The organism is Xanthomonas euroxanthea, from assembly GCF_903989455.1.
GTDB lineage: Bacteria > Pseudomonadota > Gammaproteobacteria > Xanthomonadales > Xanthomonadaceae > Xanthomonas > Xanthomonas euroxanthea.
Window position 1 is genome coordinate 628,721 of sequence record NZ_LR861803.1, and the last position, 57,671, is coordinate 686,391.

Sequence of the window (57,671 nt, forward strand, 5' to 3'; positions counted from 1 at the left end):
TTTCGCCGGCTCGGTTCCATGCGCGCGGTCAACTGGGGCACCTGCGCGCGTTTCGACGATGGCTACCAGCCCAGTGCCGCCGACGCATGCGTGGTCACCGACACCGCCAACGTGCATCTGGGCGAGAGCAGCAAGCGTTACTTCGGCCGCGTGGGCCCGGCGATCTACTGGAACCTCAGCACCGGCTACAAGATCACCGACCACGCCAAGGTCAACTTCTACGTCAACAACGTGTTCAACGAAGTGGGCTACGAGAACAAGGAGCGCTTCTACGGCTACGGCTTCTACAACACCACGCTGTTCAATCCGATCGGCCGCGAAGTGGCGGCGGAATATGTGTTCACCTTCTGATTGAGCGTGGCGGCCGCACCACACGTCACGGCATAGCGCCGTGGCGTGTGGTGCAGGCAAAAACGGGCGCGCCGTTTGTCATCCACCCTGCAGCAGGTGGGGTTGCGTGGTCGCCGACGATGGTCGACACGAAACGTTTCTGCCGCAGGGCCTGACTGGATCTTGGCATTGCGGGAGTCACCGCTACTTGTCGCTGGGTGCGTTGTCCGAGTACGCAGCGCAGTGACCCAACATCGCAGCCGGCGCTGGTTGAAGCCATGTAGTGGAGAGAGGGCTGGTCGGGTTTACCGCGCCCAGTCCCGAAGTCCGCGGAGTTGGTGATCGATTGTTCGCATCGTCATGATCGGCCGTGCTTATGCCCGCGGCGTATCGGCGTTGCATCCCTGCGCAGGTTGCGTCTGAGACGCCGCAATTGCAGGGGGGTGGACACGATGAAGTGCGGATCAGGCCATCGACCCGGATGGCGCCGGCAGCGCGCTGCAACGTTCCGTTGCCGATGAAACAGTGGCACGGCCGAAACGTGCGTGGTATCAATGCACTCAATGAACGCACCCCGCAGCCAGTTTTACTTTTGGTACTACGGTTTTCCGATGCCGCTGGCGGAGGACGGATTGCGCTCACCCTGAAGAAATCTTCAGCAGCATTCCCGAAAAGCCGCCAGCGCACACTGGCGGCTTTTTTTGTTGCCGCCGCGCCTGGCCCCTGATGCAACACCGCCCACCGAGACACTGTTATGCCGCCTGTGACCGATGACCTGCGTATCCGCAAGATCGAAGCCCTTGCCCCGCCTTCGCAGCTGCTGTCGCTGCTGCCCTGCGACGAGCGCGCTTCCGAGACCGTGACCAATTCGCGCGCCGCGCTGCACGCCATCCTGCATGGCCACGACGACCGCCTGGCGGTGGTGATCGGGCCCTGCTCGATCCACGATCCGGTCGCGGCGATGGACTATGCGCACCGCCTGCGCCCGCTGCGCGAGCAGTTCGGTGATGCGCTGGAGATCGTGATGCGGGTGTACTTCGAAAAGCCGCGCACCACCATCGGCTGGAAGGGCCTGATCAACGACCCGGATCTGGATGGCAGCTTCCAGATCAACAAGGGCCTGCGGGTGGCGCGCGGTCTGCTGCGCGACATCAACAACCTCGGTCTGCCGGCCGGCGTGGAATTTCTCGACATCATCTCGCCGCAGTACATCGCCGACCTGGTGGCCTGGGGCGCGATCGGCGCGCGCACCACCGAAAGCCAGGTGCACCGCGAAATGGCCTCGGGCCTGTCGTGCCCGGTGGGCTTCAAGAACGGCACCGGTGGCGACGTCAAGATCGCGGTGGATGCGGTGGGCGCGGCCTCGCACCCGCATCATTTCCTGGCCGTGACCAAGGACGGCCACACCGCGGTGGCCGCAACCGCAGGCAATCCGGATTGCCATGTGATCCTGCGCGGCGGCAAGCAGCCCAACTTCGATGCGGCCAATGTGGAAGCGGCCAGCCAGGTGCTCAACAAATCCGGGTTGCCGGCACGCCTGATGATCGATGCCAGCCATGCCAACAGCGGCAAGAACCCCGAGAACCAGCCCAAGGTCATCGACGACATCGCCACGCAGCTGGAAGGCGGCGAGACGCGCATCGTCGGCGTCATGGTGGAGAGCCACCTGGTCGGCGGACGCCAGGAGCTGGTGCCCGGCTGCGAGCTGACCTACGGCCAGAGCATCACCGACGGCTGCCTGGGCTGGGACGCCTCGGTGCAGGTGCTGGAGCGCCTGGCGACGGCCGTGCGTGCGCGGCGTGCCAGGCGGGTTGCCGAAGCGGCGTGATCGTCGGGGCAGCCGGGTGAGGGGACGCGGCTTCGCCCGCACCCTCATCCGGCGCTGCGCGCCACCTTCTCCCGCAGGGAGAAGGGATAAGCCCTGCTCCCTGCGGCGCGCCAAGGCACGGTTTGCGCGTCACGGGCGCGCGTGCCTTGGCGTGCCCGCGCCGCAAGCGCGGGCCGGGGCGCGGAGCGGGGGATGGGGTGACGGTACGGCGGAAGGCAGCCATCCAAGGCTGCATGCTTGTAACGGCGCGGCGCACTTGCGCTCGCGCAATGGCAACAGATTCAACGCGCATTCCATCGAAACTGTAGTACCTCAACACGCAGCGTATTCAACGCACTGCGCATTCAACGCGGCGCACATTCCATTCAATGTTCGGCATCTTCAAAGTGCAAAGCGCCCAAAACGCAGCACATCCACAACAGCGCTCGCTTGCGGCGACCAGCGGCCAACAAGCCTGTCGAGCAGCCTGGCGATGCACACAGTCGTGTTGATGGCCGCTTCAGAACGCGAACGCCGGGCCGGTGCACGGAGCCGGCCTAGCAGATTTGGCACCACCCGGCGATGACCCGTCGCGCCCAGCGGCAGGAGGGGGAGAGAGCCGTCCTGCCGCCGAATGCGAGCGGGCAGGAACGTTATCCGCCACCTGCATGACGTGGCGATGTCACGCAGGTCGGCACCGGCAATGCAGTTCGGCCAGCGTCAAACGCCAGACATGACGACTGCACCATGACTTCCCTCAATGGCAGCGGCGTTGCAAGTTGCCCAAGGCAAAGCACCATCGGACGTCGACGTTCTTGCACTACACCTATCGCGCCGCCACGATCAGCTACAACCGCCGATTCCCGATTCCCGATTCCCCACTCACCCCAACATATCCCCGGTCTCCAACCAGCGCTGATGCCACGACAGCGCCTCGGTCAGCAGATGCGGGGTGTGCTTGCCATAGCTGTCGCGATTGGCGCGCGCCACGTAATCTTCCAGCGCATCGCGGTAGCGCGGGTGCACGCAGTGATCGAGCAACTGGCGTGCGCGTTGCTTGGGCGTGAGGCCGCGCAGATCGGCCAGGCCTTGCTCGGTGACGATCACCGAGACGTCGTGTTCGGTGTGGTCGACATGGCTGACCATCGGCACGATCGACGAGATGCTGCCGGCCTTGGCGATGCTGGGGCTCAGGAAGATCGACAGGAAGCCATTGCGCGCGAAGTCGCCAGAGCCACCGATGCCGTTCATGATGCGGCTGCCCATCACGTGGGTGGAATTGACGTTGCCGTACAGGTCGGCCTCGATCATGCCGTTCATGCCGATGCAGCCGAGCCGGCGCACCAGTTCCGGATGATTGGAAATCTCCTGCGTGCGCATGATGATGCGCTGCCGGTAGAAATCGATATTGCGCTTGAATTCCTCGTTGCCCTCCGGGCTGAGCGCAAAACCGGTACACGAGGCGTAGCGCAGCACGCCATCGCGCAGCAGCGCGAGCATGCCGTCCTGGATCACCTCGGTGAAGGCCTCCAGATCGCGGAAGCCGCTGCGTGCAAGCCCGGCCAGCACCGCATTGGGAATATTGCCCACGCCCGATTGCAGCGGCAGCAGGCTGGCCGGTAGCCGGCCCTTGCTTACTTCATGGCGCAGGAACGCGATCAAGTGTTCGGCGATGCGTTCGCTGCTGGCGTCGGCAGCGGCGAACGGGCTGTTGCGGTCCGGGCCATGCGTGCGCACCACTGCCACGATCTTGTCCGGATCGCAGCGCAGGCTGGGCTCGCCGATGCGGTCGTCGCCGTGGATCAGCGGAATCGGCTTGCGCTGCGGCGGCAGCGCGGTGCCGTAGTAGACATCGTGCATGCCATCCAGGCCGGCCGGCTGCCAGTCGTTGACCTCGATGATCACCTTGCTGGCCAGGTCCAGCCAGGTCTTGTTGTTGCCGATCGAGGTGGACGGCACCAGGCTGCCGTCGGCGCGGATCGCCGAGACCTCCACCACGGCGGTGTCGATCTGCCCGTAGAAACCGAACCAGACATGCTGGGCGACGTGGCTGAGATGGATGTCGATATAGTCCAGCGTGCCGGCGTTGATGCGTTGGCGCGCGTCCGGGTCGGACTGGAACGGCATGCGCATGGCGATGCCGTCGGCCTTGGCCAGCGCGCCGTCCAGTTCCGGCGCGGTGGACGCGCCGGTCATCAACTTGATCTGGAACGGCTGGCCCTGCAGATGCGCCGCTTCGATGCGCTGCGCCAGCGCCATCGGCACCGCCTTGGGGTAACCGGAGCCGGTGAAGCCGCTCATCGCCACGGTCTCGCCGGGCTGGATCAATGCGGCAGCGGCCTCGGCAGAAACCAGGCGCTCGCGCAGCGGCGCGTACAGGATGCGTTCGTCGGACATGGGCGGCACAGCAGGCAGGAGACGTCCCATTATCGCCGCTGCGTGCGTCGGCCGCGCTGCGACCATGGTGCAATGCGCCTCGCGGGCCGCGTCGAACGCCTGCGAAGCGACCTGTTGCGTGGCAGGAGCACGGCACGGGCGAGGCTTCATCCACTCCCGTTGCGCATCGCTGCCATATGTGGCGTTGGCGTCGCTGGCCGGCGTGCGGTCACCTGGCGGACCTGGCCGGTCGTCTCGCGCACCACCCGCGCTACAGCCGGCCACCATGCAGCTCCAGCTGGCGTGCAGCGTGTGCGGTAACGGGCCACCGGCCACGTTCACGCCTCGCCGCCAGCGCAACCGTGATAGTGGCGGCAGACTCGACTTGTGCCTGCGCCCATGCCCTCTCTTCGCGACCGCTTCCAGCGCTGGCCCCGGCCATGGCGCATCGCAGTGGTCGTGCTGGTGGCGCTGTATGCGCTGTATCTGCTGGCCGGCAACCTGTTTCTCAACACGCCGCTGTTCGATGCCGTCACCAATCGGCAGCCGCATAAATTCACCATGCAGACCGGCCCGGCATTGACGGTGTTTCCGGGGCAGGTGATGGCCTGGAACGTGCGCATGCGCGGGCAGGCCAACCGTACCGTGTACGTGTTTCATGCCGATCGCGCCAATGCGCGCGTGGCCTTGCTGGCACTGTTGCGACGCGAGGTGCGCCTGCCGTGGTTGCACGCCACCGGCCTGAGCGCGGAGGTGGAAACCTCCGACACCCCGATTCCGCCACCGCCACGCGGCGACCAGGGCTGGACGCTGCGCTTCGATGCGATCACCAGCAACAGCATCCGCAGCGCGCGCCTGGGCAAGCTGCTGATCGCCGGGCAGGGCCATGGCAGCGTCGGCTTCCTCAAGCAGCTCAAGGGTGGCCCGTCGGAGCTGTTTCCCTCGCAGGCAGGCTTCAGCGATGCGGTGGTCAGCTATGACGGGGTGCAGGTGTTTAATGGGACGCAGCTGGATGCGCAATTCCAGTTTCCGCGCCACTACCGCGATGAAGCGCCGGGCCTGCGCAAGCTCGGCATCACCCACGCGCGGCTGCAGCTGAAGGCCGCTACGGTGGCGTTGAAGATCGACACCGGTGCGCCGCATGTGGACATCCGCAGCGGGCCGTCGGCGGCGCGGGTGGAGGCCGACATCACGCTGGACCGCGGCACGCTGCAGGAAGGCAGCCATGCGGTCTGGCGCCTGCCGTTGATGGCCGGCGTCGGGGCGACCGACCGCGGCATGCTGGCGCTGCAGCTGGACGTGGCGCGCGACATCCGCGTGCAGGCACGGCTGCCGCGCGACGCAAAGACGGGCAGCGAGCTGCAGGCCGATCTGCGCGTTGCCGGACGCAGCATCCCCTTCCAGGATCCTGCGCAGGTGCTGCCGCGCCTGTCCGGGCAGGTGCGTGGGCGCTGGCAGTTCGAATCGCTGAACTGGATTGCCGAGCTGTTCGTGCGCAAGCCCTGGTTCCAGCTCGAAGGCGGTGGCCTGGTCGAGGCCGATCTGCGCCTGGCGCAAGGCCGGCTCGCCAGCGGCAGCAGCCTGGAGATTCCGCGGGTGGAGGCAGTGGCGCAGGTGTTCGACACGCGGCTGGCCGGTGTCGCCAAGGCGCATGGACGCATCGACGATGCCGCCACGCCGCAGGCGCATCTGGACGTGAGCATCCCCGTCTTCAAGGCCGCGCCGCGCGCTGCACCCAAACAGATCCTGCTGGACGGCCGCGATCTGCAGCTGGCCATGCATGGCGACGCCGAACTGGCGCGCCTGCGCGACACGCTCAAGGCGCAGCTGCGTTTCAGCGATGCCCGCGTGCCCGATCTCACCGTCTACAACCGTTACCTGCCGGGCAACAACGTGCGCCTGCTCGGCGGCAGCGGCAGCCTGACCGGCGATGTGGCGCTCAATGCCGCCGGCGATGTGGGCAGCGGCCACGCCAACCTGCGCGGGCAGGGCGCGCATCTGGCGCTGGCCGGCGTGCAGATGCGCGGCGATGCCGAATTGCAGGCGCAGCTGCAGCGCGCCGATTTCAAGAACAAGTTCTTCGACCTCAGCGGCACGCGCGTGCGCCTGCGCAATATGCGGGTGGGCGAGGACAGCGCCGATGCCAACTGGTGGGGGCAGATGCAGGTCGGTGCCGGCACCATCCAGGCCAGCGCACCGTTCCAGGTGGATGCCGACGCGGCGATCCGCATGCGCGATATCGCGCCGCTGCTGTCGGTGTTCGCGCAACGCGCCGACTACCCGCGTTGGGTATTGGGCTTGCTGGATTCGGGCGAACTCGACGCCACCGGCAGGGTGCGTTGGCGCAAGCAGCAACTGCTGATCGACGACCTGCATGCGGAGAATGCACGCCTGTCGCTGCGTGCGCGGCTGGCCTTGAACGACGAGCAGCGGCGCGGCGACCTGTATCTGCGCTGGGGCGTGCTGGGCGCCGGGATCGAACTCGATGGCAAGCAACGCCAATGGCACCTGGCCGGTGCACGCGAATGGTACGACGCGCAGCCGGGATTGCTGCCGGCGGTGTCGAAAGCGAAGTAAGCGGTTACTTGTTTGAGGCTTGCGTAACGCGGTCAGATTTGCCGTCTTCGAAGAGGTAGTGCGCGCATTGCCGCGCGTGCAGGACATCGACTGCACACCGGGCAACCTGCCGGTGTCCCGCCGCACGCGCCGCTGCGCACCGCGCTCACGGTTTCCTTGGCACACTGCGTCATGCCGCGTGCGCGGTCTTCAGGAGCCTTGCCGTCATGACGATGCCTGTTCGCGCCCGCTGGCAAAGATTGCCCCGCCTGGTGCGTTGGCCGTTGCTGGCGTTACTGGTGGTGTACGCAAGCTATCTGCTGCTCGGCAACCTGTTGCTCAACACGCCACTCGGGCCGGCCGCGCTCAATCGCAAGCCGGACAGGTTCACCATGCACTGGGGCCCGGCAGTGACCTGGTGGCCAGGCCGGCTGACGCTGTGGAGGGTGGAGTTGCAAGGCCGCTCGGCACGCACCCGCTGGAACGTCAGCGCGCAGCGCATGAGCGGGCAGGTACAGCTGCTGCCGTTGCTGCACCGGCAGTTGCTGGTGCCGGAGGTGCATGCGCACGGGGTGCGCGGCGGCATGCAGGCGGCTGTACCCACAGCCGGTACCGTGGCGATGCCAGCACCGGCGACAGCGCCGAACACGCAGGTGGCTGCCGCGCCATCGGCTGACGCAGCCAGTACGACGACGCCAACGACCGCGCAGGACAAGCCACCCGCACGCACCCCAGACGTCGCGGCGGGCACGCAGCCGCCCGCACGGACGACCGGCGCATCCACCGGTGTGCCGCAATCCGCCGGGGGCGCCAAGACCGCTGGCGCACCCGCACATCCCGCATCCACCGCTCCGGCCTGGACCCTGCAGTTCGACCGCATCGTCGCCGACCAGGTGCAGGCAGTGACGCTGCGGCAGCTGCAGATCGAAGGCGATGGTCAGTTGGAGCTGGGCCTGTTCAAGCAATTGCGCGGCGGGCCGATGGAACTGTTTCCCTCGCGGGCACGCTTCGACAATGCACGGATGCGCTGGGGTGGTAGCGAGGTGCTGCGCAACGGGCAGCTGCGCATCGACGCCAGCATCGCGCGGCATGCGCCGGAGCAGGCGCGCGGGCTGGCGATGCTGCAGCTTGCCGATGCGCAGCTGACCGTGCATGGCGACACCGCAGCACTGGATGTCACACGCAATGCGCAAGGACGCCATACGCTCGCCACACGTGCCGGCAAGGGGCGTGCGGATGGGCAGTTGCGCTGGACGCGTGGCAGCCTGCAGCCCGGCAGCCAACTGCAATGGCGCGCACCGCTGCACGATGGCACGCGCACGCCGGCTGCCCTGCTGGGCGAGCTTGCAGCGCAACTGCAGGTGGATCAGGACATGCGTCTGCAAGTCAGCATGCCCGAGCCCGCCGATGCCGGGCTGACCCTGGATGCGGATCTGCGCGTGCAAGGCCGGCAACTGCCGCTGCAATCGATGCGCAGCCTGCTGCCGCGCACCTCCGGGCATGCGCGCCTGCATTGGCAACTGTCTTCGCTGAGCTGGATTCCGGCGCTGTTTCCCGATGTGGACTGGCTGACGCTGGAAGGCGAGGGCCTGGTGGATGCGGATCTGCGCATCGATCGCGGCCAGCTCGGTGCCGGCAGCCGCCTGCAGGTGCCGCACGTGCGTGCGCACGTCGGCGTGATGGGGCATGCGATCGATGGCCAGGCCAGTGCCGATTTGCGTGTGAGCGCCGATGCGCGCGGACAGCTGCTGCCGGCACTTGCCTTGCAGATGCAGCAGTTCTCGATTGCGCACGACGAGGCGCCCACGCGTCCATTCGTGCAGGGCCGCGACCTGCGTCTGGAGCTGCAGACGCGCGCCGATGCGCGCAACCTGGCCACGTTGCGCGACGCCACGCGCGCGCACCTGCGGTTCGCCAATGCGCGCGTGCCGGATCTGCGTGCCTACAACCGCTATCTGCCGCAGCAGCAGTTGCGCTTCGATGGCGGCAACGGTGTATTGAGCGGCGATCTGCAGATCGAACCCGGCGGCCGCATCGGCAAGGGCGGCCTGCGGATCGGCGCACGTGCGGCGCGGCTGCAGTTTGCCGGCCTGGCACTGCGTGGCGACGTGGATGCGGACCTGCGCCTGCAGCGCGGCGATCTGCGTGCAGAAAACTTCCGTCTCGATGCCAGCACCATCCAGCTGCGCAATGTCGGATTCACCGGGCCCGATGGCCAGCGCCGCGATGGCTGGTGGGCGCGCATCGTGCTGGAAGACACCCGCATGCAATGGCGCCAGCCGGTCGGTGTGGATGGACGCGTGCGCATCCAGGTGCGTGACCTGGCATTCCTGATGTCGCTATACGCGCGCGACCGTTCGATTCCGAACTGGATGCTGCGGCTGGTGGATGCAGGCCAGGCGCAGGTGACCGGGCGTGTGCATTGGCAGGGCGACACCGTCATCGTCGACCGGCTGCAGGCACGCAACGAACGCTTCCAGGTGGATGCACGCCTGCGCTTGCAGGGCAGCCAGCGCAGCGGCAGCCTGCTCGCGCGCTGGGGCATGTTGAGCGCAGCGGTCGGGCTGCGCGGCCAGACCCCGCAATGGCATCTGCTGCGTGCGCCGGAGTGGTATCAGGCCCAGCCCGATCTGCTGCGCTGAGGCTGCCGCGCGCCAACGCGACGTGAAGAAGAAAGCGCCAGTTCTGTACTGCCTGGTGTTGTTTTGCAGTGCAGCGTGCAAGTGGCGTTCGGGGCGCGCACTATGATCCTGCATCCCGACGTGGGGGAGGGAGCAAAGCCCGCTGGCAGTTCGCTGCAAGCGGGCTTTTTTATTGCCCGACGCCTGGCGAGTCAAGCCACCGCACCGCCGCTCGCCTGCCAGACGCCCAGCTGTCGAAGGGCTGGCCAGGCCACTGCCGGCTGACGCAGGGGCGCCAATTGCCCACACGTCGCCCACCCGCGTTGACGGATCGGCCGGTGGCTGCGGCTGCAGGCTCGGCCGGCTTCCGCTAGAATGAGATCAATTCTCATTTGTCGCCGGACGCCTTGCCGTCCGGACCAGCCGTTCAGGAGGTCATCGTGTCGGTCACGCAAGGCGCGCTTCATCAGCAGGTGGAGCGCCTGTACACCGACCACCACGGCTGGCTGCAGGGCTGGCTGCGGCGCAAGCTGGGCGATGCGTTCGTGGCTGCCGACCTGGCGCAAGACACCTTCATCAGCGTGATCAGCGCGGGGGCGGCCGACCAGATCCGCGAACCGCGCCCGTTCCTGGCCACCATCGCGCGCCGCTTGATGGCGCACCGGCAGCGGCGCAAGTTGCTGGAAACCAGCTACCTGGAACTGCTGGCTGCGCTGCCGGAAGAACTGGCGCCGTCGCCGGAGCTGCAATTGCTGGCGCTGGAAGCGGTGCAGCAGGTGGACCAGGCGCTGGATGGCCTGCCGCCCAAGGTGAAGGAAGCCTTTCTGCTGGCGCATCTGCAGGAGCTGAGCTACGCGCAGATCGCGCAGCGGCTGGGCGTGTCCAGCAGCTCGGTCAAGCAATATCTCACGCGTGCCAACCGGCATTGCCTGTTCGCCCTGTCGGCGTGAGCCGCACGGATGGCTGATGCCGCCTCACGCCGCGCGCGCGCCGCCGATGACCAGCGAGCACCGCTGGCCGGCGGGCAACCGATCAGTGCGCAGGTCGCCGATCAGGCTGCCGAGTGGCTGACGGTGCTGATGTCCGGCACCGCGAGCCAGGCGCAGCTGCAGCGCTGGCAACAATGGCGCGATGCGCATCCGGACCATGCACGGGCGTGGGCGCATATCGAGGCGGTGACCGGGCGGCTGAAGACGCTGACCCCGCAGGCGGCCTATCGCAGCCTGTCGCCGTATGCCGGCAGCAACGGCCAGGCATCGCCGGGTCGGCGCAAGGCGTTGAACCTGCTGCTATGGGGTGGGGTGGCCGGGGCCACCGGCGTGCTGGCCTCGCGCACCGAACGCTGGCAGCGCGCCACCGCCGATTACGCCACTGCGACCGGCCAGCGCCGCGAGGTGCAGTTGCAGGATGGCAGCCGCATCACCCTCAACACCCGCAGCGCCATCGATGTGCGGTTCGACGCGCAGCAACGGCTGCTGCAGTTGCTGGCCGGCGAGATCATGGTGACCACTGCGCAGGCGCTGGGCGCGGGCCACGATGCGCGGCCCTTGCTGGTGCGCACCGCGCAGGGCGATATCCGCGCATTGGGCACGCGCTTTTGCGTGCGCCAGGACGAACACGACACCCGGCTGAGCGTGCTGGAAAGCGCGGTGGAGGTGCGGCCACATGCGGCCGCGCAGGCCGTCGGGCGCGTGCAGGCGGGGGAACAGTGCCGTTTTACCGCCGACACGCTCGGCGCCATCGCGCCGGCCGATGTACAGGGCTCCGCCTGGGTGCGCGGGCAGCTGATTGCCGACGAGTGGCGCCTGGATGCGTTTGTCGCCGAACTGGGCCGTTATCGCTCCGGGCTGTTGCGCTGCGACCCGCTGGTAGGCGGCCTGCGCGTCTCCGGCGTGTTCCCGCTGGACGACACCGACCGCATCCTGGCGATGCTGCCCAGCGTGCTGCCGGTGCGGGTGAGCCGGCGCAGCCGTTACTGGGTGACGGTGCAGGCGGCCGGGCAGGGCTGAGGCGCGCCAGCCGGCACGTCGCCAAAAAATAAGATGCACCCGGGCTGCCCGATCGCCGCCGTTGTGGCACCTCCCCAATGACGGTGTCAGTGCGACACCAAACCTTTGTGGGAACAGCATGTCGATCACTGCCCGCCGCCGCGGCCAACTTTCCTCTTCCTCGTCTCAGCGCAGCGCCGTGGTGCAGGCCGTGCAGCGGCCGCTCGGCACGGCCGTGGCGCTTGCGCTGTGCAGCCTGGCTTTGTGTGCGGGCATGCCCGAGGCAATCGCCCAGACCGCGCCTGCCGCGCAGGATGCCCGCCAGGCGTATCGCATCCCCGCCGGCCCGTTGGCACCTGCACTGCGTGAACTGGCCGGTTCGGCCAACCTGTTGCTGAGCTTCACCGCCACGCAGACCGACGGCAAGACCACTGCCGGGCTGGAGGGCCGCTATACCGCACCGGCCGCCCTGGCTGCGCTGCTGGCCGGCAGCGGCCTGCAGGCCGTGCCGTTGCAGACCGGCGGCTACGTGCTGCGCGCCGCGCCGCAGCCCAGCGCGACCAGGAGCGAGGTGGATGCGTGGCTGCTGCCCACCGTCAAGGTGACCGCGCAGGCCAACCGCAGTGCGGCCACCAGCGGCACCGGCAGCTATACCGCGCGGGCGGTCAGCATCGGCCGCGGCGAGCAGTCGCTCAAGGACATCCCGCAATCGATCAGCGTGGTCACCCGCCAGTTGATGGACGAGCAGAACATCACCTCGGTCTACGACGCGTTGGCCAGCACCACCGGCATCACCATCGTGCAGAGCCCGCAGGGCGGCAAGTACATCTATTCGCGTGGCTTCGACATCACCACGGTGCAGTACGACGGCGTGCCGCTCAATCGCGGCATGTACGGCCGGGCGAGCAACTACAGCGCCAACATGGGCATCTACGATCGCGCCGAAGTGCTGCGCGGTGCGGCCGGCCTGCTCCAGGGTGCGGGCAACCCCGGCGGTGCGGTGAACCTGGTGCGCAAGCGCCCGCTGGATGTGCCGGGCGTGAGCGTGATGGTGCAGGGCGGCAGCTGGGATCGCTACGGCGCGCTGATCGATGCCAGCGCCAACCTGAGCGCCGATGGCGCCTTGCGCGCGCGCGGGGTGATCGATTACCAGGACCAGCGCTCATTCGTGGATGGGGTCACGCGCCGCACGCCTACCTATTACGGCACGCTCGACTACGCGTTTTCGCCGCAGACCCAGCTCAGCCTGGGCGTGAGCTACGAACAAGTTGAAGGCCGGCCGTTCTTCGGCGGTCTGCCCAGTTTCAGCGATGGCCGCGATATCGGCCTGCCGCGCCGGACCAATCTGGGTGCGTCATGGAACCGGCAGTCCTCGTCCAATCGTGGGCTGTATCTGGACCTGGACCATCGCTTCACTGCCGATTGGGTGTTCAAGCTCAGTGCGGTGCAGGTACGCGAGCTGCACGATCTGAAATACGCCAGCTCTAGCCGCGCGATCAATCCCGCCAACGGCACCGGCGCCTTTTTGGCGGCGCGCACCATTTCCGATGCGGATGCGTTCGGCTTCGATGCCAATGTGATCGGGCACTTCAACGCGCTGGGCCGCCGGCATGAGTTGGTACTGGGCAGCAATTTCGCCGAGAACACGGTCGATACCGTTTACGGCAACAAGAACAACTTCCAGACCTTCAATGTGTTCGCTCTGCAGCGCAACGTGCGGGCGATCAGCGACGAAGAAATCTTCGCCAATGCGCGCGAGGCCCGGCATGGCACCTCGCGCGAATTCGGCATGTATGGCGCATTGCGCTGGCAGCTGACCGATCCGTTGAGGGCCATCGTCGGCACCCGCGTGAGCTGGCACGACACCCGCTGGAACACCACCACCACCGGGCTGTCGCCGTCGCAATCGATCGAGCACACCCGCGAGACCGGGCAGGTCACGCCGTACGCCGGCCTGTTGTACGCCTTGAGCCCGACCTGGTCGGCCTATGCCAGTTACGCGGACATCTTCCAGCCGCAGAACGCGCAGACCGAAGCCGGCGAGATGCTCAAGCCGATGACCGGGGCCAACTACGAGCTGGGCCTCAAGGGCGAGTGGCTGGACGGGCGCATCAATAGCGCGTTTGCGCTGTTCCAGATCGAGCAGAAAAACCGCGCCCAGGCCGACCTGAGCACCAGCCCCACCTGCCGCAACAACGATTTCTGCTACATCGACAGCGGCAAGGCGCGCAGCCGTGGCTTCGATGCCGAAGTCAGCGGCGAGGTGCTGCACGACTGGAACGTGTTCGCCGGCTACACCTTCAACCGCACCACCTACCTGCAGGATGTCAGCAGCCAGGGCCAGACCTTCAACAGCTACACGCCCAAGCACTTGCTGCGGGTATGGACCACGTACCGGCTGCCGGGCGTGCTGCAGGATGTCACCGTCGGCGGCGGTGTCAGCGCGCAGAGCGCGGCGTACCGGCAGATCGGCACTGCCACCGCGCCGATCCAGGGGCGTGCGGTCTGGAATGCGTTGGCGCGGTATCAGGTCAACCGGCAATGGTCGGTGGCGGTCAATCTCAACAACGTGTTCGACAAGCACTACTACACCACCTTGTCGAGCTTCGTTAACGGGCGCTATTACGGTGAGCCGCGCAATGTGATGGTGACCCTGCGCGGCGCGTTGTGATGCGGGCACCCGTGCGGCGGCGGTGCATGGCGCGTGCCGGATGAAAGAAGGCTTTCGCCAAAGCATGGCCTGGCTGCACACCTGGTGCGGCCTGAGCTGCGGCTGGCTGCTGTGCGCGATCTTCCTGACCGGCACGCTCAGCGTGTTTCGTGATCCGATCACCAGCTGGATGCAGGCCGCACCGGCCCTGCCGAGCGCGCGCATGCACACTGTCCTGTCGGAAGACGCGCTGGTGCCGCGTGCACTGGCGCAGCTGCGCCAGCTTGCGCCGCAGGCGCGCATGTGGCGGATCAGCCTGCCCACGCATCCGGGCGAGGCGCTCACGCTGTTCTGGCGGACATCCGATGGCCAGGGCCAGGCAGCGCTGGATCCCGGCAGCGGCGAGCTGCTGCCATCGCCGTGGGGCCGGCAGACCGAAGGCGGCCGGCATTTCATGAGCTTCCACTACACCTTGCACGGCGGCATTCCCGGCTATTGGCTGGTGGGCTGGGTGTCGCTGTGCGGGCTGATCGCGCTGGTGTCCGGGGTGATCGTGCACAAGCGGATCTTTCTGGATTTCTTCACCTTCCGCCCGGGCAAGGGCCAGCGCTCGTGGCTGGACGCGCACAACGCCACCGCGGTGCTGACGCTGCCGTTTTTGCTGATGATCGTCTACACCGGCCTGGCGTATTTCGCCACCAGCTACATGCCCGGGCCATTGCAGGCGCTGTATGGCAGCGACGAGGCCGCGTACACGCGGTATGCCGATGCGCTGACGCCGGCAGTGCCTGCGGCCAGCACAGGCGAAATCGCGGTCAACAGTGTGCCTGCCTATCTGCCGGAACTGGTGCAGCGTGCAGCGGTGCGCAATGGTGCGCCTGCGCTGACATTGGTGATCGAGCGGCCCGATCAACCCGGCAGCAAGCTGCGGGTGATCGCGCGCGTGGCCGCGACCGGCAGCTCGCGGCGCTTGCTCAACCCAGCCAACAGCGTGGTATTCGACGCGAACAGCGGCGCGCTGCTGGAGCGGCACGCGGATGCCGCACGCACGGACATGCACGCGCAGGATGTGGAAGAGGTCATCAAGACCTTGCACGTGGCCGGTTTCGGCGGCTGGACCAGCAAATGGCTGTATTTCATCTGCGGCCTGGCCGGCACCTTGATGATGGCCACCGGCACGGTGCTGTTTTCGATCAAGCGGCGTCGGCGTAGCGAGCAGGAGTTCGGCGCGGCCACGGCCGGCATCTATCGGGTGGTGGAAGCGCTCAATGCCGCCGCGCTCGCAGGAACCGCGTTGGCCAGCATTGCGTATTTCTATGCCAACCGCCTGGTGCCGGCTGCGCAGGCCGCGCGCAGCCAGATCGAAATCCACGCATTCCTGTGGGTGTGGGCGGCCACGCTGCTGCATGCGCTGCTGCGCCCGCCCGCCCGTGCCTGGGTGGAACAACTGGCGATGACCGCGTTGCTGTGCCTGGGCTTGCCGCTGCTCAATGCGGTCACCACCGGACAGCACCTGGGTGTGTATCTGGCTGCCGACGACCTGCAGCGCGCCGGGGTCGAGCTGGTCTCGCTCGCCCTCGGCGTTGCTTTCGCCTACGCGGCGTATCGGGTGCACGGCAGCGCCGTGCGACCGCTGCCGACACGCGCCAGGCGCGGCGCCGCTGCTGTGATGGATGTGTTGTGAAGCGTTCTTCGAGCGCCGCGTCGGTGACTTGCTACCGCTGGTCGGTTGCCGGTCGCGTACTCGCTGCCAGCGTCGGCGGCTATGCGCTGACCTCCACCGGCTGCAGCGTGCTGGCGCAGCTGCTGTCGCGGTTTGCCGCCGTGTCGCCTGCGGTCTCGGTGCTGAGCACGACCTTGCTGAGTTTCGCCATCTATACCGTCGTCGTGCTGTGGATGTTTCGAGCGCGCAGTGCGTTGCGCATGTGGGGATGGCTGGGCGTGGGCATCGCCGTGCTGGGGGGCGTGAATTGGGCGCTGGGACATCCGCCATGGATGGGCTGATCACCGCGCTGCTGGGCACCGCGCTCTGCCATGCCGCAATGATGGCCCTGGCCGTGGCGATGCATCGCCATTACGAGCAGCTCACCGGCCGCCGCACTGCGCCGGTCATGCAGCGTTGGTTGCTGCGTGCGATGGCTGTCTGTCTGTTGATCGCCGCGCTGGTGCTGTGCGTGCTCGCTTGGGGCGGAGCGGTGGGCACCTTGTTGTGGCTGGGGTTTGTCAGCGTGGCCGCGCTGTGGGTAGCGCTGGGCCTGGCGTACGCGCCGCGCTGGAGTGCGTGGCTGGCAGTGCCGCTGGGCTGCGTCGCATGGGGGGGGGTGGGTTGGCACGTGCTGTAGTTTGCTGTTGTTTGAAGGCCACACATACCGACCAGTTTGACTGGTCCTTGTCCGCCCACCGTCGCGGGACCTTACGCGGCATGGATGCCGCGTAAGAGCCTACAAGGACGTACTTGCGGCGTGTCCCGCGATGGTGGGCGGGCAAGGGCCCTGCAGCAAGTCACAGATCAATCGCTCTGCAACTGATCTATCCACACTGCTGAGTCCCCTTCAGACACAACGCCCAAAAAAATCGAGACGTCGAACAAGCCGCCAAGGAGCCCGCAACCAGTGAGGACATCACGCCCGCCGACATGGCCGCGTGCTGATGGGACTACACGCAGCGCGGCGGTAAACCCGGTAGTTGCATTGCTGACCCTCGACACCGCTGGATCAACCGTAGACATATGCCGCCATCGCGCAGGGATGCCAGAATCGGCGCATGTCGCCGCCCATCATGTCCGTGTCTCCTGCGCTCACCGCCCTGATCGAGCGGGCCGTGGCGCGTGTTCGTCATGCCGTGCCGGCCGACCAGCCCTGGCCGGGCGATGACGTCGATCGGCAGCTCGCACAGGTTGCGCTCGCCAGCGAGTTCGCGCTCGATACCCTGGCGCGCCAGCCGGCCTTGTTGCAGCACCTGGCGCAGCCGGATCCACCGCCGTTGCCGCTGCCGGTGCTGGACCCCGCACAGCCCCAGGCCTGGCCAGCGCAGCTGCGGCGTTATCGCAGCGCCGAATCCACGCGCCTGGTCTGGCGCGATGTGCTCGGTCTGGACAGTGTCGATGCCACCCTGGCCGGTGCCACCCGCCTGGCCGAAACCTGCCTGCAATGTGGGCTGCAGGCATTGGAGCAGCAATTTCGCGACCGCCACGGCCAGGTGATTGCCGAAGACGGCAGCGTGCAGCGGCTGGTGGTGTTCGGGCTGGGCAAGCTTGGTGGGGGCGAGCTGAATTTTTCCTCGGATGTGGATCTGGTCTATGCGTATCCGCAGGGCGGCCAATCCGATGGTGCCCGTCCGCTGGCGGCGGAGGAATATTTCGCACGCCTGGGCCAGCAGCTGGCCAAGCTGCTCGACGAAACCACCGCCGATGGATTCAGCCATCGCGTGGATCTGCGTCTGCGTCCGTTCGGTACGGCCGGGCGCGTGGCCCTGTCGTTCACCGGCATGGACCAGTACTTCCAGCGCGAAGGGCGCGACTGGGAGCGCTATGCCTGGCTCAAGGCGCGCGCGGTGGCCGGCGATATCGATGCCGGCGAAGCCTGGCTGGAGACGCTACGCCCCTTCGTCTACCGGCGCTACCTGGACTTCACCGCGCTGGACGGCTTGCGCGAGATGAAGGCGGCGATCACTGCCGAAGTCGCCCGGCACGATCGCCTGGACGACATCAAGCGCGGGCCGGGCGGCATCCGCGAGATCGAGTTCCTGGCGCAATCGCTGCAGCTGATTCGCGGCGGACGCGAACCGAGCCTGCGCGAGCGTCGCCTGCTGCCGGCGTTGCAGGCGTTGGTGGACGCAGGGCAGATCGATGCGGACAACGGGCGCGCATTGACCGAGGCGTATCGCTTCCTGCGCCGGCTGGAGAATCGTCTGCAGATGTTGCGCGACGCACAGACGCATGCCTTGCCGCAGGCGCCGCTGGATCGCGAACGCATCGCGCTGGGCCTGGGCCATGCGGATTGGCCGGCCTTGTTGCAGGCACTCACGCCGCAGCGCGCGCGCGTTGCCGCCGAATTTGCCGAGCTGCTGGCACCACGTGTCCGCACCAGCGCACCCGATGCGCTTGCCGATTACTGGCGCGCCTTGCCCGAAGGCGATGCCGCACCGTTGGCCGGCATCGGCTTGCACGACCCAGGCGGCGCGCATCAGGTGCTGGCCGATTTTGCGCAGTCCTCCGGCGTGCGTGCGCTCTCCGATACCGCAAGCGCGCGCCTGGACCGTGTCATGCCTGCGCTGCTGCATGCGGCCACCCGCGCCAGCCAGCCCGATGCCGCCGTGCGCCGCATGCTCGGCCTGTTGCAATCCACCTTGCGCCGCACCAGCTACCTGGCCCTGCTGGACGAACAGCCCAGCGCACTCGCACGCCTGGTCGATGTGCTCTCGCGCAGCGCCCTGCTGGCCGAACGCCTGGCTGCACATCCGCTGTTGCTGGACGAACTGCTCGACACCCGCATCAGCGGTCCGTTGCCCGACCGCGACGCGTTGCACGCTGCATGCCTGGGCACCTTGCAGATCGAGGACACCGAAGCGGCGCTGCGCGAACTCAACGAGCGCCGGCTCGCCTTGAGCTTCCGCATTGCGCTGGCCACGCTCGATGGCCGCCAGCAGGCCGTGGACAGCACCCAGCAACTGGCCTGGCTGGCCGAAGCGGTGGTGCAGACGGTGCTGCAGCTGGCGCGCCGCGAACTGATCGCCGCGCACGGGCAGGTGCCGGGCGGGGCGTTCGCCATCATCGGCTACGGCAGTCTGGGTGGCCTGGAGCTGGGCTTCGGCTCGGACCTGGATCTGGTGTTTCTCTACGACCACCCGCGGCAGGTGGAGGCTTCCGATGGCAAGCGACCGTTGGACGCCGGGCGCTGGTTTGCGCGGCTGGCGCAGAAGGTGATGACCTTGCTGGCTGCCGAAACCGGCGCCGGCCGTCTCTACGAGATCGACGTGCGGCTGCGCCCGGACGGCGGCAAGGGCGCACTGGTGTCCTCGCTGGCCAGTTACCGCGACTACCAGCGCGAGCGCGCCTGGACCTGGGAACATCAGGCGCTGGTGCGCGCGCGTGCGGTGGCCGGCGATGCGGCGCTGTGCGAAGCGTTCGCGCAGGTGCGTGGCGACACGCTGACACGCGTGCGCGACACCGCCGTGCTGCACGAGGACGTGCGCAAGATGCGCGCGCGCATGCGCAGCGAACTGGATCGCAGCGATGCGGGGCGACTGGATCTCAAGCAGGGTGCCGGCGGCCTGGTCGATCTGGAGTTCGTCCTGCAGGCCGGCGTGCTCGGGCAGGCCGCACACCATCCCGCGCTGCTGCTGGCCTGCGCCACGCCCGCCTTGATCGATGCGCTGGTGCAGGTGCAGTGGCTGCCGGCCGAGAGCGCAGCGGCGCTGCACCAGGCCCATGCCACGCTGGTGGAAGCGGGCCTGAGTTGCACGCTGGATCGCCGGCCGCGGCTGATCGCACCGACCCCAGCCATCCAGCAGGCACGGCACAGCATCTTCACCACCGCGCATGCACAAGGACTGGCGTTTCCGGTCGGCAAGGACGTGGCAGCGCCATCGCCTTGATCGGCCGGTATCCGGAAGTTGCGTTGCTTGCGCTATGAGGCGAGTGCCATGCAGAGCGGGTTGGTAAAGTGCAGCTGCGTTGGAATCGCATCCATCCACCGCGTCTGTTGTTGGCCTGATCGCCCGTACGTAGGCGCTGCAGTCAGCCCTGCGGCCGCGGCGCACTGCGCCACAGCAGCGCACGGAACGGGCCGAGCAGGAACACGCCCATGCCCAGCTTCACCGCCAGATCGCCGGCCGCCCAGCTGATCCATGGCAGGCCGACACCGGCAAAGGCGATGCTCCAGAAGATCGCCGTATCCAGCGTGGCACTGCAGGTGGTGGCCACGATCGGCGCGCGCCACCAATTGCCACTGCGCAGCCGGTCGAACACGCTGATATCCAGCAACTGCGCTGCGATGAAGGCAGTGCAGGAGGCCGCTGCGATGCGCGGGGTGGCCAGCCACAGCGACAACGCCACCGCGAGCGCAAAGCCGCACCAGGCGACCTTGCGCGCCGCGCGTGGGCCGAAGCGGCGATTGATCAGGTTGCTCACCAGGAACGCCAGCGGATACGAGAACGCGCCCCAGGTCAGCCAGTCGTTGATTGGATATTGCACCAGGATGTTGGACAACAGCACCACCGCGCCCATGGCCAGGACCGCCCACGCCAATGCGCGCGCGGTGAGCGGGGTGAACGGCGTCGGCGAGCGGCTGGACATGACGGTGCGGCAGTGACAGGGCAGCGCGGATTATCCGCGCGTTAGCGCATGCGGGCCAGTGCGTATCGGCCACGCATGGCCAACACGGCGGCGCGTTGCGTTATCGAACCGGCATGTCGTTGCGCTGCCGCTGGCGCGCGCGCCGGTGCGCCAGCAGTGCCAGCACTATCGACGCCAGCACGCATACGCCACCGAAGACATCGCCCAATCGCGTATACGGCGTTGCCACCTGCGGCGCGATCGGCACGTTGGCAATTGCGCTGGTGCCGGGCATCGGTGCGCTAGCGGTCTGCAACAGCACGCGGCCGTAGCCATCGGTGACGATCAGAAAACCTTCGCGCGCGTTGCGCACCACGCTATAGCCGTTTTCCACGCCATGCAGGGCGGTCATATGCGCAGACATCCAGGCATCGCGATAGGCGAAGTCCCAGGCCGGCACCAGCATCAGCGCGGCATTGCGTTGGCCGTTGGCGCGTGCCAGCCGTGCAAACAGCATGTCCTTGCAGATCGCCAGCCCCCAGCGCATGCCATCGATGTGATGGACCGCGTAGTCCTGCCCGTGTGCGTAGTGCTGCGCGCGCTCGGGCGGGGCGAGAAACTGCTTTTCGTAGTTCTCCACGCGCACGCCGCGCGGATCGAACAACCAGGCAAGGTTGCGCGGCTGCGCACCGTGCTCGGCAACGCCCACCAGCAACCACAGCCCATGCTGTCGGGCGAGCGTGCTGTAGTGCTGCTGCCACTGCGCCAGTTGCTGTGGCGGCAGCACCGCGATCTTCTCGGGCAACACCACCAGCTGCGCACCTTGCGCCGCCAGCGTGGCGATCAACGCGTCGTAGCGGTTACGGATCGGCTGCGAGTACGCCGGTGCCGCGGTCGGGCCGATTGCATCGTCGATGGCCGCCAGGCCGATGCGCAGCGGCGTGCCTGCGACCGGCGTCTGCAGGCGCCACACGCCATAGCCGGTGCTTGCCGCCAGCGTCAGCGATACCGCAGCGGCAACCAGCAGCGGGCGGCGCACAGCGTTGCCACGCCACGCCAGCAACGCCAGCGCCGAAGGCAGTAGACACACCACAAACAGCAGCCCGGACACGCCGGTCAGCGCGGTGAGCTGCAGCAGCGGCAGCACATCGGCCTGCGAGTACGCAGGGCTGCCCCAATTGCCGTCCGGCAGCAGCCGTGCCATCAACAGGTCGGCGCTCACCCACAGCAGCGGATACGCCAGCACGCTCCAACCGCTGCGCAGCCGCTGCACGATGCCACGCGTGCCCATCACCACCGCATACCAGAGCAATGCAATTGCGGCGGTGGCCATCGCCACCGCCGGCAACGGCATCGCCAGGCGGAAATACGGCACGTAATGCGTGGCGGCCAGGCTGGTGGCAATCAGCACTGCGATGCGGGCCTGCGTTTTGCGCTCGATGCTGTAGGCCAGCCACAGCAGCGGCACCGGCGCCAGCCACATCCACCACCATGGCGGCTGCAGACCGACGCCAGACCACAGCGCCGCACCCGCGAGCAGGGCAGCCAACAGCGTACGCATGGGCGACAGCGGCGTGTGGGGCATTGCAGGTCCAGTGGAAGGCACGCCAGCATCATGCGCCGGCGTGCTGGCGATCGGACAGTGACGATCGTCATCCGGTCGCTGCGGTCGTCCTGGTCAACAGGTGTCGCGACAGTTCGGCAGACGGTCGCCGATGCCTCTGCGCGCACCGCGCGCACTGCCGCGTCCGCAGACGCGGGCATCGTAACGCCGCATGCTGGCGGTGCGCGTCCGTAGCGGCGTCCCGGCATCACCAGGCCATGTCGGACATCGCGGCGGTGGCTTCCGGCGAAGGGTGACGCGGCACGCACCGTGGGGTTGCGGCAGCGCTCAGCGGTAGCGCGGCATACAGCGCTACCGCGATCAAGCGGCCTTACGCCCGGTGGACCCGGTGCGCGTTCATCGACGTTCTCTTCCCTGTGTCGGCTGCCATCTTCGCGTGCGTGGATCACAGTGACAGGCGCAGGCGCACCTGCCTGGCAATGCGCTCGGTTTCGCGCACCGGCGCGATATCGACAGATGCGCGCAGAACCTCATCGGGGGCGCACAGTCGCCGGGCTTGCCGCAGTGACTGCAGGTAGCGGCGCACCCGTCCCTGCGCCTGTTCGGCAAACGCCGCTACTACCGGCACCCGCGTGGCGCAGGCTTCGGAGAGCAGGTTGACCGAGTCGGCGCTGGCCACGATCGCATCGGCCCACCCCAGCAGGCCGGCATACGGGTTCGGCCCATCGCGCTCGTCGCACCACAGCAGGCCTGGCAGGCCTGCACGCGCATTGCGCAGCGTCGCGATCGCCTCGGGCGGGGTGCGCCTGGAGGTGGTGACCAGCAGGCTGCCGCCGGCCGCAAGCACCTGCGCGCGGAGCTGCATGCACAGTGCCGCAAGCGCCTGGGTGGTCCAGGGCACCTGCGCGGTCGGGCCGCCGATCAACAGCGCCACGCGTGGGCCGGGCAGCGCGCCGAGCGGTGCGAAGGCGGCGCGCCCGGCGGCCAGCCAGGCATCGTCCACCGGGTTCAAGCTGCCGAGTAATGTGATCACGTTCGCGCCACGCAGCGCATCGTGCTCGGGCACGATCAACAGATCCCAGTGGCGCGGGTCCAGCCGCGGGTCCAGGATCTGCACCGCCTGGCTGCCGCGCGCGCGCAGCAGCCGGGTGGCCAGGGCGGCCTGGCGCCCGCAGCCGATCGCCAGCGTCGGCGGCTGTTGCAATTGCCGCGCGAATTCCGCGCCAAATGCGGCCTGCGCCCCCGGCAACAGGCGCGGTGCGGCCCAACGCCACGGCGCGCGGGCCTGCAGATGCAGTGCGGTGACCGGTGTAGAGTGCAGCGCCTGCGCCAAGGCCTCGGCCTGGCGTGCATTGCCGGCGCGGCCGTCGCTCACGGCCCAGGTCAGCGCCATCGTTTCAGATCCGACATAGATTTGTTTCAGATTGAGCGTGTGTTGCAGCAATCGCGCCACTCTACACTGCGGGTCTTCACGCTGGCGCCGGTGCTGCACCCTACTGTCGCCCATTCCCTTGCTTCCCGGAGTCTCCATGTCCGACTTGCTCGACGCTGCCGCGCTGGATCAGCTGTTTCGTACCGCCCGCACGCAAAACGCCTTTCTCGACAAGCCGGTGAGCGAAGCGCAGCTGCGCGAGCTCTACGATCTGCTGAAGTGGGGCCCGACCGCCGCCAACGGGTCGCCGGCGCGTTTCGTGTTCGTGACCACGCCCGAGGGCAAGCAGAAGCTCAAGCCGGCGCTGTCCGAGGCCAATGCCGCCAAGACGCTGGCCGCGCCGGTCACGGTGATCGTCGGCTCCGACGAGGAGTTCCACGAAAAGCTGCCGTACCTGTTCCCGCATGCCGACGCCAAGAGCTGGTTCGAAGGCTCGCGCGAGATGCGCGCAACCGGCGCGTTCCGTAACAGCTCGCTGCAGGGCGCCTACCTGATCCTGGCCGCACGTGCGCTGGGTCTGGATGCCGGCCCGATGTCCGGCTTCGACAACGCCAAGGTGGATGCGGCGTTCTTTGCCGGAACGCCGATCAAGTCCAACTTTCTGATCAATCTTGGTTACGGCGATCCGGCCGGGCTGTTCCCGCGGCTGCCGCGCCTGAGCTTCGACGAAGCCGCACGCATCGAATAACGGCGGTGAGACACCGGCTGCGCACACCGTCAGGCGGGCGCAGCCGGCGCGCCGCCAGGCGGGGAGCGACGTACACTCCGGCTTCGGAGCCCCCCCCCGCCCCCCCCCCGACGAGCGTGCGCCCTGTGCCATCGGCCCCAGACGCATGTTTTCCGTTTTCCTGCAGTCCTCGTCCGTCTGCGTCCGTTCCATCCGCGTTGATCCAATGCGGTCCCTCATCCTCAAGGAGTTTCAATGAAGACCACCCACAAACTGCTGCTGCCGCTCGCCCTGACCCTGGCCATCGCCGCCTGCTCCAAGCCGGCCGACAACGCCGCCGCGCCTGCTGCCGAAACCCCGGCCGCCACCGCCCCGGCCGACGCCGCTGCAACGGCACCTGCCGCCGCCGAACCGGCCGCCTCGACCGCGCCGGCCGTGGAAGTGGCCTCGGGCACCTACACCCTGGACCCGAGCCACACCGACGTGCTGGCGCAGTGGAGCCACTTCGGCTTCTCCAACCCGACCGCCCACTTCGGCAATGTCGACGGCACCCTGGTGTACGACGCAGCCGACGTGACCAAGTCCACCGTGCAGGTCACCCTGCCGCTGTCGGGTCTGAACAGCTTCACCGCCAAGTTCGACGAGCACCTGAAGAGCGGTGACTTCTTCGACGCGGCCAAGTTCCCGACCGCCACCTTCAAGAGCACCAAGGTCGAAGCGGCCGGCCCCAACAAGCTGACCGTCACTGGCGATCTGACCATCAAGGATCAGACCAAGCCGGTCGTGCTGGACGTCACCCTCAATGGTGCCGGCGAGCACCCGATGAAGAAGGTGCCGGCGGCCGGTTTCGACGCCACCACCACCATCAAGCGCACCGACTTCGGCGTGGGCCAGTACGCCCCGAACGTCAGCGACGAAGTGAAGATCCGCATCACCACCGAAGCCCTGCAGGCCAAGGCCGGTGACGCTGCCGCTGCCAAGTAAGTCGCAGCGCAGTGGATGCATCGGTGCGAGCAATCGCACCGATGCGTGTAACGCAAAAGCCCGCCGATCGGCGGGCTTTTGCTTGGGCGCCTACCAGCTCTTCGTAGGAGCGGCCCTGTCCGCGAGGGCTCCACCCTCAGCCCCACCACAACGCATGAGCATCCGACCTTTGTAGGAGCGGCCCTGGCCACGAGGGCTCCACCCTCAGCCCCACCACAACGCATGAGCATCCGACCGTTGTAGGAGCGGCCCTGGCCGCGAGGGCTCTACCCTCAGCCCCACCACAACGCATGAGCATCCGACCGTTGTAGGAGCGGCCCTGGCCGCGAGGGCTCGACCCTCAGCCCGGCACCACGCGCGTGCCCACCCTCACTCCGCCGCCGGATTCGCCTTCCAGTAGCCCTTCGCGCGCACTGAATCCTTGTCCACGCCCATGTGCTCTTCCAGAAACTTGCGCATCGCACGTGCGCGCATGGATTCGGTGCCGATCCAGTAGAACGTGTCGCCGTCGTGCGGCTCGTAATCGCGCAGGCTGTCTTCCAGCAGGGTGCTGCTGGCGGCATCGAAGCCGTTGCGTTCCAGCCAGTACACGTCCACCTCGGCGGCGCTGAGCAGCTCCTGGCGCTCGGCCGCATCGGCGATTTCGATAAAGACCTCTGCATGCATGTCGGCGGGCATGGCTTCCAGCCAGCGGCCGATTGCCGGCAAGGCGGTTTCATCGCCGATCAGCACGTAGTGGTCGTAGTCGTCGGCAACCAGGAACGAGCCGCGCGGGCCGCCGATCGTCAGCGTGTCGCCGGGCTGTGCCTGCGCCGCCCAGCTGGAGGCCACGCCGTCACCGTGCAGCACGAAGTCGATGCTCAACTCGCCACTCTGCGGATCGAAATAGCGCGGCGTGTAATCGCGGCCGGGCGAGGGCAGGGCGCCTTCGGCATAGCGTGGGCCGTCCGGTGTCATCGTGGGCAGTACGAAGGCGCCATCGGCATTGGGGAAGAACAGCTTGACGTGATCGTCCGGTGCCTCGCTCTGAAAGCCGGCAAGCTCGCTGCCGCCGAACACGATGCGGCGCATCTGCGGCGTCAGCGATTCGCAGCGCACCACCTGCACGGAGCGCAGGCGCGGGTCGCGGCGGAGTTGGGTGTGGGTGTGGATGGCCATGTGGTGCGATTCCTGGAGGTGGCGCGCAGCTGCGCGGCGGGGGAGTGACTGCATACGGTGATGTGACGATCTAGCCAGACAACTGGCGAAAAACAGCGGTTGTTGCTCAGCCTTCTCCCATCGGGAGGAGGTGCCCCGCAGGGGCGGATGCGGGTACGGCGAAGCCTCGCGCATCTGCCAAACAAGCGGGGTCGATGTCTTGCAGCGACACGCTGATCAAATCGCAGAACAGCGCAGGGACAGCAATGCATGCATGCCACTGACGCCGCGCAACGCAAACACCACGATGACGTCGCTGCCGCAAGGCGCAATCAAGCCGGCATCGGTTGGCTTCGGACCACAGCGATGGACGCGCTCAGCCGTCGTCGCGCTCCATGCCGTCAGCGGCGGCGTTGAGTAGCGCGGCAATGCGTGTGGTTTCTGCATCCGTCCATTGCCCATGCCGCGCAAACAGGCCGTGCTTGATGCGGTGAATGGCTTCGCGAATCGGCGCCGGTGTCTGTGCCTTGATCAGCTCGCGCGCGCGGCGATGGGTGCGGGCCAGCGCCGCATCCAGTGCGTCGCGGTGCTGCGCCGCATACGTACGGCCGGAGGCGGTGACCTGGTAGCGCTTGCGGCCCTCGTCCAGCGCGGTCTGCACCCAGCCATCGGCTTCAAGCTGCGCCAGTGCCGGATAGATGGCACCTGCGCTGGGCGTGTAGAGGCCTTTGAACAGCGCGGTGATCTGCCGCATCAACTCGTAGCCATGGCGTGGCTGTTGCTCGATCAGCGCCAGCAGCAGCAAGCGCAGGTCGCCATGTTCCAGCGGCCGCGCGCGCCCGGCGCCACCACGGCGCGTGGCACTGGGCGCCACGGATGGATCGAGCTCGCTCGGCAGGTCGTCGCGGTGGGAGCGCATTGTCATTCGATATATCGAAGCATGCTGAAAAGATATATCGAAGTATGGCGGCCTGCAAGCACGGCCTGTCGCCCGGCTGACCAACATGGCTATCCCCGCGGCTCATGCTGCAACGCGGCTAGACACAACTGGCCTCCATAATTACGATGTAATTACTTCGACATTACGGGCCTGGCCCGGTGAGGCAGACGCATGAGTCGACAGTGGGACACCCAGGCCGAAAGCCGGCGCCAGCGCCTGCAGCGCGCCGCAGCCCTGGCGCCGCAGGGGCGCGTGGTGGCCGCCGACGACGTGGTGGCGCTGCTGGAGGCGTTGATCGAGCCTGGCGATCGCGTCTGCCTGGAAGGCAACAATCAGAAGCAGGCCGACTTCCTGGCGCGCTGCCTCACCGAGGTGGACCCGGCGCGCGTGCATGACCTGCACATGGTGCAATCGGTGTTGTCGCTGCCGGCGCATCTGGACGTGTTCGAGCGCGGCATCGCCAAGCGGCTGGATTTCTCGTTCTCCGGCCCGCAGGCCGCGCGCCTGGCCGGGCTGGTCGGCGAGGGCCGCATCGAGATCGGCGCCATCCACACCTACCTGGAATTGTTCGGCCGCTATTTCATCGACCTGACCCCGCGCATCGCGTTGGTCACCGCGCAGGCCGCCGACCGCCACGGCAATCTCTACACCGGCCCGAATACCGAAGACACCCCGGTGATCGTCGAGGCCACCGCGTTCAAGGGCGGCATCGTGATTGCGCAGGTCAACGAGATCGTCGACACGCTGCCGCGCGTGGACATCCCGGCCGACTGGGTGGACTTCGTTACCCAGGCACCCAGGCCCAACTACATCGAACCGCTGTTCACCCGCGACCCGGCGCAGATCTCCGAGATCCAGGTGCTGATGGCGATGATGGCGATCAAGGGCATCTACGCCGAATACGGCGTGGACCGGCTCAACCACGGCATCGGTTTCGACACCGCCGCGATCGAATTGCTGCTGCCTACCTACGCCGAGTCGCTGGGGCTCAAGGGCAAGATCTGCCGACACTGGGCGCTCAACCCGCATCCTGCGCTGATTCCTGCGATCGAATCGGGCTTCGTGCACTCGGTGCATTCGTTCGGCTCGGAACTGGGCATGGAGGCCTACATCGCCGCACGCCCGGACATCTTCTTTACCGGTGCCGACGGCAGCATGCGCTCCAATCGGGCCTTGTCGCAGACCGCCGGGTTGTACGCCTGCGACATGTTCATCGGCTCCACCCTGCAGATCGATCTGCAGGGCAACAGTTCCACCGCCACGCGCGACCGCATTGCCGGTTTCGGCGGCGCGCCCAACATGGGCTCGGATGCGCGCGGCCGCCGGCACGCCAGCGACGCCTGGCTCAAGGCCGGGCGCGAGGCGGCGCGCCCCGGGGAGATGCCGCGCGGACGCAAGCTGGTGGTGCAGATGGTGGAAACCTTCCGCGAACACATGGCACCGGCCTTCGTCGACAGGCTCGATGCCTGGGAGCTGGCCGAGCGCGCCAACATGCCGCTGCCGCCGGTGATGATCTATGGCGACGACGTCAGCCATGTGCTCACCGAAGAAGGCATCGCCAACCTGTTGCTGTGCCGCAGCGTCGAAGAGCGCGAGCAGGCCATCCGTGGCGTGTCCGGGTATACCGCCGTCGGCCTGGGCCGCGACAAACGCGCGGTCGAGAACCTGCGCGATCGCGGTGTCATCAGGCGGCCCGAAGATCTGGGCATCCGGCCGCGCGATGCCACGCGCGACCTGCTCGCCGCGCGCACGGTCAAGGATCTGGTGCGCTGGTCCGGTGGGTTGTACGACCCGCCGAAACGTTTTCGCAACTGGTAGGGGCACGGCATGGAAACCCTGCGGTATCGCTTCGATGGCCAGCATGGCGCGCGCGCCGGGCTGGACCATGCGCTGGTCGGCGTGGTCGCCTCCGGCAACCTGGAAGTGCTGGTCGAGCGCGTGCCGCTGGACGGCGCGATGGAGATCGAGATCCTCACCGCCGCACGCGGTTTCGGCGCGATCTGGCAGGCCGTGCTGGATGATTTTGCCGCGCGCCATCCGCTGCGCGATGTGCGCATCAGCATCAATGATGTCGGCGCCACGCCGGCGGTGGTGAGCCTGCGCCTGGAGCAGGCGGTGGACGTCCTGCAGGGAGCCACAGCATGAGCCGCCGCAGTCACCCCGTAGGAGCGCACCCGGGCGCGACGGGTGTTCCCGGTCACGCCCTGGTCGCGCCCGGGTGCGCTCCTACGCCGGTCATCCGGAATCACTTAGGCACCACGATCTCCATGGCCGAGTGCAGGGACGACGCACCGGTACTTCGCAGTCACCCCGTAGGAGCGCACCCGGGCGCGACGGGCTTTCCCGGTAATGCCCTGGTCGCGCCCGGGTGCGCTCCTACGCCGGTCATCCGGAATCACTTAGGCACCACCATCTCCGTGGCCGAGTGCAGGGACGACGCACCGGTACTTCGCAGTCATCCCGTAGGAGCGCACCCGGGCGCGACGGGCTTTCCCGGTAATGCCCGGGTCGCGCCTGGGTGCGCTCCTACGCATGTCGTCGGGAGACTTGTATGAGCACCACCATTCCCGTGGCCGAGCGCAGCTATTACGAGGCCGAGGCGCGCGAGCGCATCGACGGCGTGCTGGATGCCGGCAGCTTTCGCGAATTCGTCGGCCCACGTCGCCGCCTGATCAGCCCGCATTTGGCCCAACTGGATACGCCCGGCGCCTTCGATGACGGTATCGTCGTCGGCGAAGGCACGCTGCGTGGGCGCACCGTGCTGATCGCCGCGCAGCAAGGCGCCTTCATGGGTGGCGGCGTCGGCGAAGTGCACGGCGCCAAGCTCACCGGCCTGCTCGAACGCGCCACCGCCACCCACCCGGACGCAGTGCTGCTGCTGCTCGACACCGGCGGTGTGCGTCTGCACGAGGCCAATGCCGGCCTGATCGCCATCTCTGAAATCATGCGTGCCACCTTGAACACGCGCGCCGCCGGCGTGCCGGTGCTGGCCTTGATCGGCAGCGGCAACGGCGCCTTCGGCGGCATGGGCATCGTGGCGCGCTGCTGCAGCGCGGTGATCATGTCCGAAGAAGGCCGCCTGTCGCTGTCCGGCCCGGACGTGATCGAAACCGTGCGCGGCGTGGAAGAGTTCGACGCCCGTGACCGCGCCCTGGTGTGGCGCGTCACCGGCGGCAAGCACCGCTATCTGCTGGGCGAGGCGCAGACGCTGGTGGCCGACCGCATCGCCGCATTCGCCGATGCGGCCGCGCAGACGCTGGACACCCTGGCCGAGCCGGCGGGCGAGGCCGCACTGCAGGCATTGGAAGTGGCGCATCAACAGTTGTCCAAGCGCATTGACGCCTATGGCGATTGCCGCGATGGGCTGGAGATCTGGCAACGCCAGGGCATCGTCGATGCGCGGCGGCTGCCGTTGCTGGACACCGACGCCTTCCTCGCCGCCACTGCCGACCGGAGCACGCCATGGAACTGAGCCAACTGCTGGACCAGCTGTTTCCGCTCGGCCACGCCATTGCCCGCAACGACGATGTGCTCACCGGCAGCGCCACCACGGCCGCGGGCGCCGTCACCGTGATCGGCACCGCCAACAAGCTGGAAGTTGGCGTGGACCATGCGCTGGCATTGGCGGCGACCGTATTGGCGAGCACGCGCGCGCATCCGCAGCGGCCGATCGTGATGCTGGCCGACACCGCCGGGCAACGGCTTGCACGCCGCGACGAACTGCTCGGCATCAACGGCTACTTCGCGCATCTGGCACGCACGCTGGATCTGGCGCGCAAGCGCGGCGCGCGGCTGGTCACGCTGGTGTATGGCGAATCGGTCAGCGGCGGCTTCCTGTCGTTCGGCCTGATGGCCGACCATATCCACGCGTTGCCGGACGCGCAGATCCGGGTGATGGATCTGCGCGCGATGGCGCGCGTGACCAAGCAGAGCGTGGACACCTTGCAGGCGCTGAGCAAGAGCTCGCCGGTGTTCGCGCCGGGCGTGGAGAACTACGTGCGCATGGGCGCGGTGGAGTCGCTCTGGGACGGCGACTTGGCGCAGGCGCTGCTCGACGCCCTGGCCGCGCCCAGCGATGGCGATCAACGCCGGGCACTTGGCGCGCAACGTGGTGGGCGCACCCTGGCGCGCGATGTCGCCGCCGCCGTGGCCGCAGGCGAGGCCTGAGCATGCCCGCCCGCCACGCACTGGTGTGGCTGCATCCGGACGCGCGCTGGCAAGCGCTGACGCCAGGTGCGCAGCCACGGCTGCAGCAGTGGTTCGCCGCGGGGTTGCCAGCGGTGGTGGCGCGTGGCGATGGCAGCCAGGCGCCCGGCCGCGTGCCGCTCGGCGTGCCATTGCCGCCAAACGAAGGCAAACAGCGGCTGGCGTTGAGTGCCGGCCTGGACGCTATCGTGCGCAGCACCGCGCCGCTGGCGCTGGACGCGGTGATCGCAGCCGCACCCGCCACGCTGCAGCCTGCACTGCAGGCCTTGCGGACGCAGGCCAATGCCAGTGCCCTGCAGCCGCGCGTCTTCGGCAGCTTCGCATGGCAGGCCCTGACCGGGCTTGCGTATGTGCGTGCGCAGTCGGACCTGGATCTGTTGTGGTCCATCGCCACGCCCGAACAGGCGCAGGCAGTGGTGACGCTGCTGCAGCGCTGGGAACACCGCCATGGGCTGCGCGCAGACGGCGAACTGCTGCTGCCCGACGACAGCGCGGTGAACTGGCGCGAATATGCTGGCAGCACGCAGCAGGTGTTGGTGAAGTCCACCAACGGCTGCCGCTTGCTGCCGCGTACCGCGCTGTTCCCGGTGTGGAGCGCGGCATGAGTGCATTGGTGGAGCGCACTGCCGATGCCAGGCCCGCGGGGACGCAGTGCACCGCGGGCGAGCAGCAGCTGCGGGCGACAGCATCAAAACCGGTGACAACCTCAAAAGAGGCGGGCATCGCGCCATCTCTGCCAAGTGCAGACAGCCCATCGACGCGCCCGGTTGCTGCGGACCTCCATTCGGCACTAGCACAGGCCGCACCGCAAGAAGCATCCCAGCAGCCAATACTGCGCCTTGCTCCAGCAGGCGATGGTTCGGATCTCGTTTACGCGCCATCGTGTGCTGCACGCACGCATGGCGATGTGCAAGACAACGTCGCGCTACAAGCCACATGGCATGCCGAAGCCGGCACCGCCAGCGCGCTGGCGCACCATCTGGGGCGGCTCGCGGTCGCCGCCCTGCACGCGGAGCTGCGCTGCGCGCCCAAGCCCGGCCTGGTCACGCCGTTCGACAACGGCAGCCATGCCGATATGGATGCCACGACATTCCTGCGCAGCCTGTTTGCCCTGCGCGGCTATTTCGTCGCGATTGCACAGGCGGGTATCGACAACGCGCCGTTCGAGCAATTGCGCCAGCTCGGCATCGCGGCCGAAGTGGCGATGCTGCGCGCCACCGGTGGCATCAATACCCACCGCGGTGCGATCTTCAGCCTCGGCGTGCTCACTGCACAGGCGGCGCGCCTGCGTGCCGTGCATGGGCATGCCCCTACCGGTGAAGCAGTCTGCAACGCGGTGCAGGTCTGGCGCGATGCATTGTGCGCCGCGCCGCTGGATCCACGCAGCAATGGCCAGCGTGCGCGTGCACGGTTTCAGATCGGCGGCGTGCGCGAGCAGGCCGCGGACGGTTATCCCTTGCTGCGCGAGATTGCATTGCCGTCTCTGCGCAGCGCAATGCAAAACGGCGCCACGCGCGAGGCGGCACTGGCGCAGACCTTGATGCAGCTGGTTGCCGAGGTTGATGACCTCAACCTGTTGCATCGCGGCGCGCAGGAAGGGCTGGCTTACGCAAAGACGCAGGCGCGTGGGTTTCTCGCCGAAGGCGGCATCGCACAACCGCAGTGGCGCGCGCGCTTGCACGCCATTGGCAGGCAGTTCGTCGCGCGTCACCTGAGCCCGGGCGGCAGCGCCGACCTGCTGGCTTGTGCCTGGTTCCTGCAGTGTCAGGAGACCGCATGAGCACACACTGGCCACTAGCAGCCGCGAAGGCAGTGCGCGCACACACGTGCAGTCGCGCTGCCCTTCTCAGTGCAGCAGGACACGGCATCCTTCTCGCTGTCCCTGGAGACGTGGCCTGCAGGGAGGATCAGGACTCCACTCGCACGGCGCACGGCGTTACCTGCCAGCAGGCCACCGCATGAGCCTGGCCGTGCTCTGTCCCGGCCAGGGTGGGCAGCATGCGGCGATGTTCGCGCGTGTTGCCGATGCGCCGGCCGCGGCCAGCGTGCTCGCTGCCGCGAGCAAGGTGCTTGGCGCCGCCGCACACACGCTTGCCGCAGACAACGCCCGCTACACCAATGCCATTGCGCAGCCACTGGTGTGCGCCGGCACCCTGGCGCACTGGCAGCTGCTGCGTGCGCAGCTGCCCACGCCGGTGCTGGTGCTGGGCTACAGCGTCGGCGAGCTGGCCGCGCATGCGGTGGCCGGCAGCATGGAGATCGACACCTGCCTGCAGCTGGCCTCCACCCGCGCGCGCCTGATGGACGCGGCCAGCCCGGACCATGCCGGCTTGATGGCGGTACTCGGCCTGCCGCTGCGCACGCTGGAGGCGCTGTGTCGGACGCATGGCGCGGCCATCGCCATCGTCAATGGCGACGACCATGCCGTGCTCGGTGGCCCGCACGCTGCGCTGCAGGCACTGGGCGATGCAGCGCAGGCGCAGGGCGCACGCGTCACGCAGTTGCCGGTGAGCGTGCCAGCGCATACGCCCTGGCTGCGTGCGGCGGCCGATGCCTTCGCGGTTGAATTGAACAACGCAGCCGTGCACGCGCCCAGGCTGCGCGTGCTGGCCGGCATCGATGCACGTGCCGTCACCACGCAGGCCCTGGTGGTGGACACGCTGGCTGCACAGGTCGCGCAGACGGTGCGCTGGTACGACGTGCTGGTGCAGGCCGCCGAACGCGGCGCGCGCGTGTTTCTCGAACTGGGGCCAGGCAGCGCATTGGCGCGCATGGCGCGCGACATCGTGCCGGGCTGCGAAGCGCGATCGGTGGAGGACTTCCACAGCACGCAGGGCGTGGTGGAGTGGGTCCACGCCGCGTGCGAGCGCGCGGCATGAAGTAACGCCAGGAGCGGCGATGCGGGCGTGGCGCAGGCAACCGCCCGGCAGCTGCCCCTTATTTCTGTCAGCCGCCCTGCGTCTGACGAGGTGTGACCCTTGGGTGGCGGGTGGCCATCCGTGCTGTACGCGTATCAGGTGTCTGGGAGGGCGCATGACCCCGCAAATTGCAACGATTCTTGGCTTGGTGATCATGTTCATCGTCGCCACCGCATTGCCCATCAACATGGGGGCGGTGGCCTTCGCGCTGGCCTTCATCATCGGCGGCGTCTGGGTGGGGCTGGACGGCAAGGAGGTGCTGGCCGGCTTTCCCGGCGACCTGTTCCTCACCCTGGTCGGCATCACCTATCTGTTCGCCATCGCACAGAAGAACGGCACCATCGATCTGCTGGTGCACTGGGCGGTGCGCGCGGTACGCGGGCGCATCGTGGCGATTCCCTGGGTGATGTTCGTCATCACCGGCCTGCTCACCGCGTTCGGCGCGTTGGGGCCGGCGGCGGTGGCCATCATCGGCCCGGTGGCGCTGCGCTTTGCCAAGCAGTACCGCATCAATCCCCTGATGATGGGCCTGCTGGTGATCCATGGCGCGCAGGGCGGTGGCTTTTCGCCGATCAGCGTGTATGGCGGCATCACCAACAAGGTGGTGGAAAAGGCCGGGCTGGACGTCACCGAGATGGCGGTGTTCCTCACCAGCCTGGGCTTCAACCTGATGATGGCGATCATCTGCTTCTGCGCCTTCGGCGGGCTCAAGCTGATGCGGCGGCAGGAGGTGTCGCTGGCCGACGCGCAATACGTGGCGGTGGCCGACGACCAGGCCTCCAAGCGCCCGTTCGCGATCGAAGGGCATGGCTCCCTGGTGGCGGCCGGTGGCGGCACCTTGTCGACCAATCCGCTGGCGCTGGAGGCGGTGGCCATCACGCGCGATCGGGTGATCACGCTGGTCGGCCTGCTCGGCCTGGGCGTCGCCGCGCTGGTCTACAACCTCAATGTCGGGCTGGTCTCGATCACCGTGGCGGTGGCGCTGGCGCTGATCTCGCCCAGCGCGCAGAAGGGCGCGGTGGACGGCATCAGCTGGTCCACGGTGCTGTTGATCAGCGGCGTGGTGACCTACGTGGCGGTGCTGGAAAAGGCCGGCGCGGTGGACTACATCGGCACCGGCGTGTCGCATATCGGCATGCCGTTGCTGGGCGCGCTGCTGGTCTGCTATGTCGGCGGCATCGTCTCCGCGTTCGCCTCGTCGGCAGCGGTGCTGGGCGCCACCATTCCGCTGGCGGTGCCGTTCCTGATGCAGGGCCAGCTCGGCGCGGCCGGGGTGATCTGCGCGCTGGCGGTGTCGTCCACCATCGTCGATGTCAGCCCGTTCTCCACCAACGGTGCGCTGGTGGTGGCCTCGGCCGCCAAGGAAGAACGCGACGCGCTGTTCCGTCGCTTCCTGGTCTACAGCGGGCTGGTGGTGCTGCTGGGGCCGTTGGTGGCCTGGCTGCTGTTCGTGGTGCCGGGCTGGCTGTGACCCGGCCCGCGTTCGGCAGGGTATCGGGGCGCCCCCGTAGAATGGGCGCCCCCACGCCCGCATCGACGACCCGCCTGCCATGACCCTCGCCCCTGATTCGCGCAGCGCCAAGAAGCGCGTACCGCTGTACGAGGAAGTGGCCGAGCGCCTGCGCCAGAAGATCTACGACTACGCGCTGCCGCCGGGCGAATGGATCGACGAACCGGCGCTGGCCGAGGAACTCGGCATCAGTCGCACCCCGCTGCGCGAAAGCCTCAAGCTGCTCGCCGCCGAAGGCCTGGTGCAACTGGACGCCGGCCGTGGCAGCCGGGTCACGCGGCTGACGCTGGAGGACCTCAACCAGTTGTTCCCGGTAATGGCCATGCTGGAAGGCCGCTGCGCCCATGATGCGGTCAAGCGTATCGACGCAGCCGGCGTGCAGCGCCTGGAAGAGCTGCACGCGGCGATGGAAGCCGCCGCCGCCGCTGGCGACCTGGCCGAGTACTACCGCAACAATTACCTGATCCACGAGACCGTGCAGCAGTACGCCGGCAATCCGTGGTTGATCCGGGTCACCCACGATCTGCACCGCATCCTCAAGATGCACCGCGGCCGGCAGCTGTTGACGCCCGGGCGCATGGCGCAGTCGCTGGCCGAGCACCGCGAGCTGATGGCGTGCGTACGCCGCGGCGACGCCGAAGGCGCAGAGCGCACGATGCACGGCCATCTGTTGAGCCAGGGCCAGGCCTTGGCGGCGTATGTGGCAGCCGGGGGCATGTTGAATGTGCCGGCGCCATTACCGCGCATGGGCGGGGTCTAGACGTCGGCGCGTGGCTCCCGGCGACCATTCAGTGCACGCCATACGCTTCCCTTCTCCCTCCGGGAGAAGGTGCCCGAAGGGCGGATGAGGGCACGCGCGCGCGCAGCACCGGCAGGCTTCTCGCTCTTACGAATCCCCAATCCCCAATCCCAGCCGCAAAAAACGGCTTACTCCCCCAACGCAAGCAACGCGTCCACGCGCTCAATCAGCTGCGTGCCCGCCAATCCCGCAAACACCTCCGGATGCGCATAGCCCCAGGCCACCGCGGCAAACGGCAACCCCACCGTCTGCGCCGCTTCCCAGTCGGCGACCTGGTCGCCCACGTACACCGCCTGCGCTGCGGTATGCCGGGTGCTGCGCAGCACCCGGCGCAACGCGCGCTGTTTGCCGAGCAGGTGCGCACCACCGTCGATGACGGCGAACATCGCGCTCAGCTCCTTGCCCAGGGCGCGTTGCACATTCTCCACCGAGTTGGACGACACCAACGCCAGGCAGGTGCCGCGCGCGTGCAAGGTCTGCAGCACTTCGGCAATGCCGTCGAACAAGGCCATCGGCGGGGCGGCGCGCATCAGGCGGATGAAGTCGGCGGCCACCAGCGGGATGCGCCAGGTGCTCAGGCCCGATTGCTTGAGCAGCTGGCGGGTGCTCAGGCGGCGCGCGGCATCCACTTCATGCGCCTGCGCGGCGCGGAAGCCGTGCCGCTCGGCCAGCACGCGCTGTGTGCTCAGAAAGAAACCGAACGAATCGGCCAGGGTGCCGTCGAAGTCGAAGATGATCAGCTTGGGCATTGCAACGCGGGGATCAGGGCGGCATAGCCTAACCACTGCCGTGCACATGCCGCACGCAGGGACATCCATATGTGTGCGCGCAGGCGATGCGATACCGCAAGGCGATCGGTACACCCACTGCAATCATCGCCAGGTGGGCGCGCGTCCGATGCCGGGAATCGGCACGTACCACGCGTGCGCTTCTACCAGGTGCACGCGCATCCACCCCACGCCCGTCGGCTATACGTCGTCAGCGACCCTCACGCCTCGGCAAAATGCGGCACGATCGGCGTATCGCCTTGCGCATGCTGTTCGATGACCTTGCGCTGCATCGCCGCCAGGTAGGCATCCAGTTCTTCGGTGGAGGCGAACACATCGCTCAGCGGCACCGCCTTGACCATGTCGAAGACCTTGCGGATCTGCGGCTGCGGGTTGGTCACCAGCACCTTGCCCTGGCGCGTGGCCAGCGCCTTGCGCGCCTTGAAGATGCAGCGGATGCCGGCGCTGGAGATGTATTCCAGCGCGGTCAGGTCCAGCACCAGCGTGGTGATCAGCGTGCCCAGCAGCGGCGACAGCGCCGCGTCCAGGTCCTGGTAGGTATGGGTGTCCAGGCGCCCGGTCAGGATGACGCGTTGACGGGTGTCCTGCGGCGGGTCGATCTGGATGGCGAGCGTGGTCATGACAGTGCCTCGGGGACAGGGGCGTACGGATGGAGCAGGGTGACGCGCACCACGTTGTATGCACCATCGCGGCGGTAGTCGATGTGATCGGCAAGCTGATGCACCAGAAACAGCCCAAGCCCGCCGATCGCGCGATCGTCGAGCTCGGCAGTCAGGTCCGGCGTCGCTGCGGCGCTGGGGTCGAACGCGCTGCCGGGGTCGTGCATCTCCAGCACCAGCGCCTGCGGGTCCAGCTGCAGTTGCAGGCGCAGCGGCTGCTCGGCGCACTGGCCGTGGGTGAGCGCATTGCAGCCGAGCTCTTCAACGATCAGCCGCACCTGGCCGATGCGCTCGGCATGCAGGCCTTCCAGCGTGAGCGAGTGTTCCAGCGCGTCGTTGGCGCCGGCCAGCTGGGCCAGCGAGGGCGCGATGGCCAGATCGAGCTTCATCGGGTCGTTGCCTTTCCGGGTGCGTCCCGGCCAGCGTCTGCGACCCGCCCAGCATGCTCCTGGCGCAGCCGGATCGCCAGCAGGGTGATGTCGTCGTACGGGTCGGCCTGGCCCGTGAAGTGGGCGATGTTGGCGATCACCGCCTTGCATTGCGCCGCCGCACTGCGGCGTGGCCGCAGTGCGCCGAGCAGGCGCTCCAGCCCGTAGCTGGCGCCACGCTCGTCCATCGCCTCGGTCACGCCGTCGGTGTATCCCAGCAGCGTCTGCCCGGCGCTCATGCGGCCCTGCAGCACCGGGTAGGCGACCTGCGGCTCGATCCCCAGCGGCGCGCCGGTCTCCAGCGGCAACGGCCGCGCGGTGCCGTCGATGTCGATCAGCACCGGCGGCTCGTGGCCGGCGCTGGCCAGCCAGTAGTCGCCGCTGACCACGTTGATCACCCCGCACAGCACCGTGGCGAACATGCAGGTGTCGTTGTTGTCGGCCAGCCGCGTGGAGGCGGCGATCAGGATGCTGTCCGGGCGCGTATGCCGGCGCGCGGCGATTTCCAGCACGCTCACCGCGCGCGCCATGAACAGGGCCGCCGGCACGCCCTTGTCGGACACATCGCCCACCACAAACCACAGCAGCCCCGGCTCGGTCTCCACGAAGTGATAGAAGTCGCCACCCACGGCCTTGGCCGGCTCCAGCCAGGCACAGGTTTCCAGGTGCGAATTGGCGCGGTCGAAGGTGCGCCCGGAGGGGAGCATGGCCTGCTGGATCTCGCGCGCGATCTGCAGCTCGCTGTGCATGCGCTCGCGCGCGGCCGTCATCTCGCCGATCTGCGCGATGTGGTCGCGGATCGCATCGCGCGCGCTGTCGAACGCACGCGCCATCACGCCCACCTCGTCGCGGCGTTCGATGTGCGGCAGCGGGTAGTCGAATTCGCCGCGGCGAAAGTGCTCGGCGGTGTCGGTCAGTTCCTCGATCGGCCGCGTCAGCTTGCGGGTGATCCGCCCCATCAGCCACCACCACACCACCGCGCCCAGCCCTGCCGCCAGCGCCACCCACGCGGCCAGCCAGTTCAGCCCCGCCAGCACATAGCCTTCCGAGGCAGACAGCACAAAGGTCCAGCCGCTGCGCCCCACCGCCGCGCTATGGGTCAGAAAGCGCTCGCCGTCGGGAGCGGTGTGCGCGAACGAGATTGGCTGGCCGGCCGCCACCGCGCGCTGCAGCGGCAGCAGGTCCGGCCGCGCATGCGCCACGTACCGCTCCAGCGTATAGCGCAGGTTGAGCGCCGGGTCGGGGCTGAACACCAGCATGCCTTCGGGCGAGAGCAGCATTGGCTGGATGCTGATGTCGCGCGGCAGCTGGTCGATGATCTCGCGCAGGTGCTGCAGCGGCAGGTCCACGCTGACCATGCCCACCGGCGCGGCATCCACCGCATCGCCCGGGCGGCGCAACGGCAGGTTGTAGCTGGTGTACAGCGCGCTGCCGCCATTGGGATTGAGATATGGCTCGGACCACCACGCACGCCCTTCGCGCTGGGTGCGCAGGTACCACGGCATCGCGCGGTAGTCGTAGCCCAGCTCCTGCACCGATTTTTCCAGTACGCGCGTGCCGTCGCGATGCACGTACCAGACAAACCCGGTGTCGCGGGCCTTTTGCGTGCGCGGCTCGATGATCAGGCGCGCCGCGCCGATATCCGGGTCGCCGCTGAGCGTGGCCAGCAGCAGGGCGCGCAGATTGAACGGCTGCAGCCCCACCGCACTGCTGCTGGCGGCCAGCGTGCGGCCGCTCACCTGCACCGAATCCAGCATCGCCGCCAGGCTGCGCGCGGTCTGCTCGGTCAGGCCATCGACCTCGGTGCGCGCCGCCTCCACCAGCTCGGCGCGTGCGCCCAGGTAGAACACCGTGCCCAGCACCGCCAGCAACACCACCAGCACCGCGGTGGCGGCCAGCAATACCCGCATGCGCAGGCTGTGCCGCCAGTGCACCCGCGGGGTGACGGCCACGCCGTCGGCTGGCGATGTGGGACCGGTGGCGATGACGCGCTTCCTGGCGGCGGATGGCCCCGATCATGGCAGTTTTCCGCCGCCCGGCAACTGGCTCACGGGGGCCTCATCCTCAGCTGCCGTAAATTGACCCCGGCGGGTCAGCGAACTAGATTGACTTCCCCTATCGCCATGGAGGCCGGCCTTGCGCCAGATTCTGACCCCGAGCCTGCTGGCCCTTTTGCTTACGGCCTGTAACGCCCCGGAGACCAGCATGACCCAGACCCAATCCCCCGCAACCGAGGCCGCCGCAGAAGCCGACGTGGAGGCGGGCGGTCGCGGCCTTGCCAAGTTGAATCCCAACCCGCGCAAGGCGTTCGAGGTCACCCTGACCCTGGACAAGGCGCCCGGCGCCTTCGGCCTGGTGCAGGGCGCGGCGCAGTACGACGTCAGCAACGAAGCCGAATGCGGCAAGATCCAGCCCGAAACCGGCACCGCCGGGCGCATCACCAGCCAGGAGGACTTCGCGCTCAAGAAGATCTCCGACACCGAGTACCGCGGCACCGTCTATCTGGATCTGATGCAGGACGAGGACTATTACGGTCGCGGCGTCTGCCACTGGGAATTCAGCGGCGCCAGCGTGCTGCTGAAGGCCACCGGTGCAGAGGAAGAGACCCGCTTCCTGTCGTTTATCGAAGGCAAGACGGTGACTGCGCAGCAGCCGCAGACGAAGTACTACTGGAAGGAAGGGTATCCGCGCTCGGAGTCCAAGAGCTTTCCGGACACTGGTGAGCTGAGCCCGGACAAGTTCAAGCCCGAGATCCGCGACAATCTCTTCACCATCACATTGGCTGCCAAGGAAGTTGCGCCATGACCGTCCCATCGCAGCACTACGCCGACTTGTCGGAAGATGTCTACAAGGATCGCGCCGTCGGCCGGCGCGCGCCAGGTCAGGAAGAAATCGTCGTGGTCGAGGGGCAGCGTTATGCGGTTCTCGACCACGTCAACAACAAGGCCACCGGCTATCAAGGCACCATCTACCGGCGCGAAGGCAGCGGCGACATCGTGGTCGCCCATCGCGGCACAGAGGGCGCGGTCAAGGACATTCTCACCGATGCGACCATGGTCACCTCGCGGACCAATCCGCAGGCAGCCGACGCGCTCGCGCTGACCAAAAACGCGATGGACATTGCCAAGGACGTCGGCAAGCGAACCGGGCACCAACCAGAAGTCACCGTCACCGGCCACTCCCTGGGCGGTGCGCTTGCGCAGGTTTCCGCGCACCACTACGACCTCAAGGGCGAAACCTTCAACGCCTACGGTGCAGCCAGCCTGAGTTACCGCATTCCCGAAGGCGGCAACAGCGTGATCAACCACGTGATGGCGTCGGACCCGGTCAGCGCGGCCTCGCCGCATTTCGGGCAGGTGCGCATCTACGCCAAGCCGGATGAAATCGCCACGTTGAGCGGCGCCGGTTACAGCAACAGCAAGGCCAATTTCCTGATTCCCGACTACCCGCTGGTGGCGGCCGGCGGTTCGCTGGGCGCGCACAAGTTGGGCAACTTCCTGGGCGAGCATTCGGCGCTCACCGACCCCAACGCGCGTCCGCTTGCCGAAAAGAACGCGCGCATGATCGACGAATACCGCAGCGATGTGGACGGGTTGCGCACCGGCACCACCATCCTGACGCGCAGCGCGCGCGGCCTCGGCCAGGACGCCATCGACGCCATCCGTGGCCCGCTCGCTCCGGGCGAGCCTGCCAAGCGCGACGCGCGCGAGCACGGCAACGAGCACACCTCGCTGCGTATCGACCAACCGGGGCATGTGGGCAATGCCCTGTTCCAGGACGCGCAGCGTGGCGTGCACGCACAGGACGCACGTGCAGGGCGCGCGCCCGACCAGCAAAGCGCCCAGTTGTCCGGCTCGCTCGCCTCGGAAATGCACGCCGCCGGTGGCCAGCGCATCGACGCGGTGATGATGAGCCCCGATGCCGCACGCACCTTCGCCGTGCAGGGCCGTGTGGACGCCCCCGCGCAGCTGCGTGTCAGCGTGGAGACCATGACCGCGATGAATACCCCGCTGGAGCAGAGCAGCCAGCGCGTGGCCGACAACGCCGCACGCCAAGCGGTGGCGCTGGAGCAGCAGCAAACCCAGACCCAGCAGCAACAGCAGGGCGCACGCGCGCTGGGCTGAGCGCGCTCATGCATGCATGGGCGCGGAGCAGTCGACAAAACGGCTGCGCAGCCGTCAGGTGGGCGCGGCCGTTGCCCGGAATTGGCATGGACCACGCCTGCTGCGGTGCTGGGGCGCGCCATCCGCACCATCTGACGGCCGCTCACTACGCGCTGGGAGTCGCGCTTGATGCGGTGACTGCGACCGACCCGCAGGGCTGACGCGGCGACGCTTCAATCTGCCAACTGCCGCCATCGCATGGTGTACATAAAAAACGCCGGCTTGCCCGGCGTTTTTCGTTCGGCCGCTGCCCATCTACGGACGCGAGCGTGTCGAGTGCGCAGAGCGGGCAGGGCAGCTGGAAGGCGAGGCGGTCTTCACGCGTCGGACTGCTGCGGTCGAGCTGGAATCGCAGCTTGCCGCGCAGCGCCGGTGACGGTGATCGAGCCGGGGGTGTCGTTCCAGAATCAGCTATCAGCCACAGCCACAGCCACAGCCACAGTCACAGTCACAGTCACAGTCACAGCGCGCGGTGAGCGGTGAGCGGCGTGCGTACGGCGATGGTGTGCGCTTCCAGCAACGCGCCCCGGTGCCGGGAGGCCCATAGCACGTCGCCGCACCGCATCGCATCGAGCCCAGGTCTGCCTGTGCTGCCATAACAGTCGACCACGCCTGTCACCCAGCGACCGATCGCCAATCGCAGACCCGCTGCGCACTACCGCGCCGGTTTTCTGTTGCACCCGCACAACAATGCGCTGGCGAAAATATCGCCAGTTCGCTGGCGCAAGGTGTTTGCCGCCGCGAGATATGCCGCAACCACGCAGCAGCTATAGCGAGCGCGACCGCATTGCGCCGCCGTGCTGCAATCGCCACCGTTTCGCGGCGTGTCTGGCCGCTGCGGGCAGCGCCGCATCACCACAGGCACGCGGCGAGTTCAGGGGGATCAGGCAGGGCGCCATGTGGCGCGACATCCATCGATCAAGGGAGAGGGTTCATGCACGTTTTTCGCAAGGGGTACCACCGTTTGCTGCTGGTGCTGTTGCTGGGTGGCCTCAGCGCCGGCGCCGGCGCGCAGGGCATCGCCAAGGGCGCCGATGTCAGCTGGCTCAACCAGCAGGCCGCGGCCAGCCCGCCGCAGGTGTTTCGCGATGCTTCCGGCAACACCACCGACTTCATCAAGCTGTTCAAGGATGTGGGCGGCAACGCCATCCGCCTGCGCGTGTGGGTCAACCCGTCCGGCGGCTGGAACGATGGCCGCGACACCCTGGACAAGGCCAAGCGCGCCGCCGCGCAGGGCATGCGCATCATGATCGACTTCCACTACAGCGACAGCTGGGCCGACCCGGGCAAGCAGACCAAGCCGGCCGCCTGGGCGGGCCACTCCGTCGCCCAGCTCAATACCGATGTCTACAGCCACACCCAGGGCATCCTCAAATACCTCAAGGACAACGGCATCACCGTCAGCTGGGTGCAGGTGGGCAACGAGATCAATAGCGGCATGCTGTGGAACGAGGGCAAGACGCCCAACTTCGCCACCCTGGGCCAGTTCATCAACAGCGGCTACAACGCCACCAAGGCGGTGTACCCCAACGCCAAGGTCATCGTGCACCTGGCCAACGGCTACGACAACGCCAACTTTCGCTGGTTCTTCGACAACCTGCGCTCGGCCGGCGGCAAGTGGGACGTCATCGGCATGTCGCATTACCCGCCGGTGGGCAGCTGGCAGGACTACAACACCCGCCTGGACACCAACATGCGCGACATGATCTCCCGCTACGGCAGCGACGTGATCGTGGCCGAGGTCGGCATGGACTGGCAGCAGGCCGCCACCACCCGCGCCATGCTCACCAACCTGCTCAGCCGCAGCAGCGCCATCGGATCGCGCGTGCTCGGCATCTTCTACTGGGAGCCCAACGCCTACCCCGGCTGGCAGGGCTACACCATGGGCGCGGTCAACACCAACGGCCAGCTGACCGAAGCCCTGCAGGCGTTCTGACCAACCCGCCAACTCGTAGGAGCGCACCTGGGCGCGACTGGCATTACCGGGAAAGCCCGTCGCGCCCGGGTGCGCTCCTACGGTTGGGCGTGCAGAAACGCCAACTGGCCGCGCAATCGCTACCTCGACAGCACCTGCTCGCCAGCGCGGATGGCCGGATGTTCTGCCAGAGACCGGCTGCCGCACCCCCAGAGCTCACCCCCTCGTAGGAGCGCACCCGGGCGCGACGGGCGTTGCCGATAACGCCCCGTCGCGCCCAGGTGCGCTCCTACATCGGTCCGTTCCGCGCCGGGCCCGGCGGCCACCGCCCGCCGCCAGCCCTTATCCTTTGGTCGTACACCGGCAGCGCCCGCTGCGCCGGATCCTCGCCCCCGCCGGCATCGGTACCCCACCCACGCACGACACCGTCCCATTCCATACGCACCCGTAGCGAGGAATGGCAACAGGTGCGTGCGGTACACTTGGGGGTTCACGAATTCACGATGTCGACACACCCGCGGGGTGTGTCCCCCCGGGAGCGCTAATGAACTGGTTGAACGAAGTGCTGCACAACGATCCGAACCCGCTTGAGACGCAGGAGTGGCTCGAATCGATCAAGGCCGTCATCGACGTCGAAGGCCCGGAGCGCGCCCATCAGCTGCTGGAAGGCATGGTCGAACAGACCCGCCGCGCCGGCGCTTACCTGCCGTTCTCGCCCACCACCGAGTACGTCAACACCATCGCACCGGCCAACGAGGCTAAGAACCCCGGCGACTCCGCGCTGGAGTGGAAGATCCGCTCGATCATCCGCTGGAACGCCATGGCCACCGTCGTGCGGGCCAACCGCAAGCCGGGCGACCTGGGCGGCCACATTGCCTCGTTCGCCTCCAGCGCCACGCTGTACGACGTGGGCTTCAACCACTTCTGGCGCGCGCCCAGCGACCAGCACCCGGGCGATCTGCTGTTCATCCAGGGCCACAGCGCCCCGGGCATCTACGCCCGCGCCTTCCTGGAAGGCCGCATCAGCGAAGCCCAGCTGGACAACTTCCGCATGGAAGTGGACGGCCAGGGCATCTCCTCCTACCCGCACCCGTGGCTGATGCCCGAGTTCTGGCAGACCCCCACCGTGTCAATGGGCCTGGGCCCGCTGGCCGCCATCTACCAGGCGCAGTTCATGCGCTACCTGGAAAACCGCGGCCTGATCGAGAAGTCTGACCGCAAGGTGTGGTGCTTCATCGGCGACGGCGAGTCTGATGAGCCAGAAACCCTCGGCGCCATCGCGCTGGCCGGCCGCGAAGGCCTGGACAACCTGATCTTCGTGGTCAACTGCAACCTGCAGCGCCTGGACGGCCCGGTGCGCGGCAACGGCAAGATCATCCAGGAACTGGAAGGCGTGTTCCGTGGCGGCGGCTGGAACGTCATCAAGCTGCTCTGGGGCGGCTACTGGGACGCGCTGCTGGCCAAGGACACCGACGGTGTGCTGCGCAAGCTGATGATGGAAACCGTCGACGGCGAATACCAGAACTGCAAGGCCTTCGGCGGCGCCTACACGCGCGCCAACTTCTTCGGCAAGTACCCGGAGACCGCGGCCATGGTCGCCGGTCTGTCCGACGACGACATCTGGCGCCTGAACCGTGGCGGCCACGACCCGCACAAGGTGTACGCCGCCTACCACCAGGCGGTGAACACCACCGGCATGCCCACCGTGATCCTGGCCAAGACGGTCAAGGGCTACGGCATGGGTTCGGCCGGTGAGGCGCTCAACCCCACCCACCAGACCAAGAAGCTGGACGATGCGGCGGTCAAGCACTTCCGCGACCGCTTCAACATCCCGGTGACCGACGCCCAGCTGGAAGACGGCCAGGTGCCGTTCTACCACCCCGGCGAAGATTCCCCGGAAGTGCAGTACCTCAAAGAACGCCGCAACGTGCTGGGCGGCTTCCTGCCTTCGCGCCGTCCCAAGGCCAGCAAGTCGTTCGTGGCGCCCACGCTCGACAAGTTCGAGCGTCTGCTCAAGGACAGCGGCGAGCGCAGCTATTCCACCACCATGTCCTTCGTGCAGAGCCTCAACATCGCCCTGCGCGACAAGGAACTGGGCCCGCGCATCGTGCCGATCGTGGCCGATGAGGCGCGCACCTTCGGTATGGAAGGCATGTTCCGCCAGATTGGCATCTATGCCCCGTTCGGCCAGAAGTACAAGCCGGTCGATGCCGACCAGCTGATGTACTACCGCGAAGACCAGACCGGCCAGGTGCTGCAGCAGGGCATCAGCGAGCCGGGCGCCATCGCTTCGTGGATGGCCGCCGGCACCAGCTACTCGGTGTCGGATGTGCCGATGCTGCCGTTCTACATCTACTACTCCATGTTCGGCTTCCAGCGCGTGGGCGACATCGCTTGGCAGGCAGCGGACATGCGCACGCGTGGCTTCCTGCTCGGCGGCACCGCCGGCCGCACCACGCTCAATGGCGAAGGCCTGCAGCACGAAGACGGCTTCAGCCAGGTCATTGCTGGCTCCATCCCGAACGTGCGTAGCTACGACCCGACCTTCGGCTTCGAAGTCACCGTCATCATGCAGCACGGCATGAAGGCGATGATGGAAGACCAGATCGACGAGTACTACTACATCACCCTGATGAACGAGAACTACGCCCACCCCGGCATGCCGGACGGCGCAGCCGAGGGCATCATCAAGGGCATGTACCTGCTCAAGGACGCCGGCAAGCCCAAGAAGGGCGAGCTGCGCGTGCAGCTGCTGGGCAGCGGCACCATCCTGCGCGAGGCCATTGCCGCCGCCGAGCTGCTGGACAAGGACTTCGGCGTCACCGCCGACATCTGGTCCTGCCCCAGCCTCAACGAAGTGCGCCGCGACGGCTATGCCGTGGAACGCTGGAACCGTCTGCACCCGGAGGCCGAACAGCGCAAGCCCTACGTCACCCAGCTGCTGGAAGGCCGCCAGGGCCCGGCCATCGCCGCAACCGACTACGTGCGCGCCTTCGCCGACCAGATCCGCGCCTTTGTCCCGATGACCTACACCGTGCTCGGCACGGATGGGTTCGGTCGTTCGGATACGCGTGCGAACCTGCGCCGGTTCTTCGAGGTTGACCGCTACTACATCGCGCATGCGGCGATTGCCGCGTTGGCGAAGGATGGCAAGATGACGGGCAAGGATGTGGCCCGGGCGATCAAGCAGTACAAGATCGATCCTGAGAAGGCGAATCCTGTTGGGGTTTGATTTCGAACACAGGATTTGTTAATTGGATGGGCGGCCGCATGGCTGCCCATTTTTATTTTCGGATAATTGATGTCGATACTTCTATAAAGAGAGGGCGGGTGAATGGAATCTAGTCAGCTTTGGACTCGAACGTTATCTTACAAAGGGGATGCATCCGAAGCAGATAGGGAGCGACTTAGGAAGACGTTCAAGATCTTTAGGGGTAGATCAGCGGACTTGGTTGCTGGAATTTCGAACTCGCTACAAGGATTGACTGTTCACGACATTACGCACATTGATTCACTGTGGGATGTTGCCGACCAAGTGATTGGCGATAAGTACGAAATAAACGAGGCCGAGGCATTTGTACTAGGTGGAGCATTTCTACTTCACGATGCTGCTCATGTGGTTGCCGCGTATGAAGGTGGGCTAGAAGAAATAAAGGATACGTCAGAATGGAAGGATCTCGTATCTTTGCGTTTGGGGGGGGGAGAGCCCAATGCCGGCTCCGCAGACGAAAAGTTTGTTCTTTTTAACGTAATTCGAGAGTTGCACGCATCTCAGGCTGAAAAGCTACCTTTTATTTCGTGGCTGAGTGCGGCGGGCGATACTCTATTTTTGATTGAAGATTCAGAGGTTAGAAGTTATTTTGGTGACATAATTGGTGAAATTGCTGCTAGCCACCATTGGTCAACTAATGAGGTTGCTGAGCGTTTCCACAATAGAACACTAACTCCTGCTGGATTTTTGGTGAACTCCAGTTGGATGGTTGATGCGCTTAAGATTGCTCTCATTCTTAGAACGGCCGACGCTGCTCATGTTGACTCCCGGCGGGCCCCATTGTTTCTTTCCGCAATAAATAAGCCGGAGGGGATCTCCAAGGTGCATTGGGAGTCCCAACAGGATATTGGTCGGCTTACTCGTCAGCAGAATGGGGAGCTGAAGATGTCATCCGGCGCAAAGTTTGGTGTTGACCGGCGGGCCGCATGGTGGCTAGCGTTCGATACGGCAAGAATGATCGACGGGGAGTTGAAAGCTGCTCAGTCTGTCCTGGCGGACACAGGCCGACCTCCTTTCGCCGCTACTGGTGTTATGAACTGCGCATCGGCCGCGTCTTTCGCCAAAGTGGTGCCAGTGAAAGGGTGGGAGCCGATAGATGTGTATCCCAAAATTGGTGATGTTCCACATCTAATTGAGAGGCTGGGAGGCTATGCTCTCTACGGGGATAAGCCTGAGGTGGCATTACGGGAGATGCTGCAAAATTCTATTGACGCCTGTACTGCACATGAGCATCTTTGCGATTTGGGTAACAGGAAAATCACAGTTGGACTCACTAGGTCGCAGGGTGACAACTGGGATTTCTCCGTTCTCGATAACGGTATCGGTATGAGTAGGTACGTTCTGACTGATGTCCTTCTCGATTTCGGAAAGTCTCTATGGTCTAGTAGCGACCTGATCCGAGAACTCCCTTCTTTGGCAAGTATGGGTTTTATTTCTGGTGGAAAATTTGGAATAGGTTTTTACTCCATATTTATGCTCGGTGGTGAGTTGTCGGTAACGACAAGAAGATATGAAAAGTCCGTGCTTGATGCATCGGAGCAATGGAAGTTGTCTTTCGAGGATGGGCTTAAAGGGCGGCCTACACTTTCCGTTCCAGATGGCGGGATTAAGCTCAAGGAGTCAGGGACTAGAATCGTTGTTTCCGTTAGTTCTGAAATTTTGTCCAAGTTAGTGGGAGTCGAGCGAGACAAGCTGGATAGCAAGGTAGAGTTGGCTTTGGCGGAGTTGATTGGGCGGCTTGCGCCGGCAAGTCCATTTGATATTTTTGTGCAAATTTCTTCGGGTCATTCGAAGAAGGTAGTTTCGGCTGATGATTGGTTAACCATTAAAGATGGTGAACTAGTTGATCGATTGGGTTGTAGGCCTCAGACTAAATTATTTCCCGTTTTGGATGGGGATGGGAATACCATAGGTCGCATCGCACCTGGATACAGTCGTGGACTTTTTAGTGATGATGAAAATGGCGCTGTCGGTGTGTACAGAGGTATCTCCGCAACTAGGGTTGAAGGTTTGGCAGGATTGTTCATATTGCGTGGAAACAATACAAACGCGATTAGAACTAATGCAATCCTTGATGGCGGAAATATGATCTGGACGGACTGGGCTCAGAGGATTATTAATAGCGGTATCAAAATCCCATATTCGGCATACTGCATTCTTCATCCCATGATTCCAGGCTTCGATCTTCCAGTTTGGATTCGCGAGGAGATTAGTCACAGCTTCGCTGAACTTCGCGATTTCATAAAATCTGCGAACTCTGTTGTTTTACATTTGGGTGCGGTTTCGCATGAAGATACGGATGACGTGACGATGTCTGATTTTGATTCATTCTTGCAGGTAAAGAGGAATGTGGTCATCGGTCCATCTAGCTACTACAGTCGCTATGGGTGGCGCGCCCGGAAAAAGCCTGAATTTCCCTGGGTAATGGGATTCTCTAGAGTTGATTATGAAGGCTCGTTTGGATCATTCGTTGAATCGATCTGGGGTGGTCTGATAGAGGAGCATGAAGATGTAATTGTCGGGATGGTTAATGGGGTGGAAATAACAAGGCAAGCTATTCTTCTCAAACGCGAGCTACCAGAACTTCCGGCATGAAAAAATGGCGAGTGGTAACGGGTCAGGGTCTTAGGTATCTTTACCTTTGGTCAATGACGGGGTGGTCAATAACGGGGTCAGGTTCACTTATCAATTGACGGAGCTCGGTTTGCGTGGCCGATGAGCGGGCCTGATGCTCGCAAAGCGGCGGGCCTCGGCTTCGGCCATTGCTCATGAAGGCGTCGTGGCTCAGAGCTCGCTGTTGCTTTAGATGAAGGCGGATATTGGCGAGCAGGTCGTCGGACAGGCTTTCATAAAGAAGGGCTAGAAATTTAAGAAAAATGGAATGGAGCGAAATCGACGTCCCCCCGATTTTGAGTAGCGCCCCAGTTTGGAGTCCAATTCCCTACCCCGAGGAGATTGGACGTGAAGAAGCGCTTTACCGAGGAACAGATCATTGGCTTCCTGCGCGAAGCCGAAGCGGGCATAGCGATCAAGGACCTATGCCGGCGGCATGGCTTCAGCGAGGCCTCGTACTATCTGTGGCGCAGCAAGTTCGGCGGGATGAGCGTGCCCGATGCCAAGCGGCTCAAGGATCTTGAGTCAGAGAATGCTCGACTGAAGAAGTTGCTAGCCGAGCAGCTGTTCGAGAACGACCTGATCAAGGATGCACTGCGAAAAAAGTGGTGAGCGCACCGGCACGTCGCACGCTGGTGCGCGAGTGGATCGGGCGTGGTGCCAGCGAGCGACGTGCGTTGGCAGTGATCGGTATGAGCGCCAGTGCGCTGCGCTATTGCCCGCGCGAAGATCGCAACGTCGAACTGCGTGAACGCATCTGTGCGTTGGCGCATCGCCATCGCCGTTATGGCATGGGGATGATCTATCTCAAATTGCGACAAGAAGGACGCATCGCGAACTACAAGCGTGTGGAGCGGTTGTACCGCGAGCAGCAGCTGCAGGTCCGGCGTCGTAGACGCAAAAAGGTGCCGATAGGAGAGCGCCAGCCGCTGCTGCGGCCATCGCAGGCCAATCAGGTGTGGTCGATGGATTTTGTGTTCGACCGCACCGCCGAAGGGCGGGTGATCAAGTGTCTGGTGATCGTGGACGATGCAACCCACGAAGCAGTCGCCATCGACGTGGAGCGCGCAATCTCGGGCCACGGTGTGACACGCGTGCTGGACAGACTGGCGCACAGTCGCGGTTTGCCCAAGGTGATCCGCACTGACAACGGCAAGGAGTTTTTTTGCGGCAAGGCGATGGTCGCCTGGGCGCATGCCCGCGGTGTGCAGCTACTGCTCATCCAGCCGGGCAAACCGAACCAGAACGCCTACGTTGAATCCTTCAACGGCCGGCTACGCGACGAATGCCTCAACGAGCACTGGTTCCCGACGTTACTGCACGCGCGCACCGAGATCGAACGTTGGCGGCGCGGATACAACGAGGATCGACCCAAAAAAGCAATCGGCGGCATGACGCCGGCTGCTTATGCCCAACATCTGGCAAACACCGATATCATCAGCCCCGGACTCTAAACCCGACCACTACTCAGGGCGGGGGGACGTCGCAGAGAGGCGTGAATCGGTGCGCGATCTTCTTGGACGATGAGGATCGGCATCACTATTGCCTCCTACTAAGCGTAGCCTGCGAGCGCTTTGCTGTGCGGGTGCATGCGTTTGTGCTGATGGACAACCACGTGCACCTGCTGGTCTCGGCGGATAAGGCTGGGCGCAATGTCTTCGGCGATGCGGCTCAGCGGCCAATCGTATGTGCAGGCCTTCAACGTCAGGCACCGGCGCAGCGGAACCCTGTGGCAGGGGTGGCTCAAGTCCTGCTTGGTGCAGACCGAACGATATGTGCTCACGGTCTTGCGCTACATCGCACTCAATCCGGTACGCGCCCGCGTGGTGGCATTGCCAACCGAGTACCGCTGGTCAAGCGTGCACATGCATCTGGGGCTTGCGACAAGCCAGCTCATCGCGTCGCACGAGGTCTATCTGCATCTTGGCTGCGATGCAGCCGAGTGGGTGTCTGTCTATGCAAGTGGCTTCATGCGGGTCTAGCCCGCGAGGCGACGAACATTCAATCCGCCTTCACCTCATGCAGGAGCGCGCCTTGGGCGACTCGCGCTCTCAGGCAATGGTAGAGCGTGCACTGGGCAGACCAACGAAGTGCCGTTTGCGTGGTCGTCCTGCCGGGGTGACTCAGGTTGGTTAATTGCTTCCGTCCCTTTTAAATGCCCTTTAAATGCCGGTCATCGTTATCCGTCGGTAGCGCTTTTTAGAGCCCTACCATAGCGTGCCGGTGCACCCGTAGCGCTATTGAACAGTTTACGCCCAGCGAACTGCAGCAGATGCCCAATCCGGCCTATAGCAGATGGCGTAGTAAGCAAATGCACATAGTCGTGCAGCTGGTAGTCTGTGATGTATAGGGCCTCATGTAGCAGGTGCTGGTAGTGCTATCGGTCGCCATCATCCACAAAGCATGGCGCGCGGTTGTTCCCGCGCTGCACGATGTGCTGTGGGATGGTGGGTAGATCGATGTGAACAAGTCTGGCATGTCCCAAGAATTACAGCGATGCATTGGTACTGCAATCGGGGAGTCCTTCCAATGGATAGTGACTAGCCTGAGATTTGGATAAGAATAAACCTGGCCTCCATAGCTGCCACTGTGCGCGCGAGAAGATCCATATTTTGTAATCGTTATTTATAAATCGAACGGATTTACACTTTTTCGATTATTTCTACGAAAACCTTGAAGTTCATTAATCTAATGGCGCTCAGCGATGGCTTCATCGCTACCTTGCTAAAAAAAGGTATATCCAGGCTGTTGTCCCTCTTGTTTCTTGTTCTCATCACCCCAAATACAATCGAAAATTTCGTAGGATCCGGAATGATCTTGCTTTTGGGAAGGACTATGGAGAAACCCGATCTCTTATAGATGGCTTCTCTATTTTTAGTTTCTTTAATGAACTGTTCTCGGAACGATGCGTCAGTCATCATAAGTGTGCATGACACATATCCTTGGCTCCATAGATGGCTCATCGAGCTAGATGCTCCGGCGTCTTTTAAATGGATCAATTGTTTTTTTCTGGAAAGAAAATCACATGGCTCTATGTTTGCGTGAGTGGATCCAACTGGATTAATCTTGGTTTGGTCCATGTTAAGAAGATCTGTGCGACGATTCAATTGTGAGATAAATGCTCTTTCGTTTTTTGCTTTTGTGGGTTTGAAGATTGGCTTGGGAGTTAAAAATGATTTGAAATCGTCTTCAATTGTTTTTGCATGTTTTGAGTCAATTTGATACCAGTTTCCTGAAAAAAGGATGTAACGCTGACCGCCCTTTTTTATTTCCATATTGAGGCACTTGAAAATTTTTTCACTTTTAGTTTTTCTGCTTCCACTCTCTACAAGTGTGATTTTTTGGGACTTTATATCTGCAATTGAAATTTTTCCGAAAATTAATGCGGTCTTTATCTCGGATATGTAATCATATATGTCGGCTGTTTCGAATGTATTCTTCTTGCCAGGCTTCATTCCGGCCCCAGAATATCTGATGGCCTCTTCAACCAAAGGATCAGAAATCTCAGGCGTAGATATACTGGCGTCAATTGCCCGCCCTTTCGCTGCCTGTGTTAGTTCGGCGAGTAAATCGTTCTCCAGGTCGCCTATTAATCTAGAGTCCTTGACGGTGTCGATATAGTCCACCCATGGATAATTTTTCTTATAAGTTCGCTTTTTAAATATTTCTATCGCTTGGACAGCTTTTTCTCGAAAAAATCCTGGTTTCGGCGGGCACTTAAAGCTGACAGAGTCCCTTCCGGTGATTACTCTGGCGAATGTACCGTCATTGGACTTTCCCGAAAGTAATGTCAAAAGATCCTGATTAATATCAATTCCAAAATCGCTTACTGGGGTTGATCTGCTTGCTTGGATTCTTCGTTTGAGCGTGGATGAGTCAAGGCTTGCAACGTCCATATTGCGAAGCTCGCTGCTTTCGATGGAATTTAACGCAATCCGCAACCCAAATCGTGGCTCAAATATGTCATCGTCTAGGCGGTGATGAGCGGTTCCGAATGTATACACGACGACGTATTTCGTCGTCTTGTACTTGACCGAAAGTAAGTAAGCCGCACCGCAACTCTTTGTATGCAACTTTGCAATATTAGCTGACGTCTCGTCTTTCAATGGCTTCAGCCATTCAGGAGTATCTTCATTTCTCTGCGAAGTCAGGACGACGCCATTTCTCACGGGGTAAGCAGCCATGCCATCAAACGAAGTGGTTGCCTTCTTCAATGTTATCCCGGGTTTGCAGAGTCTCATGCTCAAGTGAATGCTCGTCATAGCTGGTCCTCGCCTCTAGCAAGTAATTATCTTTGGGTAAAATTGGTGAATAGTAATTACAGTCATCAACGGTCGAATCAGTCCATGCGGGGAGGGGGGGTGGCTACGGATCAGCGTCTTATCGGACATAAGGATGGCTTTCGGGCATGGATCGTAAATTAGTGATATCCGAACCCCCGATTTGATTCGCGAACTGGATTGGGGCTTTCCTAACTGAGAAAATTGGCTCACTAGTTGCCGTTTCCTTTTTTGGGACAACCTTGCCTATAAACTTGATGATTTGCAGTTTCGCTATCTCAGTAGGAGTCATAAACCTGGGCGAGCAATAGTCTGGTCGCTCTCCTTTCGCGCGCGCATCGGCGGGTATCAAAGACCAGATGACCAGTACGAAAATCATTGCTCAGGGTGCCCATTGCACTTGCTGCATCCCAGTTCAAGCGTCCTCCATGTCTCGTCGAGATCTCATGCTGCGAGTCTGGTCCGTATCTGATGTACTGCCTGTCCAATCCGCTCGGTTAGTACTGTCTCTGAATGATGCAGCATTGTCAGCGAGCCAAGAGCCCGAGTCATTGCGACATATAGCAGTTTGGCCTCTTGCCTCATTTCCTCACTGTCGGCTTGCAAGCGTTGCCCAATCTCGCAGATGCCGGGAATGAACACCGACTCGAATTCCAGGCCCTTGCTGGAGTGCATCGTCAGCACCTTAACTGCTGGCTCGCCATCGAATAGGTGTCGTTTAATGAGCTCTTCCGCTAAGACCACTGGGAGTTCTGCAGCGCGGAGGCGCGAGGCAATGTGTGTGGCAAGCGCTTTGTTGCGGCAAAGAACCGCAAAGTCGTTGGCGCTTGCACCGTTGTTGAGTGCTTCGCGTACCTGTTGGGCGATGATGCGCGATTCTTCCCAAATGTTGCTCGCCTGTATCAGCTCGGGGACGGCGCCTCGGCGTCCCGCGCTCTCTGGGGCTATCACTGGCACGTTGTCTTCGTCGGCATCTTCCCCAGTCAAAAGCTCCTGGGCGAATGCCTTCGCGGTGGAAAGGATCTCCAAGGTGTTGCGGTAGTTCAAACGTAGGATCGTGGTGCGGCCCTTGGCTTGGATGCCAACGCTGGCGAAGCTGAACTTTCGACGTCCGCCTGCGCTGTAGATGGTTTGCGCGTCGTCATAGAGCAGCAACAGCGAATTGGTTTCCGGGTCGACCATCTGCGTGACGATTTGTAGCCACTCGGGTGCAAAGTCATGGCCCTCATCGATCATCACTGCCGCGTACTGTGCGCGCGGAATCTGCTGCGACTCCACTGCTGCAATGACTTTGCTGACCAATGCGTCCAGATACTGTTGAGCGTTTGGCTGTGCGGGCGGGGGCTTGATGCCGTAGGCCTTCAGCTGCTCACCACACCATCCGTGGAAGTGACGCACACTCACGCGGTCCTGCACACCATGCGCGTGAATGATGTGTTCCAGGCGGCCGGCAAGTGTCTTGTTGTAGCAAAGCACCAGCACCGGCTTGCCTTGACGCTTCGCAATCTCAACGCATCGGTAGCCCAGGATCATTGTCTTGCCAGAGCCTGCCACGCCATGGATCACTCGGTGGCCGTCCCCCATCGAGCGAGCAAGTTGCTCTTGTTGCAGATCCATCACCTTGATCAAATCAGGGATGGCAATGGGCTTGTCCGGCTGAGGTGAGGCGAACAACTGCACCTGCTCAGGAGGAACGATACGTAGCTGCGGAAACAGATGCCAGCGAATCCGTTCGATCTGCGGCAAGCTGAGCTGGCATGAAAATGTGGCAGGAAACATGTCCCAGAGCCGTTTCTGAAATGCCTCGGTGTCCACCGACTCGGTCATCTCGTCCCGGCAGATCACGCTGCCTGCCGCAATTACATTGCCTAATTCGGCCTCCTCAAACTGGGCGCGGCTGATGTTGCTAAACACAACGCCAAAGCCCCACGGCATGATGAGCTTGCCCTGGTATTTGCTTCCTTCCGGAAGGCGCAGGGCTGCATCCTTGAGCATCAGCTTGCCAACTTCGATACAAATGTCGCGAGCTTGGCGCAATGGATTGGACGTTACTTCACGGCCGCGCTCGGTATGGAGCACAGCGGTGTCGCGGTCAATCTCAGCGATCGTCTCCAGTTTCCAGTCCTTGACCTCAAGCACCAGGATCCCGCGATAGGGATGCAGCACAATAAAGTCCGGATGCCGGTGACTGGGGCCGATTGGCACGTCGTACCAGCAGATGTACTCATCATCGAGCTTGTCTTCCAGGCGTTGTGAAAAGCGCCGCTCGCCAGATGTCATTCGACCGGCGCTACTTGATCGACTGGGAATCAACGTTGCCATTAAAAGATCCCCTCCGTGGTGTGGCCTTAGCGTAGCACTAGCGCAGCGCGGACAATAGAATCATCCGCAAGAGATGTGTGTAGATCTATGTGTGAAATAAGGGTTGTCGAAGCTAGAACTACTCTGGTCCTTGATTTAAGGCAAGAGGTGTTAGCTTCTTCGCAGCCCGAATCAGAGCGAGCTCACGCTTTTGAACATGAGAATTCAAGATCAAGAGTTCTGTGCCGCTATCACGCGCCGGCAACTAATCGCAGATCTAATAAGTAGTGCTTGTCCGTAAGAACGGAGAGGCATGGCAAGATGATGAGGTTAGCTTGGGGTCACCCATCGACGAGGGAACAGGTATGGACACCAATCGAAAAATTCCGCTGTTCGGTGTGAGACGCTTCACACGCCAGGTTATAGATGAGCTTGCTACGATATCGAAGGACAGGGATGAGATTTACGCGACACTCTCCCGGATTGGAGGTGTT

General features: G+C 64.9%; 43 protein-coding genes (2 of these 43 running past the window's edge). 31 read left to right on the forward strand and 12 right to left on the reverse strand.

Going from position 1 to position 57,671, the window contains the following annotated elements; genetic code table 11:
- From H7A86_RS02660 to H7A86_RS02670, 3 genes are all read left to right on the forward strand, one after another.
- Window positions 1-351 carry the 3' end of a TonB-dependent receptor plug domain-containing protein gene (locus tag H7A86_RS02660; protein ID WP_119130440.1) on the forward strand. It extends 2,541 nt beyond the left edge of the window, so only the last 351 of its 2,892 coding nucleotides appear in the window; the start codon falls outside the window, past its left edge; its stop codon occupies window positions 349-351.
- 496 nt (window positions 352-847) lie between these two features.
- Window positions 848-1,057, forward strand: a complete 210-nt coding sequence (locus H7A86_RS02665; RefSeq protein ID WP_147421296.1) for a hypothetical protein — start codon at window positions 848-850, stop codon at window positions 1,055-1,057.
- 27 nt (window positions 1,058-1,084) lie between these two features.
- The gene (locus tag H7A86_RS02670; protein WP_104649313.1) at window positions 1,085-2,158 is read left to right on the forward strand and encodes a 3-deoxy-7-phosphoheptulonate synthase; all 1,074 of its coding nucleotides are present in this window, start codon (window positions 1,085-1,087) and stop codon (window positions 2,156-2,158) included.
- 861 nt (window positions 2,159-3,019) lie between these two features.
- Here the strand turns inward: H7A86_RS02670 and scpC are convergent.
- The gene (scpC, locus tag H7A86_RS02675; RefSeq protein WP_104583558.1) at window positions 3,020-4,534 is read right to left on the reverse strand and encodes a succinyl-CoA:acetate CoA-transferase ScpC; all 1,515 of its coding nucleotides are present in this window, start codon (window positions 4,532-4,534) and stop codon (window positions 3,020-3,022) included.
- 378 nt (window positions 4,535-4,912) lie between these two features.
- On the opposite strand from scpC, the gene H7A86_RS02680 reads away from it, so the two are divergent.
- From H7A86_RS02680 to glnE, 9 genes are all read left to right on the forward strand, one after another.
- A complete protein-coding gene (locus H7A86_RS02680; protein WP_119130442.1) occupies window positions 4,913-7,090 on the forward strand; it encodes a translocation/assembly module TamB domain-containing protein in 2,178 nt (725 codons plus the stop codon).
- A 206-nt stretch (window positions 7,091-7,296) separates the two neighbouring features.
- Entirely contained in the window at window positions 7,297-9,711 is a 2,415-nt protein-coding gene (locus H7A86_RS02685) for a hypothetical protein (protein WP_119130443.1), read from the forward strand.
- A 419-nt stretch (window positions 9,712-10,130) separates the two neighbouring features.
- The gene (locus H7A86_RS02690) at window positions 10,131-10,640 is read left to right on the forward strand and encodes a sigma-70 family RNA polymerase sigma factor (RefSeq protein WP_104534532.1); all 510 of its coding nucleotides are present in this window, start codon (window positions 10,131-10,133) and stop codon (window positions 10,638-10,640) included.
- A gap of 9 nt (window positions 10,641-10,649) precedes the next feature.
- Window positions 10,650-11,699: a FecR domain-containing protein gene (locus H7A86_RS02695; RefSeq protein ID WP_119130445.1), complete on the forward strand. Its 1,050-nt coding sequence runs from the start codon at window positions 10,650-10,652 to the stop codon at window positions 11,697-11,699.
- A gap of 253 nt (window positions 11,700-11,952) precedes the next feature.
- Window positions 11,953-14,349 (forward strand): TonB-dependent siderophore receptor, encoded by a 2,397-nt coding sequence (locus tag H7A86_RS02700; protein WP_232099203.1) that lies wholly within the window; start codon window positions 11,953-11,955, stop codon window positions 14,347-14,349.
- A gap of 40 nt (window positions 14,350-14,389) precedes the next feature.
- Window positions 14,390-16,012 carry a PepSY-associated TM helix domain-containing protein gene (locus H7A86_RS02705; RefSeq protein WP_197944250.1) on the forward strand — a complete coding sequence of 541 codons (1,623 nt, stop codon included), beginning with the start codon at window positions 14,390-14,392 and terminating at the stop codon, window positions 16,010-16,012.
- Window positions 16,009-16,332 carry a hypothetical protein gene (locus H7A86_RS02710; protein ID WP_119130449.1) on the forward strand — a complete coding sequence of 108 codons (324 nt, stop codon included), beginning with the start codon at window positions 16,009-16,011 and terminating at the stop codon, window positions 16,330-16,332. Before H7A86_RS02705 ends, H7A86_RS02710 begins: the two co-directional genes overlap by 4 nt.
- On the forward strand, window positions 16,320-16,670 hold the full coding sequence (locus H7A86_RS02715) for a DUF3325 domain-containing protein (RefSeq protein WP_119130451.1): 351 nt from the start codon (window positions 16,320-16,322) through the stop codon (window positions 16,668-16,670). The genes H7A86_RS02710 and H7A86_RS02715 overlap by 13 nt, the downstream gene beginning before the upstream one ends.
- Window positions 16,671-17,091: 421 nt before the next feature.
- The gene (glnE, locus tag H7A86_RS02720) at window positions 17,092-19,923 is read left to right on the forward strand and encodes a bifunctional [glutamate--ammonia ligase]-adenylyl-L-tyrosine phosphorylase/[glutamate--ammonia-ligase] adenylyltransferase (RefSeq protein WP_119130453.1); all 2,832 of its coding nucleotides are present in this window, start codon (window positions 17,092-17,094) and stop codon (window positions 19,921-19,923) included.
- A 142-nt stretch (window positions 19,924-20,065) separates the two neighbouring features.
- Here the strand turns inward: glnE and H7A86_RS02725 are convergent, their stop codons facing one another.
- From H7A86_RS02725 to H7A86_RS02735, 3 genes are all read right to left on the reverse strand, one after another.
- Window positions 20,066-20,623 (reverse strand): VUT family protein, encoded by a 558-nt coding sequence (locus H7A86_RS02725; protein WP_119130455.1) that lies wholly within the window; start codon window positions 20,621-20,623, stop codon window positions 20,066-20,068.
- Between the two features lie 100 nt (window positions 20,624-20,723).
- The gene (locus tag H7A86_RS02730; RefSeq protein ID WP_180708015.1) at window positions 20,724-22,163 is read right to left on the reverse strand and encodes a carbon-nitrogen hydrolase family protein; all 1,440 of its coding nucleotides are present in this window, start codon (window positions 22,161-22,163) and stop codon (window positions 20,724-20,726) included.
- 448 nt (window positions 22,164-22,611) lie between these two features.
- On the reverse strand, window positions 22,612-23,559 hold the full coding sequence (locus H7A86_RS02735) for a mitochondrial fission ELM1 family protein (protein ID WP_119130459.1): 948 nt from the start codon (window positions 23,557-23,559) through the stop codon (window positions 22,612-22,614).
- Window positions 23,560-23,695: 136 nt separating this feature from the next.
- Between H7A86_RS02735 and H7A86_RS02740 the strand changes: the two genes are divergently transcribed.
- Both H7A86_RS02740 and H7A86_RS02745 read left to right on the forward strand, forming a co-directional pair.
- Window positions 23,696-24,286, forward strand: coding sequence for a malonic semialdehyde reductase (locus H7A86_RS02740; protein ID WP_104649299.1), 591 nt, complete (start codon window positions 23,696-23,698; stop codon window positions 24,284-24,286).
- A 234-nt stretch (window positions 24,287-24,520) separates the two neighbouring features.
- Window positions 24,521-25,249, forward strand: coding sequence for a YceI family protein (locus tag H7A86_RS02745; protein ID WP_104583572.1), 729 nt, complete (start codon window positions 24,521-24,523; stop codon window positions 25,247-25,249).
- 369 nt (window positions 25,250-25,618) lie between these two features.
- On the opposite strand, the gene H7A86_RS02750 is transcribed toward H7A86_RS02745, so the two are convergent.
- Together H7A86_RS02750 and H7A86_RS02755 are read right to left on the reverse strand one after the other, a co-directional pair.
- The gene (locus H7A86_RS02750; protein ID WP_104583573.1) at window positions 25,619-26,407 is read right to left on the reverse strand and encodes a siderophore-interacting protein; all 789 of its coding nucleotides are present in this window, start codon (window positions 26,405-26,407) and stop codon (window positions 25,619-25,621) included.
- A 355-nt stretch (window positions 26,408-26,762) separates the two neighbouring features.
- Window positions 26,763-27,305 (reverse strand): PadR family transcriptional regulator, encoded by a 543-nt coding sequence (locus tag H7A86_RS02755; protein ID WP_119130461.1) that lies wholly within the window; start codon window positions 27,303-27,305, stop codon window positions 26,763-26,765.
- A gap of 192 nt (window positions 27,306-27,497) precedes the next feature.
- Between H7A86_RS02755 and mdcA the strand changes: the two genes are divergently transcribed.
- The 9 genes from mdcA to H7A86_RS02800 all read left to right on the forward strand — a co-directional run bounded on the left by mdcA (window position 27,498) and on the right by H7A86_RS02800 (window position 36,720).
- Window positions 27,498-29,144, forward strand: a complete 1,647-nt coding sequence (gene mdcA, locus H7A86_RS02760) for a malonate decarboxylase subunit alpha (protein ID WP_119130463.1) — start codon at window positions 27,498-27,500, stop codon at window positions 29,142-29,144.
- Window positions 29,145-29,153: 9 nt separating this feature from the next.
- Window positions 29,154-29,471, forward strand: coding sequence for a malonate decarboxylase acyl carrier protein (gene mdcC / locus H7A86_RS02765; RefSeq protein ID WP_104649296.1), 318 nt, complete (start codon window positions 29,154-29,156; stop codon window positions 29,469-29,471).
- A gap of 406 nt (window positions 29,472-29,877) precedes the next feature.
- Window positions 29,878-30,798, forward strand: coding sequence for a biotin-independent malonate decarboxylase subunit beta (locus tag H7A86_RS02770; RefSeq protein WP_119130465.1), 921 nt, complete (start codon window positions 29,878-29,880; stop codon window positions 30,796-30,798).
- Window positions 30,789-31,493, forward strand: coding sequence for a biotin-independent malonate decarboxylase subunit gamma (mdcE, locus tag H7A86_RS02775; protein WP_119130467.1), 705 nt, complete (start codon window positions 30,789-30,791; stop codon window positions 31,491-31,493). The genes H7A86_RS02770 and mdcE overlap by 10 nt, the downstream gene beginning before the upstream one ends.
- Before the next feature lie 2 nt (window positions 31,494-31,495).
- Entirely contained in the window at window positions 31,496-32,137 is a 642-nt protein-coding gene (gene mdcG, locus H7A86_RS02780; RefSeq protein ID WP_119130469.1) for a malonate decarboxylase holo-[acyl-carrier-protein] synthase, read from the forward strand.
- Window positions 32,138-32,439: 302 nt separating this feature from the next.
- Window positions 32,440-33,312 (forward strand): triphosphoribosyl-dephospho-CoA synthase MdcB, encoded by an 873-nt coding sequence (gene mdcB, locus H7A86_RS02785; RefSeq protein ID WP_119130471.1) that lies wholly within the window; start codon window positions 32,440-32,442, stop codon window positions 33,310-33,312.
- A gap of 178 nt (window positions 33,313-33,490) precedes the next feature.
- Complete coding sequence (gene mdcH / locus H7A86_RS02790; protein ID WP_119130473.1) at window positions 33,491-34,411, forward strand: malonate decarboxylase subunit epsilon; 921 nt, start codon at window positions 33,491-33,493, stop codon at window positions 34,409-34,411.
- A 154-nt stretch (window positions 34,412-34,565) separates the two neighbouring features.
- The gene (locus tag H7A86_RS02795; protein WP_039523211.1) at window positions 34,566-35,921 is read left to right on the forward strand and encodes an SLC13 family permease; all 1,356 of its coding nucleotides are present in this window, start codon (window positions 34,566-34,568) and stop codon (window positions 35,919-35,921) included.
- Window positions 35,922-36,000: 79 nt separating this feature from the next.
- Window positions 36,001-36,720 (forward strand): GntR family transcriptional regulator, encoded by a 720-nt coding sequence (locus tag H7A86_RS02800; RefSeq protein WP_119130474.1) that lies wholly within the window; start codon window positions 36,001-36,003, stop codon window positions 36,718-36,720.
- Between the two features lie 167 nt (window positions 36,721-36,887).
- On the opposite strand, the gene H7A86_RS02805 is transcribed toward H7A86_RS02800, so the two are convergent.
- The 4 genes from H7A86_RS02805 to H7A86_RS02820 form a co-directional block, all read right to left on the reverse strand.
- Window positions 36,888-37,508, reverse strand: a complete 621-nt coding sequence (locus tag H7A86_RS02805) for an HAD-IA family hydrolase (RefSeq protein WP_119130476.1) — start codon at window positions 37,506-37,508, stop codon at window positions 36,888-36,890.
- 239 nt (window positions 37,509-37,747) lie between these two features.
- Window positions 37,748-38,167 carry an STAS domain-containing protein gene (locus H7A86_RS02810; protein ID WP_005923815.1) on the reverse strand — a complete coding sequence of 140 codons (420 nt, stop codon included), beginning with the start codon at window positions 38,165-38,167 and terminating at the stop codon, window positions 37,748-37,750.
- Window positions 38,164-38,595 (reverse strand): ATP-binding protein, encoded by a 432-nt coding sequence (locus tag H7A86_RS02815; protein WP_119130478.1) that lies wholly within the window; start codon window positions 38,593-38,595, stop codon window positions 38,164-38,166. Before H7A86_RS02815 ends, H7A86_RS02810 begins: the two co-directional genes overlap by 4 nt.
- On the reverse strand, window positions 38,592-40,544 hold the full coding sequence (locus tag H7A86_RS02820) for a SpoIIE family protein phosphatase (protein ID WP_232099323.1): 1,953 nt from the start codon (window positions 40,542-40,544) through the stop codon (window positions 38,592-38,594). The genes H7A86_RS02815 and H7A86_RS02820 overlap by 4 nt, the downstream gene beginning before the upstream one ends.
- 295 nt (window positions 40,545-40,839) lie before the next feature.
- Between H7A86_RS02820 and H7A86_RS02825 the strand changes: the two genes are divergently transcribed.
- The 7 genes from H7A86_RS02825 (at window position 40,840) to H7A86_RS20870 (ending at window position 52,578) form a co-directional block, all read left to right on the forward strand.
- Window positions 40,840-41,439, forward strand: a complete 600-nt coding sequence (locus H7A86_RS02825; protein ID WP_180708016.1) for a hypothetical protein — start codon at window positions 40,840-40,842, stop codon at window positions 41,437-41,439.
- The gene (locus H7A86_RS02830) at window positions 41,436-42,758 is read left to right on the forward strand and encodes an XVIPCD domain-containing protein (RefSeq protein WP_119130482.1); all 1,323 of its coding nucleotides are present in this window, start codon (window positions 41,436-41,438) and stop codon (window positions 42,756-42,758) included. The genes H7A86_RS02825 and H7A86_RS02830 overlap by 4 nt, the downstream gene beginning before the upstream one ends.
- 973 nt (window positions 42,759-43,731) lie before the next feature.
- Entirely contained in the window at window positions 43,732-44,733 is a 1,002-nt protein-coding gene (locus H7A86_RS02835) for an arabinogalactan endo-1,4-beta-galactosidase (RefSeq protein WP_119130484.1), read from the forward strand.
- A gap of 523 nt (window positions 44,734-45,256) precedes the next feature.
- On the forward strand, window positions 45,257-47,944 hold the full coding sequence (aceE, locus tag H7A86_RS02840; RefSeq protein ID WP_104585704.1) for a pyruvate dehydrogenase (acetyl-transferring), homodimeric type: 2,688 nt from the start codon (window positions 45,257-45,259) through the stop codon (window positions 47,942-47,944).
- 249 nt (window positions 47,945-48,193) lie between these two features.
- On the forward strand, window positions 48,194-50,578 hold the full coding sequence (locus H7A86_RS02845; RefSeq protein WP_180708017.1) for an HD domain-containing protein: 2,385 nt from the start codon (window positions 48,194-48,196) through the stop codon (window positions 50,576-50,578).
- Between the two features lie 366 nt (window positions 50,579-50,944).
- Window positions 50,945-52,050, forward strand: a protein-coding gene (locus tag H7A86_RS02850; protein ID WP_119130488.1) for an IS3 family transposase whose coding sequence is annotated in 2 segments (ribosomal slippage) — window positions 50,945-51,203 and window positions 51,203-52,050 — 1,107 coding nt in all. Because the reading frame shifts where the segments join, the coding sequence is not laid out codon by codon here.
- 198 nt (window positions 52,051-52,248) lie between these two features.
- A complete protein-coding gene (locus tag H7A86_RS20870; protein WP_232099355.1) occupies window positions 52,249-52,578 on the forward strand; it encodes a hypothetical protein in 330 nt (109 codons plus the stop codon).
- Window positions 52,579-53,238: 660 nt separating this feature from the next.
- On the opposite strand, the gene H7A86_RS02860 is transcribed toward H7A86_RS20870, so the two are convergent.
- Together H7A86_RS02860 and H7A86_RS02865 are read right to left on the reverse strand one after the other, a co-directional pair.
- Window positions 53,239-54,858, reverse strand: a complete 1,620-nt coding sequence (locus H7A86_RS02860; RefSeq protein WP_119130489.1) for a DUF6119 family protein — start codon at window positions 54,856-54,858, stop codon at window positions 53,239-53,241.
- A 462-nt stretch (window positions 54,859-55,320) separates the two neighbouring features.
- Window positions 55,321-57,156 carry a 3'-5' exonuclease gene (locus H7A86_RS02865; protein ID WP_119130491.1) on the reverse strand — a complete coding sequence of 612 codons (1,836 nt, stop codon included), beginning with the start codon at window positions 57,154-57,156 and terminating at the stop codon, window positions 55,321-55,323.
- Window positions 57,157-57,542: 386 nt separating this feature from the next.
- Between H7A86_RS02865 and H7A86_RS02870 the strand changes: the two genes are divergently transcribed.
- Window positions 57,543-57,671 carry the 5' end (the start) of an SNIPE associated domain-containing protein gene (locus tag H7A86_RS02870; protein ID WP_119130493.1) on the forward strand. It continues 1,179 nt past the right edge of the window, so the window shows 129 of its 1,308 coding nt (coding positions 1-129); its start codon is at window positions 57,543-57,545; its stop codon lies off the right edge, out of view.

Coding starts and splice junctions, on each gene's coding strand:
- H7A86_RS20870 (WP_232099355.1), top strand. CDS start 52,249: ATGTCTTCGGCGATGCGGCTCAGCGGCCAATCGTATGTGCAGGCCTTC.
- H7A86_RS02820 (WP_232099323.1), bottom strand. CDS start 40,544: ATGCGGGTATTGCTGGCCGCCACCGCGGTGCTGGTGGTGTTGCTGGCG.
- mdcH (WP_119130473.1), top strand. CDS start 33,491: ATGAGCCTGGCCGTGCTCTGTCCCGGCCAGGGTGGGCAGCATGCGGCG.
- H7A86_RS02865 (WP_119130491.1), bottom strand. CDS start 57,156: ATGACATCTGGCGAGCGGCGCTTTTCACAACGCCTGGAAGACAAGCTC.
- mdcC (WP_104649296.1), top strand. CDS start 29,154: ATGGAAACCCTGCGGTATCGCTTCGATGGCCAGCATGGCGCGCGCGCC.
- H7A86_RS02835 (WP_119130484.1), top strand. CDS start 43,732: ATGCACGTTTTTCGCAAGGGGTACCACCGTTTGCTGCTGGTGCTGTTG.
- H7A86_RS02770 (WP_119130465.1), top strand. CDS start 29,878: ATGAGCACCACCATTCCCGTGGCCGAGCGCAGCTATTACGAGGCCGAG.
- H7A86_RS02860 (WP_119130489.1), bottom strand. CDS start 54,858: ATGACGAGCATTCACTTGAGCATGAGACTCTGCAAACCCGGGATAACA.
- H7A86_RS02795 (WP_039523211.1), top strand. CDS start 34,566: ATGACCCCGCAAATTGCAACGATTCTTGGCTTGGTGATCATGTTCATC.
- H7A86_RS02810 (WP_005923815.1), bottom strand. CDS start 38,167: ATGACCACGCTCGCCATCCAGATCGACCCGCCGCAGGACACCCGTCAA.
- H7A86_RS02670 (WP_104649313.1), top strand. CDS start 1,085: ATGCCGCCTGTGACCGATGACCTGCGTATCCGCAAGATCGAAGCCCTT.
- aceE (WP_104585704.1), top strand. CDS start 45,257: ATGAACTGGTTGAACGAAGTGCTGCACAACGATCCGAACCCGCTTGAG.
- glnE (WP_119130453.1), top strand. CDS start 17,092: ATGTCGCCGCCCATCATGTCCGTGTCTCCTGCGCTCACCGCCCTGATC.
- H7A86_RS02680 (WP_119130442.1), top strand. CDS start 4,913: ATGCCCTCTCTTCGCGACCGCTTCCAGCGCTGGCCCCGGCCATGGCGC.
- H7A86_RS02715 (WP_119130451.1), top strand. CDS start 16,320: ATGGATGGGCTGATCACCGCGCTGCTGGGCACCGCGCTCTGCCATGCC.
- H7A86_RS02685 (WP_119130443.1), top strand. CDS start 7,297: ATGACGATGCCTGTTCGCGCCCGCTGGCAAAGATTGCCCCGCCTGGTG.
- mdcG (WP_119130469.1), top strand. CDS start 31,496: ATGCCCGCCCGCCACGCACTGGTGTGGCTGCATCCGGACGCGCGCTGG.
- H7A86_RS02755 (WP_119130461.1), bottom strand. CDS start 27,305: ATGCGCTCCCACCGCGACGACCTGCCGAGCGAGCTCGATCCATCCGTG.
- H7A86_RS02750 (WP_104583573.1), bottom strand. CDS start 26,407: ATGGCCATCCACACCCACACCCAACTCCGCCGCGACCCGCGCCTGCGC.
- H7A86_RS02745 (WP_104583572.1), top strand. CDS start 24,521: ATGAAGACCACCCACAAACTGCTGCTGCCGCTCGCCCTGACCCTGGCC.
- H7A86_RS02830 (WP_119130482.1), top strand. CDS start 41,436: ATGACCGTCCCATCGCAGCACTACGCCGACTTGTCGGAAGATGTCTAC.
- mdcA (WP_119130463.1), top strand. CDS start 27,498: ATGAGTCGACAGTGGGACACCCAGGCCGAAAGCCGGCGCCAGCGCCTG.
- H7A86_RS02815 (WP_119130478.1), bottom strand. CDS start 38,595: ATGAAGCTCGATCTGGCCATCGCGCCCTCGCTGGCCCAGCTGGCCGGC.
- H7A86_RS02705 (WP_197944250.1), top strand. CDS start 14,390: ATGAAAGAAGGCTTTCGCCAAAGCATGGCCTGGCTGCACACCTGGTGC.
- H7A86_RS02730 (WP_180708015.1), bottom strand. CDS start 22,163: ATGCGTACGCTGTTGGCTGCCCTGCTCGCGGGTGCGGCGCTGTGGTCT.
- H7A86_RS02825 (WP_180708016.1), top strand. CDS start 40,840: ATGACCCAGACCCAATCCCCCGCAACCGAGGCCGCCGCAGAAGCCGAC.
- scpC (WP_104583558.1), bottom strand. CDS start 4,534: ATGTCCGACGAACGCATCCTGTACGCGCCGCTGCGCGAGCGCCTGGTT.
- H7A86_RS02800 (WP_119130474.1), top strand. CDS start 36,001: ATGACCCTCGCCCCTGATTCGCGCAGCGCCAAGAAGCGCGTACCGCTG.
- H7A86_RS02805 (WP_119130476.1), bottom strand. CDS start 37,508: ATGCCCAAGCTGATCATCTTCGACTTCGACGGCACCCTGGCCGATTCG.
- mdcE (WP_119130467.1), top strand. CDS start 30,789: ATGGAACTGAGCCAACTGCTGGACCAGCTGTTTCCGCTCGGCCACGCC.
- H7A86_RS02735 (WP_119130459.1), bottom strand. CDS start 23,559: ATGGCGCTGACCTGGGCCGTGAGCGACGGCCGCGCCGGCAATGCACGC.
- H7A86_RS02725 (WP_119130455.1), bottom strand. CDS start 20,623: ATGTCCAGCCGCTCGCCGACGCCGTTCACCCCGCTCACCGCGCGCGCA.
- H7A86_RS02665 (WP_147421296.1), top strand. CDS start 848: ATGAAACAGTGGCACGGCCGAAACGTGCGTGGTATCAATGCACTCAAT.
- H7A86_RS02700 (WP_232099203.1), top strand. CDS start 11,953: ATGCCCGAGGCAATCGCCCAGACCGCGCCTGCCGCGCAGGATGCCCGC.
- H7A86_RS02695 (WP_119130445.1), top strand. CDS start 10,650: ATGGCTGATGCCGCCTCACGCCGCGCGCGCGCCGCCGATGACCAGCGA.
- H7A86_RS02740 (WP_104649299.1), top strand. CDS start 23,696: ATGTCCGACTTGCTCGACGCTGCCGCGCTGGATCAGCTGTTTCGTACC.